Below are 57,671 nucleotides of genomic sequence, written 5' to 3'. Positions count from 1 at the left end.
CTCTTTCCGCAGCAATTTGTTCACTAGAACATCATTTGGTGCAGAAATAAATTTAAACCGTAGTTCTAGATGATCTTTTTTCCAAAGTGGCAATGCAAACGGGATAAAGTATTGTGATGTTATCAGGTTGGCACCAATCACAATTTCTTCACGATCATTTCCTTTTTTTAATTGTTTTTTCCCCTGCTGAAATGTTCGAATAATCTGCTCGGCAAAAGGGATAAAATCTCTTCCTTTATCAGTAAGAACAATACCTCTTCCCCTTCGTTCAAAGAGTTCCGTCTCCAGCTCACGTTCCAACGTTTTAATCCTCGCAGTTACAGTCGGCTGAGATAGAAACAGTGCGTCTGCAGCTTGATGAATGCTCTTAAAATGAACAACATACATAAATGCTTCAATGTATTCAATGTTCATATTCTTCACCACCTTTTTGCAAAATGTAGACAAAAAGCCCCTGAATGCATTACACCCAGGAGCCTTTGGATGTCCAATCGGCCCATATGATTTGATATATTTAACTACTAAATAGTTATCTCAGATAAAACTCTGAGTCTACTTCATTCATGGTCTTTTAGAGTTATGCTCCCCTATCAATTAATTTTGCTTCGTTTAAATTTCTCTGGATATATTTGTGTATTCACTTAGTCATTTCTTCTTTATCATGATCCATAGATGCTACATGATAAGAATGATAAAGCGAATATTGATTTTGTTATGTTTGGTAGCTTCTCTTGCGTTTTCTTCATTCATCACTCTTTTCATCCTTTTAGTCACAATTATTTTATAGAATACAAGTTTCCGGACTCTTCTTGATTGTTTAAATATGTTGTGATGAAATCATTTAGTTTTTTCGTTAGTCCCTTGTGCCCAAACCTTATAAATTTATGAGAATTTGAATCTTCTTTGTTTGCCTCTTTTACAAAATCAAGAAAAGCTAAAATATAAATACGCCTGTTTACAACATGAATCATTCCGTATTCAAAAAACCAATTGTCAATTGTATTGTATACACCACGATTTATCTGATACTGTTGATGACATCTATTAAAGAAACTAAGATCAGGAAGATTTAAATAATGGTTTGAAAGTAATGTCGTTTTCTTCGATTGTTGAAGTAAGTCCAATGAGATGAAAACGTTTCTTTGCATATGAAATATCCTCCTTCATTTGCTTTGTTAATAACTCCAAAGAATCGAACTTTTTTTCATCTCTTATTTTAAAGAGAACGTTACATCCCAGTTTTTCCCCATAGATATCCTGATGGAAATTCAATAAGTGTATTTCGAACGTCTTCTGTAGATTTGTATCCACAGTTGGCTTCACACCGATATTCATTACACCTAAATGAAATGAATTATTTAACTTGGCTAAAACGCCATAAACTCCATTATTCAACCATTTTATATTTACATCAATATTTGCAGTAGGAAAGCCAATTTTTCTTCCTAGTTGCCTGCCCTTGACTACAGTACCAACAAAAATGGGTTCAGTCTCTAAATTTGAAGATAAGGTTTCATTTCCCAAGGAAAGCCCTCCCTTCCTGAGTTGTTTCATGTAAAAGCCCAACTATACGAATAGGATAGTTAGGCCTTTGGTTATCCAATCGACTTTTTTCGCTTGATTTCATTATGATATTCTGTTTCAATCTCTGATAACGTTAATTCATATAGATGATGTTCATCTTTTTTATAAACTCCTAATTCGAGTAGCTTTTTGATGAGTTTTTCTTTTCTACGAAATACTGCTTCCCGCAACTGGGACATTTCTTTGTTCCTCCCCTTTGTTTGTTTCTTCACACGAATGACAAAAGAGATATTCGGTACCTTGAATTTTTTAAACCTCTATTTTACCAGTTGGTTTTATTGCAAGTAGGTACAAAATATTTGAAAAGAAAAGGTTGTTTATCTTTTCTTTTCAGATTTTAGTATCTTAGTAAATGTTTCAAGAGCTGCCTTCAACCTTTGCTGTGCTTCTTCTTGGATGGAAAAAGCGTTATGATCGATCCTTTTAATTTGCTTATCAACTGTGTAAACACCATTTACAATGTGGCTCGCTCCTAATGCAGATAGGACTGGATTTAATGCATATTCAATTGCTAAAAGATGCCCGAATGAACCTCCTAAAACAAGTGGCAGGATAACCTTATGCTCTAAGCCTTTTTGCGGTAATAAATCAAGGTATGTTTTCAATATCCCTGAATAAGATGCTTTGTAAACTGGTGTTAAAACGATGACCCCATCTGATTTTTCTACAATCCTATTTGCCTGTTTGATTTCCTCACTATCAAACTTAGCAGTGATTAGATCTTCAGCGGGTAATGAATGAACATGAATGATTTCATATGAAACGTTTTCTTCACTAATAATTTTTGCCGCGTAAAGTACTAATCCATTTAGTCGTGACTGATCATTTGGTGCACCTGTTATAATTGCTACTTTTGCCATCATCCTGTCTCCTTAACTATTTTTGATCTATTTATCATTTGAATAAATTATCCAATACTACATGTTCGTTACTTCTTTTTGAATAAAAATCCATTTTGAATAAGCTTCATTGAAGTAATCTTTCAATATAGTAGAAAAATGATTGTAAACCTCATTTTTACATGTCTTCTTTTCAGTAATAACGACCGGAACGATGTCTTTGCCATCTAATTCTTCTTTCGATAAAAATTTGAACAAGGCATTGACCACCCATAAAAGAGGTTTATTCCACGCTTGAAAAACGACATATATTTTATTAGATGCTGCCACTTGTTTTTTGAACGATCTCACTTTCGGGTGCCCATATTGATGATCAAACAAAACATCTAAATGAAAACTTTTAGGTGAGATCCATTCTGGTATTATCCCTTGTCTCCTAATATCTTGAATAAAAAAGTTCATTTCATCTGATACAATAGGATACTCTGAAATGAATAATGTATTTGGCATTATTTGACCTCCTAAATGAAATGACTTGACACAATAAAGATCTTAACATTACCTAAATGTTTAAATTTTCCATCGGAATATAAACAAAAAAGGCCTAACCATATGAATAGGTTAGGCCTTCGTTTGTTCCGATCGGCTTATTTGTTACTCTGATTATATATCTTACTATTCCGACCTGTCAACTATAATTTATTTTAAAAAATATATGATTCGAATGTTTCTTTTTATACACAATGTAAATATAAGACTATTAGATCTGTTAGTACAAATATAAAAAAGGGGAGTTTCTTCATGTAGAATCTTCCCCTTATTAATGCTGAACTATTTATTACAATTTCTTCGTACAGCATATCAATAGAATTGATTGACTCCTTTGGGTAGATTATTTCACAACATTACGAGTTCTTTTTTTATTCTATACTTTCTAATGCTTGCTTAAGAAGTGAAAAAGTAGGTATGGTGGACATATCAATTCCACTTTGAACGACTGTTTGAGCTATTTCAGAGAGCAAGCCTGATTCAATTACTTTAACCAAAACATACATTCAACTCAGCCTTTTTTTCCACAAAAAGGAATTTATCTTATTACGGATAAACTCCAGATTATTAAAGGTCTCACACATATTGATCTTAAGTACCAATTTAATAAGCTATTACTCACATAATTGTGTAGAGTAGAACTAAATTATATCTTCTGTTTAACATTTTTAATCACTACTTTACTATGGGGTATACTTGGCATGCTAACTCTGCTGAAACTTAAATCCTGTTCAGGAACTAGATATTCCATTCGATTCGATAGAAAATCAAGACTCACCTTCATAACTTCAATGGTGACCCACTCCCCAGCACAACGATGTCCCATCATGTAATCACCACCACCCTGCGGAATGAAGCTAAAAGGGCTTCCTTCCCATTTAGCAAATCGGTCAGGATTAAATAACTCAGGTTTTTCCCAAATTTCAGGGTCATGATTTATCCCATAAACATCCAGCAAGGTTAACGTGTCTTCTTTAAATTTAAAGCCTTTCCAGGTAAAATCTTTCTTTACGAGCGCCGCTACAAATGGAAAAAATGGATAAAAACGACGAACTTCCTGAACAAACATTTGAGCATACTTTTCATCGTTAGATTTTAGTTTCTCTCTTTCTTCCGGATAATGGTGCAATGCAAGCGCAATGAAATTGATGAATATAGAAATCGCTACAATTGGTCTCAAAATATTGATTACTTCTACAGCAGCGGTCTCTGTATCCAAAAGATTCCCTTCCAAATCGCGATACCAAGCAAATCTATGTAATGCGGTATTTTCAGGGGGATTCACTTTCCCAGCACGAACCTTATCAATAAGTTCTCCAACCCATATTTCTATGTAATTTCGTGCATGTCTCCCCAACCAATGTTTTGGGCCAATTGCAGCTGCCGACTCGAACATTGCCCCCAAATTCTTAGTCAGCATCTTAACTTTTCCTTCTTTTACTGGTACACCTGCCCACTTACAGGCTATCCTGCACATCATTTCCTTCGCTTCTTCATATAGAATAACCTTATCCATCTGCTCCCATTTATTCGCTGCTATTTGCCACTGAATTTTTAAAATGTCGATTAGTTTTTCAATTTCGTCAGGAGACATGATAGACATAAACATTTCCTTACGATGTTTATGGATCTGCCCATCTAACGCCTGAACTCCATTCCTACCAAACAATGTTTGAACCACACGATTTGGTGCTGCACCTTTTCTTTTGAATTTCTCAGTGTCATAAAAAACCTCCACAGCTTCCCTACCTCCCATACAGATCGCTTTCTTTCCAAGCAATCGGGTCTCGAAAATATTAGAATTGAAACTGTGTCGTCTGTTCATAATGTACATATATCCTTCTCTTATAAGGCTCAAACTATGGTCTATTCCTTCTTCTTGAGGCATTTGTTTTGTATTTGACATATGATCCATCTCCATTTTTCATAGTAATGGTCTTATTCTTTGTAAATTTTTCCTTGTTTAGTCTTAATAAAACTTTGACACCTATAAAGATTTCTACATAAAAGAAGTTAACATTGAAAAAATGACGAGGATTCTCGTCATTTTTTTACATAATTTTACAAGTGTTCTTTCTCGCGCTTGACCTTTAGTAGAGTAAGTAGAACATCTTGAAGTTGCTGAAGTGTTACCTCTTCCTATTGATTTAGAACATGCTCCAGATCTACATGGTAGAGTAGAACTTCAGATAGACCCATATGATGATTATTAATAATTTATGACGCCTTTATTAGGATGAATAATAAAAAGTTGATCAAGGAATATTAGGTAACAACATACCTAAATAAAAATTATAAAAAAATAATTGGAAGGAAACCTAATTTATGATTTTTGTTGTGGCTATTACCTTCTCGGTTCTATTATTAACCGCCTTCGTTATTAAGGCTAAACATCTTCATTTGTTTGAATTATTAGCCATCTGGTTTAGTGTAACAGCTGTAAATTCACCAATCTACTCGTTTTTTCTTGTTAACAAACATTGGATTACTGTATCAGATAACAATGAACTAGCCATAATTCGTATAATTTATTCTGAATTATTAAGTCCCCTTTTTATTACATGGATACTCGATGAGACCCTTACCGTGAAACTCAAAATTGTAAGATACTTGAGTTATCTTGGAACCCTTGGAATTCTCTTTTTAGGTGGCTTTACACTTCATTTATTGGGTGTTGTACGTTTTAATTCTGCCGGTATGATATGGTATACACCTTTCAAATCAATCACATTAATTATAGCCCTATTATCAGTTCGGAGCATTCGATGCCTAATTAGAAAAGATGGGATGTACGATGAGTCAACATGCAACAATTAACCTTTGGTTTAATATTTTAATATTTCTCTTTGGAGGCTATTTAGCGTTTCGGCTTCCACAACGGTTACCGAAAAGCGTAGCAGCTCTTATCATGACAATGTGTTTAGCCATAGCTTTAGGCTTAGACCATTCAATAGGAGTTCCCCCAATAGATTTGTATGATACGAATATTGAACCTTGGCTAACACTTACCGAAATCCCAACTTGGGGGATGTATCCAATTTCGGGATATTTGTATATTTATCTGTTCGACAAGCTTAACGTTAGAGGCTATTTTATTCCATTATATATTTTGTGTTGGTCAATATTCGGGACTTTGTTCGAGGGACTAGGGAAAACCTTTAAGGTTTTTGTACATAAAGATTGGGAGCTCCGTTATTCATTCCTTGTCTATTTGTTCACGCAAATTTTAACGACAATTGTATTTAAGATTCTAATGAAAACCTACCGAAAAAAGGGTGAGGGATGAGAAGATTTTCTGAATATTAATATTGTAAAGAACTTAGTATAGATTGTTCCCCTATTTTATGTGTTTGCTAGTTGCCCTTTTAGAAAAGGCTTTGAAAAATAATAAGTTATTGAAATCTCTCCTCAATAGTCCCATTCATAAAAAACAAAATAACTATAATTATAACTTGAGTGATCATATGACAAAAAAAACGAACTCTATCAATTATTCAATATCATTAGCTCTAATCTCCTTATTAAATTTTACCTACTTATGCACTTGAGGACCAAATTAAAAATAAACAAGCTACTTAGCACTAAGATAATACCAACAAATATTAGCCTTAATTACCCTTAACCTTTCCATACTACCTTCCTAGATGTTTAAATTGCCTTTCTTCTTCTGATTCTTCATACATAAATAACTGAAATATAGCATGTCCAATTTTTTTGAATAGATATCTTATACCTTCTATTATTATTCTTGAAATATTAAATTCCTTAAAGTCTTCTACACTTATAAAACCTTTGATAACATATCTTGATAGTTTTTATGACTTACTCATTAATATTTTTAATAGTTTGATTTTTTATAAGTAAGGTTGTATTATCTAATGTAAGGGCTTACATAAAATGGTATCATCTATATTTCCGGAAGGAGGAAGAACATGAAGACAAATAAAAACAGATGGTTGATTGCTTTGTCAGCGATTGCCATCCATCTTTCAATTGGTGCTGCCTACGCATACAGTGTTTACACCAATCCTGTAAGTGAACAAATGGGCTGGTCAAAAACAGAGGTAACGATTGCCTTTACAATTATGATGGCACTTGCAGGTTCATCTGCTGCTTTGTTTGGGAAATTTGTTGAACGAAAAGGACCTAGAAAATCAGCGATACTTGCTGCTGTATTATTTGGATTAGGACAAGCAGGTTCCGGTGTCGCACTCGCGATTGGATCATTACCCGTTTTCTTACTTACGTACGGGTTACTAAGTGGTCTCGGGCTTGGTATTGGGTATATCTCACCGGTATCAACACTCGTGAAATGGTTCCCTGATCGAAGAGGGTTAGCGACTGGAATGGCCGTCCTTGGTTTTGGGACAGGCGCTCTTGTTACAGCACCAATTGCATCTAGCTTAATGGTAGAAATCGGGATTTCAAATACATTCTACATATTGGGTGCCTCATATTTTGTTCTGATGATACTTGGTGCCACTTACATTGCACCACCTCCTGAAGGCTGGATGCCAGCTTCAATGAAAAAAGATATTGCATCAGGTAAAAAAGTGATTAAAAAAGATTTACAACAATTGACTTCAAAAGAAGCCGTTAAAACGAAACGTTTTTGGATGCTTTGGATCATGATGCTCATTAATACAACTGCCGGAATTATGATGATTTCAGTTGCTTCCCCAATGGCTCAGGAAGTTGTTGGATTATCAGCCGCTTCAGCCGCAACGATGGTAGGAATCATGGGTATCTTCAATGGTGGAGGTAGACTAGGTTGGGCAGCAGCCTCAGACTATTTAAGCCGTCCTACTGTTTTCATTATATTTTTTATAATTCAAATTGTGGCATTCTTAACACTGCCATTTACAACAAATATCTTTTTGTTTCAACTTCTTATTTTGCTCGTTGTGAGTTGCTACGGTGGCGGATTTTCTAACCTGCCAGCATTCATTGGTGATCTATTTGGAACAAAACAACTTGGTGCGATTCACGGATACTTGTTAACAACTTGGTCACTAGGCGGCGTATTTGGGCCAATGATCGTCTCACAAATTAGAGAAAAAACGGATAGTTACACCCCAGTGTTTTACGTTTTCTTGGCATTAATTATTCTTGCGTTTATCGTATCGATTTTGTTGAAGTTTGATATTAAAAAGGAAGAGAAAGAATTACAACAAAAACAAAAACGAGAACATGCCATTTCATAATAAGTCAGTTTGTTATTAAGGTTTTAGGGGTTAATGAAATACCTACTATTCATTTATGCAGGCAACTAAAAACTCCGGTCTTTGCTGGAGTTTTTGATTTAGTCTCCTAAACCCGTTCGTTGAATCAGATGTTTTTTGTATGCAAAGTCTTTGTGGCATTAAAGGATTGGAAGCATAGATTGACTTAGCTACCATTAACAAAGTGACGAGCTTTTATTTATCTCGTCACTTTGTTATCATAATTTTACAAGTATTCTTCCTCGTGCTTGTCCTTTATGTAGAGTAGGCAGAACACCTGGAAGTTGCTGAAGGGTTACTTCTTGGTAAATAAATTCTTCTAGGTTTGCTGGCTTGAAATCTGACGCTAAACGATTCCATACTTTCAATCTTGTTTCCATCGGACAATAGGAGAATCAAATATTTAGCACAGAGAAACCATAGTGCTTATTGTGCTTTCCCCTTGTTTAATAATAAAAGTCAAAACAACCCCTAATCTTCACCTTAAGCTCTTACAAAAACAATTGTTACATTTCAAAAAAATTATGTCTTTCTACCTTACAAACTCTGAGAGAAAAGTTTTTATACCATTCTGTTTTCCCTCTAACTTGTGCTGCTCTATGGGCTGAATTTTCCTTCCAAACTTTTATGGATTCTAAAGAATCCCAATACGAAACAGTAATTCCTAATTCTTCATCACGTGCACTTTCAACACCTAAGAATCCCTTCTGCTGTGAAGCTAATTCCACCATTTTATCTGCCATTATTCCGTAACCATTGTCCCCTTCAGTTCTTTGTGAAGAAAAAATCACTGCGTAATAAGGTGGTTCTGGAGTTTTGGTCATTCCACTCATATGTAAGTCCCCCAAAAATTACTTTTTACAATAATATTTGAAATAATTATATGTCTCATTGTAAAACTATTCTACCCGTAGTAAAAAGAAGTACGATAAAAAGCACCCAATTTATGAGTGCTTCTTCGAATTTCCAACAAATCCCTACATCTGGATGTTATTCTTGGTTGATTTCTTCAACCCTATTTTCTGGACACTCGCTCTTTGTCGTCACACCGATATAACGATCAATGATCTCCTTTTTTCCACCATACGGCCTTCCGAACACATAGAGTGCTGGATAGTTATTTTCTCTCTCAACATACTATTTAAAATAATTTGTCATCTGTTTTTGTAATTGTGTGAAGATGTTTAATATCTAGATGTGCTTACAGCTTTACCCACTAATTAGTAGGACGTAACAATGTCAAAAATCAGCATTTCATTGAGCACAGCAACTTTAAGCATTTAATTAGTACAATGGTTTGAAAATTAGTTTTCCTGTGTGTGAAAGTTATGTTATTTAACAAACAGGATATACGGAAAAGATAACCCTCTATTTATTTGCTACAATTTGATTAGGTTCATTCTTTTTTACTTTCGGGATAAATTCTGAAGGAATGACATCCCCTGATTTTTTCCCTTCTTCTAAGAAATCCATAAATTTCGTTTGGAAAAAAGTTGGATTTTTATCCCACTCTGATTTTGGTAATGTTAAAACAAAAGTCCCGTCTCTATTAGGGATATTTATAAAATACTTTACATCTTTATCTAAATTGACACCGATTAACGTTCCTGTATACAATGCACCACTGTCTGTTGTTGAGACCAATGTAGGTGGTTTGTCTTCAATAACGGTTCCTTCTTTAGGTAATGTGATATTGATATTTACTCCTATATCCTCTGGGAATAAATACGCTTTATTTTCTGGTAAAGTGTACGTTTTTCCTTTATAAAGAACATTCATATAATGATTTTCTTCATCTTCTGGAATATAATATATGACATATTCTCCGTTATCATTACTTGGGTCAGACATTGTGAAACCCTCTACACCATCCCGTCGAAAATTTACCGTTGCACCTACGGCAGGTTTTCCGTCAGCATCTTTAATCGTTCCTGAAATTTTATATTTGATAACCCCAAAGGCTGGATATTCTTGTCCTTCTTTTAGTACGACCGTTGCATGTACATCAACAAGTTTTTTATCTTTTTCATTTTCAATTACTTGATCAATTTCAATTGGATAATGAACCGAAATAGATTTTTCTAATGTTAATAAAGAATCTTTTATTTGATTATCAACAAATTTTCCATCAATTTTAGCCTTATCCGCATTTACGACATGAATGCTTTTTTTCTCAAGAATGTTGCGACTGACCATTAATCTAAATTCGCCGTTTTTATTGGTATGAACATTTCGCTTTTCGGATACTTTTACCAAGACATTTTCAACGGGTTCATCTCCAACTAGAATTTTCCCTTTCACTGTTTCCATATGAGAGTTATCTAATTCCCATGCAGTAATACTGAATTCATTTCTATTAAGTTCTAAAGTGGCATCAATTGTTTTATTTTCTTTTATGGGTTTATTCTTGGATTTTTCACTACATGATGCCATCACTCCGACAGTTAAAATAAGAAAAAAGATCATCATTTTTTTCACATATATAACCTCCAACTTTAAATCTATTTAAAAAAAGGCAGAAAATATCTCCTGCCTTACTTTATTGAAAAATAAACTATTCAATTATTTATGAACACTATCGCTCGAACCTTCTTGTGATTCACCTTGTGTTTTGTCTGCGCCTAAGGTAAATACATGGATTTGTGGATCACGACCTGCCGATGTAATCATGATGTATGTTTTTCCATCTTTTTCAAAAATTGAAGGTGCGGCTGAAATGGTATCGCCGTTTGTTTGGAAGGACCAAAGTTCTTTGCCTGTTGCAGTTTCGATTGCTTGAATTTTACCGTCTAAATCACCATAGAAAGAGAGTCCTGTTGATGTACTTGTTAAACCGCCGCGCATTGGTTTATCGGTTTTGATTTGCCATTTGTGTTTACCTGTGCTGATATCGATTGCAGTAATTGTGCCATACCCTAAGTCATCAGCTGGTGGTGCATATGAAGTACCGAAAGCAGATGCACCTGGGGTATCAGTTTTTGTTCCTGCTTCTTCTTCGTTTTTGGCTGGTTTAATAATCGCACCTTGTTCAATACCAGGAATTAATACAAGATTTTCTTTTGGATCAAAGGTATCAGGTGCATAGTTTTGCCCACCTAAAATACCCGGATAGACAAGAGTTCCTTCAGGAGTTGGTGCTGGATGGTCAATTTTAGAGAAAGCTACATTTTTGTAAACAGGTTCACCTGTAACTGCATCATAGGCAAACCATTCTCCGCCTTTTGTTCCAACAACAACAAGTTTTTGTTCTTTACCGTTCACTTTTGCGTGAATGATGGTTGGGCTATCGGCAGTGTCATAATCCCAAAGGTCATGAGAAATTTGTTGTTGTGCCCAAATCAGTTTACCTGTATCAGCATTTACAGCAAGTACGGAGTTAGTATGTGGATTCGCACCAGGTCGCTTTTCCCCATAAAAGTCAGGAGCTGGATTTCCTGCTGAGAAATAAAGTGTACCTGTTTCTTCATCAACACTAGGCGGCATCCAAACAGCACCTCCGCCTCCAAATAATCCCTCGGCTAACCAACTTTCACCTTTAGGTGGAACTGTCCAAAATGGTTCATCCCATGCAGGAGTTAAATCGCTTGCATTAAATGCCATTTCAAATCCTCGAATACCATTGTCTCCACCTGAACTACCAACAAACAGTTTTCCATCATAGTAAATAGGAGCTGTTGTTTCATAATATCCGTTTTCAGGAGTAACATCAGGGTAAAATTCACTGATTTTAATCACATCAACTGTTTTACCTGTTTTTTGGTCAATGGAAACCAAACCTACGTCAGCTGTAATCATAAATACTTTTCCTTCTGCAACGGAAACACCACGGTTAGAAGATGGCATCCCTGTGCGTTCAACCGTATCAAGTAAATCTTGAGGCGGTTCCCATTCCCAAATGACATCGCCTGTTACAGCATCAAAAGCAAAAACATAATTTTTACTTGTTGTTACATAGGCCACACCATCAACAACAACTGGAAAGTTTTGATTACCGTTTGGAATTTTATCATTTAACTCTTTAAATTTTTTACTCCAAACAACACCTAAATCGCTAACATTATCTTTAGTGATTTCGTCATATGGTACGTGACGTGTTAATCCTAAATCATAACCGAACGTTTCCCAGTTCCCATATGTAACTTCTTTTGCCGGGTCCTTCGTATCTTTCGGTTCTTCCTTGTCAGCATCTGAACTACATGCTGTTAAAGCAAGTGACACAGCGAATATAGCTGATACAAGTTTCGTTTTATCCTTCACAAGTATCCCCCCTATATCTTTTATACAATCAATAAATGAATACGTTTTCAAACATGAAAATATCCCTGCTTTTGTTAACTTTGTGAAATATATTTAAATTTTCTGAATAATACTCAAAATAGTCAATATGATGTGTTATGTATAAAGAATAACGAAAGGGGATTCAACAACATGAAAGTTAAGGTTTTTGTTTTTTTCTTTTTTGCATTATTTTTGCTATTATTAGCTGGTTGCGGTTCTGAAGAATTATCAACAACAGAACCTGTTGATCAAAAAGATCATACTGAAGAGGATACGGATTCCACTAAAACAAAACCAGAAAACAAAGATGAGGTAAAGCCTACCGGAAATGTAGTAGAAGTATCAATTTCAGCCATAAACTTTGAATTTGATGTCAAAGAAATCAAAGCAAATGTAGGGGACACAGTGAAATTAACTCTAGTAAATGAAATCGGTGGACATGGTATTGCCATTGATGAATTTGATGTAGATGTAAAAGGTGGAGATACGATTGAATTTGTGGTTACAGAAGCTGGAGAGTTTGAATATTTCTGTTCTCTACTATGTGGAGTTGGGCATGACATAATGGTTGGGAAATTAATTGTGACGTAATTACCAAAAAGGTGTTGTAAACATTTATATGAATTTAGCCTGAGTCTATCTATATTAAATCTCAGGCTATTCTCCTTGCATGATTTTTTACGACCTCACCTGAAAAATCTACTTTTTTATTATTTTGATGTATTGAAAGAGTTCTTCCATTCCATCATTGCTCCATAATGAAACCATTCTCCACCCTCTTAATAATCAGCTACAACTTGCACAGGAGTGCGAACGCATCGTAGCTTTGATCCTCGGTAAATTATGTTGTGTTTCATCTTTTCCGCTGCTCTAAGCAGAAGTATCGCATATCCGTTCCAAGCAACTTATCAATGTTTACTTGCACAAAACCTATTTATTAAATAACAATCTTTTAGAAAAGAGCATTATAATTAAGTAAAACAAGGATCATTAAAATACACGATTTCAGATAGATACTTATCACCTTTCATGTTTTTAAATGCTTCCCTTGCCTCTTTTTCTGTTTGGAATTCAAAAATTTTTATCGTTTTATTTAAATAGAGAGTTATTACCCACACGAACTAGTTCCTCCAATGTTTTTCTTAATGTTATTCTCCTGAAAAGAGATGCTTAAAATTTGCACTTTAGTAGTTTATCATTCAAGCTAATTTAGAGGCAATATGATAATTTTTCTTTGTATAGACAAATCCTTCCAAAATCATCCGCGCAGTACGTACAACCTTAATCGCCGTCATATTGCCAGCGATTAAATCAACCTTTGTTTCCATGATTCCTGCTGGATGTGCTAATCGAATCACTTCTTGATTCACATTCAAAATATCTGATACGATTGTATCTTTTAAAAATGCACCTGCAGTTGTACAGATCGCACCTGTTATCGCAAGTGCTTGATGTGGTTTTTGCATGGACATCATTCTTATTGTACAGTCCATATCTTCAGCTTTTCTCTCCACTCCTGTTACATCTATGTAATCCATAGGAGGAGCAATAACAGTCAATTTAGGTACAGCAGGTGATCTTTTTGTTGCATCCTCTTTAGAAGAGAATTGACATAGTTCAGCCGCAATCGATCTAATTTCTTCGAGTTCTATTAGTTTTTCAGCTGTAAATTCATAAGGCAGTTCAGTCCCTTTAAGGCCAACCTGTTGTGCATGAACAAAAACGAGTGGATTCGCAACATCGATTATAGATACCTCAATAGAACCTTTAGATGTTTCAATAACATCAATAGAGTTTCCTGTTGGAAACAGCTTTCCTGTAACGGCACCTTCTGCATTCGTAAATGATAGATAAATAGGCGATCCTGTTCCCGGCACTCCAGGGATTGAATACATCCCATCCGTTTTGACTCGGCCATTTTCCACTTCTACCTCTGCAATAATCACCTTTTGCGTATTTGTATTAAAAATTCTCACGGTGGTAATAGGCTCAATTGCCGGCACAAGGCCTTGTTCAATCGCATAAGGACCCACCGCAGACGAGATATTTCCACAGTTTCCTTTGAAGTCCACTAATTGATTTTCAATACTTACCTGGGCGAATGTGTATTCAATATCAATCTCCGCTAGATCTGACTTTTTAATAATCGCTACTTTACTCGTTAACGAATTTGCGCCGCCAAGACCATCAATTTGTCTGCTATCTGGACTTCCCATAATATCCAAAATAAATTCATCCCAAAGCAAACGATTAGCAGGCATATCTTCAAAATGAAGAAACACCCCTTTACTAGTCCCTCCACGCATAACAACAACAGGTACTCTCATCTAAATAACCCCTTTTCTGATTCAGTTTTCAAAAAGTACCGGTGCTTTTGAAAATATAGTATGCTATGTTATATCATAAGTAAAATAGATATTTTGTTAGAGAAATAGAAAAAAAAACTTATAATCTAGATTAATTGGGGATGAGTATGATGGATGAAAAAGACTGGAATGCAATCCGTATTTTATTTCAAGAGAAGAATATTAGCCGTGCTTCAGAACGTTTATACATTTCACAGCCAGCGTTAACCTATCGACTTAAAAATTTAGAACAGGAATTTGGCACGAGATTATTTTTTAAAATCAAAGGGGGTATTGAGTTTACGACTGAAGGCCTGCATTTAGTAGCGTATTCGGAAGAAATGATCAAAAAATTACAAATCACGAAAGACAATATGATCAATTTACAAAATGAAGTAAGGGGAACATTAAGAATAGGAGTTTCAAGTAACTTTGCGCAATATAAATTACCAAAGATCTTAAAACAATTTTCAACGAAATTTCCGAATGTCCAATTTAATATCAATACAGGCTGGAGTACAGATATTTTAAACCTTCTAAATTCGGCTACCGTGCAATTAGGCATAGTACGTGGAAATTACGAATGGTATGGAAAAAAAGCATTATTACATAAAGAAAAGCTTTGTTTGATCTCTAAAAAGGAAATCGAAATGATGAATTTACCTAAACTCCCATTTATTAATTACAAAACAGATAGTTCTTTAAAAGCACTTATTAATGACTGGTGGCACGACAAATTCAATGAGCCTCCATTTATTATGATGGAAACAGACCGACTAGAAACATGTAAAGAGATGGTCAAAAATGATTTAGGTATTGCCATCGTCCCCCAAATTTGCCTGCAGCCTTCAGATAATTTGCAAATTTACGAGTTATCCTATAAAGATGGTGAACCAGTCTATCGATATACATGGTTAATGTACAATGAAGACTCGTTGAAGCTATCCACAGTAAATCATTTCATAGATTTTATCAATGAAAATACAGATCTTTAAAGAGGAATGATAAAAAATTCCTCTTTTCTATTTTTAGATTATAAGTTTTTTTTTAGAAAATTATTAAAAATTATATATTTTACTTATTTATAAACCTGTTTTATTCTAAAAACACGGAATATTCTTAATTAGCTTGGTGAAAATAAATTTAATAGTTTCAAATTTTTCAATTGAAAGCGATTACTTTTAGGGAGGGGATTCATATACTTACTTTTTTAGGAATTTCGATGGTTGTTGTTTTTACTTATTTGATTATGGCAAAAAAATTATCTCCTGTTACAGCTCTTGTCATTGTGCCTATTATTTTTGCAGTCATTGGCGGGTTTGGCCTTAAGCTCGGGGGGATGATGCTGGATGGATTAAAAGAAGTTGCTCCATCAGCGGCATTATTATTGTTTGCTATCTTGTTTTTTGGGATTTTAATCGATGCAGGCTTATTTGATCCGCTAATCAACAAAATGATGAAATTTGTGAAAGGAGATCCTGTTAAAATCGCAATTGGCACGGCGATCATAGCGATGACAGTAGCATTAGATGGTGATGGTACAACAACACATATGATTACGATTTCCGCTATGTTGGCACTTTATCTTCGAATCGGGATGAACCCGCTTATACTTGCAACAATCTCTTTACTTTCTGTCAGTATCATGAGCGGGATGACTCCTTGGGGAGGGCCGGCTACGAGAGCCATTGCCTCTTTAGGTCTTGATGCGAATGAATTTTTCCTCCCGCTTTTGCCGACAATGTTCTCTGGTATTGCTTGTATTTTATTTATCGCATTTGTTCTTGGTAAAAAAGAAAGAGCAAGAATTGGTGTGATTGAAGTGGGCGAGATTCCTCAACAATCATTAGAACTAAGTGAAGCAGCAGCTACCTTTGCCCTTCAAGATGATATTAAACGTCCTAAATTGAGATGGGTGAACTTCATTTTAACACTGGCAATTATGGTCGTTTTAGTAATGGGAGTCATCTCTCCTCCAATTTTATTTCTAATCGGATTTGTAATCGCTGCCATGATTAACTATCCGAATTTAGAAGAGCAAAAGGAAAGAATCCTATCACATGCAGGTAATGCATTAACTGTGACGATCTTAGTATTTGCTGCTGGTATCTTTTCAGGAATTTTTTCTGGCACAAAGATGGTAGACGCCATTTCAAATGCGTTAGTATCTATCATTCCAGAATCAGTTGGTTCCTTCTTCCCTCTTGTCGTTGCGTTAACGAGCATGCCATTTACTTTTGTTTTATCCAACGATGCTTATTACTTTGGAGTTTTACCGATTCTAGCTGATGCAGGAGCGACTTATGGAGTAAGTCCTTTAGAAATTGCGAGAGCATCTGTATTAGGGCAGCCAGTACATTTCCTAAGTCCACTTGTTGCATCTACTCTATTATTAGTAGGAATGGTTAAAACAGATCTTGGTGAATTTCAACGTTATGCGTTTAAATGGACACTGCTTTGTTCATTAGTCATCATTGCTGTTGCTTTTTTAACCAGTGCGATAAGCTAATTTTATCTCAAACGTAAACTTAAGCCCTCTCAAATTCATTAAAAAACTGAATTGAGAGGGCTCATCTTTTAAAAATAAATTTTAGTCAATCGCCTTCATTTTCGTTATGACCTTTACAATTGTTTTTGCAAGGTTCATGACTGTATACAATCTAGTATCATTTAAAAATTGAGAAGTTGGCAAAGGATCTAAATAGTTTACAATCCCAACGAAATGATAATCACCAACCTCTGGGAGCATCTTTTCAAGTGCTTTCCCAGGTGTTAAAGGTCCCTCTTTAAACCGGACATAACCGACTTGATCTTTATCACCAATAGAGGCATCAATACTAAAAATAAGCGGTTTTTTAAATTGTTTATTGATCTCCTTCAATATTCCTTTTAAGTTAAATGCGTGGACGGGTTCTTCTAATGTGCCATATACACGAAAGGGAACGCGGCTTTCTTTCAGCATTGTCCCCACTAAAGGACCTAATGAATCGCCAACATAGCGATCAGAGCCTATACATAAAATGACAATATCGTTGTCCTCATGTGGTGTTTGACAAATGATTTCTTTAATTTTTCGAGCTAAAATTTCAGTATCTCTTTCTTCTGTTTCCCCATTTGAATTCACATAATAGGAAATAGATTCTTCATTCTTTTTTTCTTTTTCATAATAAAAAGGACACACGACCATCACCCTTACATTAAATTCCGATATACAACTAATAAAGATATTAATATCCATTATAACGTAAATCCTATACGGATAGATGAGAATGAGTTTTCTTTTTGACCTCCAAATATTTTAAAAATCGAAAAAAGGGAGGAAGCGTTATGCAGACCGTCACGACCCTGAGCACTTGTACAGCTACGACAAATGTAGCATCACCATTAAGAACAAGAGCAGTCGTCGTCATCTCTGCAATTCCCCCCGGTGCAAAAGCTAAACCTGCCGTCAGGAACGGTATTTCTGTAAAAATGGATACAAAGTATGCGCAGATAAACACAGATACAATTAAGCCGATGGTACTTAAGAATGAAATGAACAACGTTCTATTTAATCCTACAAACATCGTTTTCGTAAAACGCGATCCAATACTTGCGCCAATGAAAATTTGCGATAAGATGATAAGACTTTGAGGCCACCAAGCGACAAGATCAAATCCGATCAGTACAGAACCGTAAGATTTGACCGCCGCAATAGTAATCATCCCTCCAATTAACCATGGAGCCGGAAACTTCAATAATTTCCCTAGATGATAGCCAATCCATGCTACCAATACAAATAAAATGGTGACAGCAAGCTGTTCCACTTCAAATGTTGTTATTTGTGGAGGTACCGTATTGTTATTTGCATGAACCGCAGAATGACCGAACAAAAAAGAAATGATAACAGGGATCGTGATGATCACCAAAAAAACACGCATTGCCTGAATGATACTAACAACACCTGTATTTGCGCCAACTTCTTCAGCAATACCAGGTATAGAAGACAGCCCGCCTGGTGCAGTAGCAAAAAAGCTTGTTAACATATCCAACTTACTGTATTTCCATAAAACAAGACCCGAAAGTAAAGAAAAAATGATCGATAAAAGAAGCATGATTAAAATTGTTGACCAATTTTCTTTAAAAATGTAGAGAACGGAAGTATTTACTTTCTGTCCTAATTCAATTCCTAAAATACACTGTCCGATGTATAACCAATATTTTGGAATTCCTTTTTGGGTATGAGGTACATGCAAAAACGCTGGACGAAGAATAGAGAGAAAAGCTGCCGTAAGGAGTGTGCCAATCATCCATCCAATCGGGAGATGTGTTAAAGAGAGAAAAAATCCGCCTGCTCCGCTTAAGATGACAAACCAAACAAATTGGAAAAATTGTGGATTTTTTTTCATATAGAATCCTTCTTTCTATTTATGTGAAGTTATTTGTAACCTTTGCTTGTTAAATTAACTATAGTATAATTTTAGAGATAATTAAAATATCATTTTATTATGATTATCCATAAAAAATCTTGATGGAAGAAATGGTGGCGAGCCGATTGGATGAACGCGATTTGATAGTGCTGCAAACCCTCTATAAAGAAAAAAACATTACAAAGACCGCACAGCAATTGTATATTTCTCAACCAGCTTTGACGAACCGCATACAGCTGTTAGAAAAGGAATTCGGCGTAAAAATTGTGAATAGGGGCAGACGCGGAGTCCAGTTTACACCACAAGGAGAGTATTTAGCAAAAAGTGCACACGAAATGCTATTAACAATACAAAAAATGAAGGAAAATGTCCTGAATATGGAGGATAAGGTCACAGGAACATTAAGATTAGGTGTCTCTACCTTTTTTACTGATTACTTGCTTCCAAACCTATTGAAACTATTCAAAGAACAATATCCAAATATTGAATTCAAGGTAACAACAGGCTTCAGCAGCAATATTGCCCATTTAATTTACAATCAAGATGTTCATATTGGCATTGTTAAGGGTGATTTCAGTTGGAATGATCAAAAACATTTATTATTTAAAGAGACCATTTGCATCGCGTCTAAGGAAAAAATAGATATACATAACCTCCCACATTTACCGAGAATTGAATATCATACTGACCCATTATTGAAAAATACCATCGATAATTGGTGGCATGAGCATTTCACCCAGCCGCCGCTTGTCAGCATAGAAGTTGATAAAGCAGATACGTGTAAAAAAATGGTTGCAAGTGGATTAGGCTATGCGATCCTGCCAAGCATGATTTTAAATGATGTAGATGATATATATAAAACAGATATTTCAAGCCTTGACGGAAAACCCGTTGTCCGGAAGACATGGATGTTGTATCACAAAGATTCATTACAATTAAACATTGTAAAAACATTTGTAGAGTTTATGGAAAATGAATTTACACAAAAATAATGCAAGCATCTGCCTAAGAAAGGCAGATGCTTTTTGTTGGTTAGGAAATTCCCAGCTTACTTTTAGAAAACTTTGCAGCAGATGTCCCAGATATTTTTCCGAAAACAGCCCCTGACATTAGTCCAGATCCACCTGGGTAATTTTTGTAAAAAATACCCCCAACCATTTCACCGGCAGCGTATAGACCACCAATAGGACTTCCCTCATAATTTAACACCTCACCATTTTCATTGACATGCAGACCTCCAAAAGCAAAGGTAATCCCGCACGTCACCGGATAGGCATAAAAAGGTGCTTGGTCAATTCGTAATGCCCAGTTTGTCTTTGGCGGAGCAATGCCCACCGTACCCTTTCCATCTTTAATTGTTGGATTATAATCACCTTCTTGGACAGCAGTATTATAATCTGTTATCGTTTTTAAAAATGGTTCTTTATCGATTGACATCTTTTCTGCTAACTCTTCAAGACTATCAGCTTGAATATATGTAGCTTCCTCTAGATTGTATTCCTTTCGCAGCATCGGACGTACTTGAGCATCAAAAAGCTGGAAGGCAGAATGTCCAGGCTGCTTTAATACTTCGCGGCCATATTTGGCATATGTGTAATTTCGGAAATCAGCCCCCTCATCAACAAATCGTTTTCCTTCCTGATTAATCAAAAGACCAAGTGGAAATGAAGATTTTTTAAAGATATCACCAGGCTTGTTGAAATCACCAAACTTAGGCGCGTTATAATCTGTCCCGATCGAATGACAGCCATTCCATTCTCCATATCTTTGTGCACCGACAGCTAACGCCATCGTAATTCCGTCCCCCGTATTGAATTCAGTCCCTCTTACAATCGCTGCTTCCCACTCTTCCCCAAGATGCTCACTTCTCATTTTTTTGTTTGCTTCAAAGCTTCCACACGCTAAAATAACACTTGAAGTTGAAATCGTCAGGATTTCACCGTCTTGCTCGATGTTAATTCCTGTTATTCGATCATTCACAGTTACAAGCTGTGTTGCACGGGAATTGTACCAAAGATCGATCCCGATCTCTTCAGCGCGCTGGAAAAGACTTTTGATTAAACCAACGCCCTTGTCTTCTGTTTTAATTGGAAGACCACCCCAAAAATGACGTTTCCCGTCTTGCTCGAAGGATTGATTTTCGACATTCAATTCAAATTTAATGCCTTGCTGACTCATCCATAAAAGTGTTTCAAAGGACTTTGAAATAAGCTGATTAGCAAGGTCAGGATCACTTTTTCCTTCGGTTACACGCATTAAGTCATCATAAAAATCAGATTGTGTATATTCAGGCATGACGATCTTTTCCGCTTCTTCATCTCTTAGATCAGGGATGATTTTTCTTATTGCATCTAAGTTATCATAAGCAACACGAATGGCCCCATCTGTAAAAAATGAATTCCCCCCACGCTTTTCTGCTGGTCCTCGTTCTAAAACTAAAACATCTGCCCCTTTTTCCTTTGCTGCAATGGCTGCACACATAGCCGCATTTCCTGCCCCAACGACAACTACATCATAATTTTTTGTACGATTCATATTTATCCCTCCTATTTGTGATTGTGTTTCCTTAACTTAATAGTATGGGATTAACAGAGATTAATAAAATATCGTTATTTGATTGAATTCCATAAGTGAAATTTATGGTTGATGTTGAGCAGGAGTATAAAACATTCATAAAAATTGCCCCCTAAACAGATTGAATTATCGTTCAAACCGTTTAGAGGGCATACGTAGTTTTGTTATTATATTAAGCTATAAAAGCTCTCTACCTTTATTTTCAACATTCCTCTTCATCTTCTCTTAGCGTTTTCCTTTTAGTTCAGTCGTAATCACTTGTGCTTCAGCAGTCGATACCTCTGCTGTTTTCACAAATATCATATCTGTTTTTGAATCGTTGTACCAAACATCGTTCCCTTTTTCGACCGCTTCTTTGGAATCAACTAATCTTAACTTTTTGCCGTTTCGTTTCACAGAACTGAGTCTTCTATCGCCCGCATTTGCTTTTATTTCTGCAGACCATGTTCTGTTTTTAATCTGTCCATCGAAGGTGCCTTTAATTGCTGAAATTTTAAGTGTCACATTCCCCTCACCAGATGCAGCGGCAATCTTTGTCTCTGCCGATTGACCGTTTTCATATTTGAATGTTTGACCATCATCTTCATATAACGTAAAGCTTGAAGCTTCTCCATTTTGTTTTGGATAGACGTTCAATGCGATCGTTGATGCTGGTTTTTCATTTGTATAGTTTTGAATCTCACGCTGTGGAATAATTGCCCCTTCTTTTACAAATACCGGAATCTTTGACAAATCCGCCTCATACTCAATGGTTTGCCCTCCCGTAAATGTTTTCTTGGTGCCCCAGTCATACCATGTACCCTCAGGAAGATAAATACTTCTCTTTGATATGCCTTCCAATGAAATCGGCGCCACCAGCATATTTGGACCAAACATCCATTGGTCTTCAATTGCATATACGTTTGCATCTGTTGTGTAATCCATGACAAGCGGCCTCATTAATGAGACATTTCCATCATTTGTTTGCTTTGTTACTGAATAGATGTAAGGCAGCAGTTTGTATCGTTGTTCAATGCTTTGTTTTACAATGCCTTCTGCCTCCGCACCAAACGCCCAAGGCTCTCTTGTATTCGTTGGATCACCACATTCACAATTATGAGCCCGGAAGATTGGCATAAAGGATCCAGCCTGCATCCAACGCGTATAGAGTTCTGCTGACGGTTTTCCGTAAAATCCACCTATATCCGTTGTAAAATAAGGGATACCAGACATCGAGGAGCTTAACCCCAATTGTAAATTATGCCTAAAGGATTCCCAGCTTGCATCAATATCTCCGCTCCATACGGTCGTTCCGTATTCTTGAATCCCAGAAAAACCGGAACGTGACAGGCTCCATAAACGGTTATCACTGTAACTTCGATGACCATTATAGAACGCTTTCGCTTCATTTAAGGCATACACATTTCTAATCTCTGCTGCACTGCCTTTAGAAAAGTGGTGTCTTAATGAGTCCGTTGGCTTCTCTGGTTCATTTAAATCGATCCAATACCCTTTTACTCCCGCATCATGCAATGTTTTAACCTGTGCATTGAACCAATCGACAGCTTTTGGATTGGTGAAATCCACTAATCCTGCTTTTCCATACCAAGCGTCATAAACAACTGTATTTCCTGAAGCATCTTGAACAAAGTATCCACTGCGATCTCCTTCGTTAAAATTGTTCGCTGTAACTTGAATATACGGATCGACTAGCGGTACCGTCTTGATTCCTTTCTTGGCTAGCTCCTCCATGCTTTGTTTTGGATTTGCAAAAGACTCTGACCAAGTCATATCAAAATAATGATTTTCTTTGGCCCAATAAGCATCAAGAATCATACCGTCTAAGGGAATTTGTTTTTGGCGGAACGTATCAACAACCTTATTTACTTCTTGCCAGCTCTTATATCCATATTTTGATTGGATATAACCCAGTGCCCATTGCGGCGGCATCGGCGCCTTGCCTGTTAATTCTGCATAACTTTCCATGATATCGGTTAGAGTGTTTTTCTTTTCACCTGACATAAAGTAGTAAATCATTTCGCCGTTTGGTGAACTGAAAGAATACTTCCCACTGTCTGTGGCACCCATATCAAATGTGACACTTTCATAGGTGTTATCAAAGTAAAGTCCATAGCCATTTGTACTCGTAAAGAATGTTCCAGAAATATCTGACGTGTTTCCGCCATATCCGCCTTTCATACCGTTGTTCATTACAACCTTATGGCCTCTGCGGTTAAAAGATTGGGAGTCACGATCCATCCCAAGACCAAAGAATTGCTCCTTTGGATCAAGGTTCATGGCAGCATAAATTCCTGTATCTCCATCATACCCTAATCCTTTACTCTCACTTTGTTCCGTTAATATCTCCGTATTTGCTGCATCATAGTATGCAAGCTTAAATGGAGACTTATAAGCTCTCAAACTCATTTTATTTGTTTGAATCAAAATATAATCACTTTTATCCGTTACCTTAGGGACTACACTTGCCCCCTCCTCATCAACAACAAAAGAAGCTTTTTTCTTAAATGTTCCAGTAGGTTCCATCCATACTTTAGCCGTATCTTCTTGAACGAATTCGACTTTCACTTTTTCCTGGTTAGCAGAATGTAATACGATCGATTTACCATCATCTGATACAGTATATGGATTACCGGCATCTAAACTTTCAACATATGAAACATTTTGATGCTCGGCTGGATCTTTTTTTATCATTTTAACGTCATCGAGTTCAAGAACACTTTCAGCCTGGCCTTCTGCGATCACGCCAACCTTTACCACTTCATCAGCCATTAGCTGGATATTTGGAACTTTTACTTCTTTCCAATCACCACTTGCCGGGATCGGTACTACTTTTGTGCCACCAGAGTATTTGACATAAAGTGAAGCCTTGTCAAAGTTTCCAGATTTACGAGTGGTAATTGATAATTGATAGGTTCCATCAGCAGGGGTATTACCAAATTGCCATAGATCAGATGAATAAGCTTCCTTACCCGTGATTTTGACAAATGACTTTTCATCTGCTGATTCAATCGATTGGTTAACCATATTTGTACGGCTCCACCCAGTGAATCCTTGCTCAAAGCCTTTGTTAAATAGGCTGACTTCTACCTCTTCAGGCACTTCATTGTTTGCTGATTGAAGCATCACATTATCAAGCTGCAAGGATGTATCTGCTTTAGGTGCTTCCATATAAAATTCTAGAGTCAATTCACCTTCTGTGACATTGATCGTGTCTGTGCTGAATTTTTTATACTCAAACTCATCCGCGGTCCATTTCTGCTTTACAGGACCATTCGGATCCTTTAGATTTGGTTCAATTTTCACCTCTACCTTCTCTTTACCAGGCTGGGAGACAATCATTTTAGCAACCCCGCCGGCAAATGATGGATCCAAGTGCGGCATTAGTTTCGCCATCGCTGAAACTGTATACTCGCCGTCCTTTAGACCAACAATTGTTTGCTTAGTAGAAGCTTTTCCTCCCTCATTAGGAGAATATAAGTATTGCTTATACCCTTCATAAGCATCGTTTTTATCGACACCATGCCATACAGTTGTACCAAAGGTATTGACTGTCCAGCCAGTTTCATTTCCCATTTCAAAATTCCCGTTAATGAACTGGCCTGTACTTGCTCCAAACTGTATGGAATCAAGTAATGTAGCACCTGTATCTTCTCCAGTAAATTCCAAGTGGATTAAATTGACCCCTTTGTTCAGTTGTACAGATTGTTCGACAGTTCCCCATTTATCTCCGGTACTTGGGAACGACACTTTCGTCGGGTCATCAATTACATTCTTCTTTTTATCCTCAACGGAAAGTGACAAGGTACTAGCTGCTGCCTGTTCATTTCCGTATTTTATTGCTAGAGGGAATTGACCTGCTTCAGGCATTTCAACAGCGATTGTTACTTTTGAGCCTTTTTTGTTCAACCCTGTAAGATAGCCAAATCCATCGTATCCCATTTGTTCATTACCGAAGATGGCTCCTCCTTGATATGAAGCGACTTCTGTTTGATATATTTTCTTGTTGTTTTTTGGAATGAGTTTCAATACTGTCGTATCATGAGGTTCGAGCATTTCAGAATACATCGAACGGTAGCCGAGATCCTGATGCTCCCATAGATTGCGGGCAAAAGCTTCCTCCTTGATTCCAAGATCTTTTTTGAAATCCATTGATAGCCCTTTGCTTGTATCACTGCGGTTAAAGAGTGCTACGACCCAAGATCCATCTGGTAATTGACCAGCCCATCTTTCACTGTCGCGGCTTACATTGTTTTTATAATGCTGATTTGAATAAAAGATTGGCTTCCCTGCAAAACCAAGTTTGTTCAATTCGATCAATTCAGGGTTTTGATAATATTTGTAATTATCTCCGATTGTGTCATATTGATCGGCAATGGTAATTGGTGAACCAGCCATGGTGAACAAAGAGATAGCTGTTTTCTTTTCGTCCTCGGCATAACGGCCTTTAAACGTATTTAGCTTTAAGAAGTCACCGTCATTAATCATTAATCCGCGTCCCGAAATATCCGCAAATCCAGTAAATCCTTGAAATGGATTGGCCCATTGTGACCAATTTTTTGTCCACTCTTGTCTCCGGCCGCTTATATGCTCCCAGCCGCCACTGAATGCATCCTCATCAATTCGGATCATATCGCCGTATTTTTGTTCATATTCACCGTGGTTGTTTAAATCAGGCATAACTAAGCTAAGGAATATGTTATTCTTTTCAGTAGCTTCATTCATCCATTGAAGTGCTTTACGATATTGTTCTCTTGTATGACCTGTACCGATTTGGCCCAGCCCTTTATCATATCCGCTTTCATACCAAGATAAAAAGTCAACACGTAAATACGAAGCTCCTTGTTCTGCAAAAAAGTCGACATATCCTTTCAAAAATTTCTCGGCATCAGGATGGTCGACATTTAACCAATAAAGAGCTCTTTCTCCTCCTTGGCCGCCATCAAAACGGTCACCTTGAAGCGTTTTTCCGCCGCCAATATCTTGCGGCTCTGTAATAACAAGATCTGCAACAGGTGTATCTGTCCCTTTCACTTTGTATTTATCCGGATTTTTAACAACCTCTGGACTGATCCAAAGCGGATTATAATAGATGCCAAATTTCATCCCTTTACTTTTCACGTAATCTGCCCAGTATTTCCATGTATGTCCTTCTGGATAGCGCTCGTGAGGATAACCCTGCCAATTGTCATAGACAACAGAAACATCATCGATATCAATACCGGCATCACGCACTTGTTTTTCGGTAGGATCAACAATAAATTCGATTTTTAATTGACCTGAAGTCACATTCACAGTCTCTGTATACGCTGACCAAGTTTCTGAAGTCACTGGCTTTTTTACATTGGCCTCAGGATTAGCTTTATCGTATCCAGAAATCTTCATTTCTACAGCCACACCTTTGTCGGCAAAACCATTTTTCCCTTTAGCATTAGAATTGACACGGTAGTTTCCAGTTGGCAAATCCTTTATCGTTTGAGAAATAACTTGTTTGTTTGGATTTTCACTATAAGTCCATAATGACTTGTCTCCTTCAGTGTCATCATTTCGGCCGTGAGCAAAATCACCTTCAAACGTCCATCCTTCTGTTTCAGCTTGCTCAAAGCTACCATTTACCACAACATTTCCCTCAGGTATTGGAGGTTGATTCGCATCTACAGCTGCAAAGGTAACATCATCAAGCTGCAATGAAGCGTTCCCTTTTTTTGAATCAATGACAAATTCTACAGTCATTTCTGTTCCAATCGATTTCACATCAAAAGAATAGTTTTTATAACTCGAACTTATCTTGAATGGTACCTTCTCTACTACTTCTCCATTCTGGATGATCCGCATTTCAGCACTGCTGCCAATAGCATCATCAGCAAACTGATTTGACCCGCTAAAATCCTGAAGAGTTGCCCACGCAGATAATCGATATGTTTTATCCTTATCGAGCCCTGTCACTGTTTGACTCGTGTTAGCATTAAAAGGGGCATTTTTATAAAAGTAAAACTTAAAGTTATTTCGTGCACCGGATTTATCGACTCCAGAATCAGCATTCCCCTTGATATCCCAGCCTTCCGTTGTCGCGTATTCAAAATCACCGTTAAAGATTTTCCCTGGTTTAAGATATGGTTTATCGCGGCCATCCATATAAATCGGGTCACTCATCCAGCGATCATTATGCGACACCACATATCCGTTTTCATTTAATAGAGTTGCACCCTCTATCCACCCGTCCGTACTAATCATGTCGTAGCCATATGGTTGGAAATGTTTAGCCATCCAATCAACATTATCTTTTAAACGATGTTCCGGCATGAACACATCTTTTCCAAATTGATGCTCATAAGTAATCCAGTACATCGGCCCTGCACCATCTCTAGTAAACTCACTATTTCTTGCAAACCCAGAACGAATGTTAATAACAGATAAAACCATCGAAATCATCACTGTTAGGATCATGGCTTTCTGAATAAGTCTGTGTTTACTGCTTCGCATGTTTACCCTCCCTATTTGTTATCGCTCAATACAGAGTACAATCTTTATCTACCAAAATTCTGCTTTATCACCCCCTTTAAAATGTAAGCGTAATCAAATATAGATACTTTATTCAGTGAAGAAAGTAATTATTCCAAAGGAGTCAACAATAGTCGTTTCCTTTGTTAATTGTAAATAGGAACTCTAAATAAGTGGCTTACTACTAGTGCGCACGCTCCAATTAACCATACATCCCCACCCAGCTGTGAGGTTTGGAACTGAAGTTTTCGAGGATGCTTGACAAAAAAGTGGACGGCCAGCTCCTTTTGAATACCTTTTAACAGAAATTCGCCCTCTCTTAATCCTTCCCCACCTAAAATGATTGCTTCAGGATTAAATAGATGGACCATGTTCTTAATCCCTAATGCTAAATTTTCTCCTTGCTTGACCAACAATTCCTGTGCATACGTATCTCCGCTTTGAGCTGCTATTACAATACTCTCAGGTGTAATGGGAGTAAACGACGCTAATACTGTTGGAACACCAATCGAGACCATGCGCTCAGCTTCGTTCACAATGTACGCATCAGAAGCATATAATTCTAAACAGCCCCGTTGCCCGCAATAACAATGGCGATCACCCTGATAAATCGTGATATGACCTAATTCACCAGCTCCGCCGAAGTCTCCGCGAAACAACATATTATCAATCACAATTCCTGCTCCCACACCAGCTCCAACTGTCACACCGATGAAGTTTCTATAGTCTCTTCCCTGTCCTATCCACTTTTCAGCAAGTGCAAAGACATTCGCATCATTATCGATCAATAAAGGAACATCAAAGTGTTGGCCAATTGGCTTTAAATCCCCATGCTCCACCTTTAATATTGGTGAATAGATCACTTCATTGCTTTCCCGATCTACTAGCCCAGGCGTAGCAATGCCAATCCCCACTAATTTGGTAGCGCATTCATTTTGTTTCATGAAAGAATCAAGCTCGTCAATAATAACCTTTGCTAATCTGTTCGCTTCATTATGAGTATATGAAAATTGATGTTTGTGTAAAATCTTGCCTTCCAAATTAGATAAACACATTTTCACCTGTTGTGGCTCAATTTTCATCCCAGCAACAACACCAAAATCTCCGTTAAATTTTAATAGCACTGGCTTCCTGCCGCCATGTGAATCTCCAGTTCCAATCTCAGAAACAAGGTTTTCTTTAATAAGTTCATCGATAATATTTGTAATTGTTGATAAACCCAGCCCTGTTTCTTTCGCTATTTCTGTACGCGAGATTTTTCCTTTCAGGCGAACCATATCAATCACGAAGGAACGGTTCAGTTCTTTAATAAGCTCCTTATTTCCTTTTCTAAATAAATTCATTACACACTTCACCCCTTCCCTCATTTCATAGGGTAAATTTAGCATAATTCATTCAGTGAAACAAGTTAAGTTTCAGATAATTCAAAAAATAGGAATTTCTCCTCACATTCCTTTCAATTTATTTAACTGACTTATTAGGATGCTAGAGGAATTTTTTTTGGATTCCTACCACCAAAAAAGACTGCAAAGCTTTTGCGAAGAATCACTTTGCAGTCTAATCTTTTCATATGGTATGCTTTTAGTTTTTTTCAGGTTGTTGCGTGGTTTTTAATGCATCCTTTAACTCTTGATCTTTGATCGAAATATCAGCTTCTTTTTGAAGCTTAGAAATAACTTCTTTCATTGGCTTCGCTTTTTTTAAGGTTAATTCTCTTTCAATTGCTTTTTTCTTGTCTTCAAACTTGTTTGTTTTCTTATCCGTTACTTTGATGATGTGGTAACCGTATTCTGTTTTCACAGGTTCACTGACTTTATTAACATCTAGTGAAAATACAACTTGATCAAATTCAGAAACCATCCTCCCTTTTGTAAAATATCCAACGTCACCGCCATTGTCTTTCGAGCTTGGATCAATGGAATAATGGCTCGCAAGCTTAGCAAAGTCCTCCCCCTTATCAAGTCTCTCCTTCACTTCTTTCGCCGTTTTTACATCCTTAACAAGAATGTGGCTCGCTTTTATTTCATCTTTATACTTTTCCTCAAATTCTTTTTTCACTTCTTCCTCTGATACCTTTACCCCATCTGTTGCTGCTTTTTCAGCCAATAACTCGCGTTCAATATTCTTTTTAAAGGCTTGCTCATCTGTCATTCCATTTTGCGCAAGAGCCTGATGTAAGCCTTCCTCCCCGCCGAATTGTTCCGTATACTCTTTGATTCTTTCATCAATTTCTTTTTCTGTCACTGTGTATTCTTTTGCAAGCACCATCGTTTCTACCATTTGTTGTAAAACCTGGTCCCCGGTCTGAGCCTTTAATTCGTTGTAAAATTCCTCTTTGGTAATTTCACCCGCTTTCGATTGAACAATTGTATTAGAAGCACTAAGATTGCAAGCTGAAAGAGAAAGAACTGCACCTGCTATTCCAAGGGAAACGATTATTTTTTTCATTACAAAACACTCCTTTTTTTGGACGATATATACCTAACATTGAAGCTAAAACATTCTTATTCTATTGAAATCAAGATAGTGATAATCCCTTTATTGTTCATACTCTATTACTACCATATCCCAATATTTAAGACTGGGAAGTGTAAAGATGACTTTGTGATTTTCTTGTTTAAAGTTTAGAGATATAGGCACACCGTTTTGCTTGTCCGGCGAAGCCATCCAAACCTTTTTAATCAATTTAGTCTCTTCAATCTGGACAGTTAACTGCTTGCGATTTTGAGGTTCAGCTTGCTTTGCATGTGTATCACGCCATTCTAATGTTGTAGCATCAAAGAAGTTAATAAAGTGAATGACTTTTTTATTCTCTTTTTGTTTTGCGAAGCTCCATATTTTCCCCTTTTCCGGCTGCGTAGAGAAATGAACCCAATCAGATGAACCAATCGCGATCGGTACCTCCTTCAGGTTATCTCGAAGCAGGTTTTCATAAGCTACTAGAAAATCATAATAATGCAAGAGCTTGCTTTGTAGGGATTTGCTCATCTTTAAATTTTCATGTGGAAAATATTCCTTTGACAGCATGTGTTCACCCAATTCTAAGTGCGAACCTCCCGATGCAAAAATCACACTATTCGTTAATAATATACCTGGGATATTAAATTCCCCCGGCTGATTGGAAAACTCGTAATTCATATAGGCGGCTAAGATTGAATTATATCTCCCTTTTGAATAGTGATCATTTTCATCAATAATGCGTTTTAAATCGCTATAATACTTATCTTGATCCCATACTTCTGTATATAAGAAATCGACAGGAGCATCACCAAGCTGTTTTTGCCCATATTGACTAACCGAATTCATCACAATCCGTTTATCAGGTGTTTCTTTTTTGATATGTTCCATAAAAGGTTTGAAAGATTCGTCGAGCTCCACGAAATTGCCATTATAGTCATATACATTTCCCCGCGGACCAAGCTGATCGATATGCCAGCCATCAAAGGGAAGATTCTCGTAAACTTTTTTTTGCTGATTAATTAAATAGGTTTGCCACTCCGAATTTGCCGGATTGACAAGAAACACATCACTTTTCCATTCTTCTGGTAATGGATGATAATCATGTTGATTTTTTTGCTGATCTTTAAATAAGCGCCATTCTGTTTTGACACCATCTTTTTCAGCTTCTGCAAAAGCACCGTATAAAAGGTTATATGCCATTGTTTTCATATTTCGATTATGGGCTAACTCAATATATGATTTAATCGTCTGCAGCGAGGTAGGACGATTGGCGATGTCCTCCCAATGGACGGCAGACTCATTGTTTTCTAATTTAATAGGTTGATGGTGTTTATAATGCCAATCATAAAATTGCAATCCATTAATGTGATAACGATTCAGCCAGGAAATAACAGACTCCATGTCTTTGTTGGACATGTCATGAAACTTTGACAGAAATCCATATCTCGGAAATTTTGACCAATCGCTTGAAACATCAACCGCAATTGTTTGCTGATCTTGTTCAGTTTGAGTTTCCAACTGTACACGGACTAAATATCCTTTGAAATCCTCTTTTGGCGGCTTCCATGTCCAATGTATTTCTTTTTTATCTGCCTTCACCTTTTGTTTAGAGATGACGTCATTTAAATGATAGTAGGTGATTTCTAACATTTGATCCGAATACTCAGCCGGTAATTTAGCATTAAAATGAACGGTTTCTTTTGGTTGATATGAAGCTTTATCAATTGTTAGATGTTGAATAATGCTGCTTTCTTCTATTATTTGCGGTTTCTTTTGAAAAAAGAGAGGCTTTATTACAACCGCAGTGACAATTACTAGCAAAATGATAGAAAACAAGATAATGATGATTGGTTTCTTTTTTGAAAGCATACAATCAAACTCCCCATAACGAACAATTAGTGTCTTTGATGGTTCCCAAATCTCTTAGCCTGTTTGACTATGGGATAAGGTTTTTAAAAATTTGAATTTAACAAGTTGCATTTAAGTTGAAGCATACTTTCTTTTCCAAGAAGCCTGACTAAATTCTAAATGAATGTAGTCAGACCCTCATTTCTTATCTTTATTGGTTAACAATTATATGAGAAAGTTATCATTCAGTTTTTGGACCATAATCTGCATCAATGATCTTTTCGATGGGATGTCCAGCTTCTGTTAATCTTTCAATCTCAGGTCCTATATAAAGATCTGTCTGGAAATACCCATTTTCGGGTAGATCAACGTTAATTATATAGGTTCCCGGCCCATAGACATTTGTTACATTATCATAAGCAGTCTGACCGTCATACGGATTTCCGTCTTCTAGAGGTACTGTCCCTTCCGGATATGCATAGCTTGTAAAGCTAATCTCAATCGGATTGCTTCCATCTGGCACTGTAAACGTAGCCGTTCCTTTGTCAACAGTTGAATGAAAGTACTGGTCAAGCGGACGCTCCGGTTCTCCGTTTAGTCCATAATCCGCATCAATTATTTTATCCATTGGGTGTCCGCATTGCGTTAATTTTTCTACTTGGGCACCAATATATAAATCTGCCTGATAATATCCATTCGGCAAATCAACTTGAACCGTATATGTACCTGGCCCATATATATTCGTGACGTTATCAAAGCTAGTTTGCCCCTCATACGGCTTCCCGTCTTCTTGAAGTACTGTCCCTTCCGGATAAGCATAGCTTGTAAAACTAATCTCGACTGGATCCATACCCTCAGGAACCGTAAATGTTGCTGTTCCTTTATTCACACTGCTATTAAAAAATTGATCGAAAGGTCGCTGTGATTCAATCTTTCCCGTCAATCCAGCTTCATTATTTATCTTTATAGAATCGCTCCACAATTCTCCTTTTCCTGGATGGCCAGGGCGCTGATAAGCTTTAAACATATAATTCCCGTCGATAAGCTCATCTGGTGTATACGTTAATTCCTGTGTTTCACCAGAAGGTAACACGTTAACAACTCCAGAATAAACAACCTCGCCGTCTTTAGGATTGCCATTCGCCGACCAGTAAACCTCGTACGCTACTTCCCCCTGCATGGTTTGTGAGTCCTGACCATTTTTTATCGTGGCAGAAATGCCAGTGCACGTTACATTTTCAGAGATAAATGATAACGAGCTTTTATCCCATGATGATTTATTTTGTTTAGATCCATTTTGGTAGCTGCCTTTTTCAGCTTGTTCATTCTTAATTGAAGCAGCAAATGTTGTATGAACTGGTTGAATAAATGAAATTGATAGCAATGTTGCCGTTATAATGCCAACAGATAGTTTAGTTAGCTTTTTCACATGACATCCTCATTTCTAACAATCTTTTCGTTTTCGAATATTTTTATGAGATGACTAGTTTATTCGTTTAATAAAGAAGAAGGTGACTCAATACGATCTAACATAGTGTTATTGGTCACCCTCTTCTTCCTACTATACTTTCACTCTTACATTTGCCTCTGCATATGCTCCTGTCACATTATCGAATTTGAACTTCTTTTTTCTCATCAGCTGGGATGCTTACATAAAGAACCTTTGCTTTTGCATCATAGAAGAAGGTATTTGTTTTACCTTGTGATTCTGCAAGAGAACCAACCTCTTGATATTTGCTGTTTCCAGCTTGAATTCTCGATGGTTTTTCCGCATTGTTTAATTTCAATGTGTATTGCTCTAGTTTTGATTCTTTGAAGTTTTTAACTTCTTGTTTTTGTTTGAATGCAATTTTATTACCCTTACGTTCTACTTCAAATGATGTTTCGTTGTATTCACCTTGTTTGTAGTCTTCTGTTGCACCATCATCCTCGTAGAACGTATATGAAGCGTTTTTGTCTAAATACGTATCAAGCACAAGGTTTGTTAAAGGTTTTTCACTTGTGTATTGCTGCACGTCACGGTTTGGAATCATTGAATCCTTCTTCACGAAAATCGGTAAATGACCAAGCGGAGCATCTACAGTAAGTGTTTGTCCACCTTTATATTCTTCACCAGTCCAATAGTCTGTCCAGTTTACGCCCTGTGGTAAGTAAACGCTACGTGATGTTTGACCTTTTGTAATAACCGGTGCAAGCATCATAGAGTCACCAAACATGTACTGGTCACTGATATCATTTGTTTTTTCATCATGTTGGAATTGATAAACAAGTGGTTGATGTACCGGCTTACCACTGTCAGTTGCTTCCTTGAATTCATTGTATAAGTAAGGAAGTAATTGATAGCGCAAGTCGATATATTTCTTGCTGATTTTTTCAACTTCTGGACCAAATGCCCAAGGCTCTTGACCTTGTTTAATTTCAGATTTTGCATCACTATCATAATGGATACGTGAGAATGGATAGAAAGCTCCTACTTCAATCCAGCGAGCAAACAGCTCTGCGTCTGGTCGTTTAGCAAATCCGCCAATATCAGTACCAACGAAGGATACACCTGATAGACCAATATTAGAGATCATCGGGATGGACATTTGCAAATGCTCCCAGTTCGATTCGCTGTCACCTGTCCATAAAGCAGCCCAGCGTTGCGTACCTGCATACATGTCACGTGTCAACACAAACGGACGAGTTCCAGGCTTGTGTATTTTAAAGGCTTGGTGAGTAGCATCTGCTTCATCATGACCGTATAAGTTGTGATATTCCGTATGCATAATTTTGTTATCTTCTGTACCAAAATAAGCATCCAAAGGCAAAGTATGGTACATCTTGTCATTGTCGATAAATACGGCAGGCTCATTCATATCATTCCAGATCCCGTCAATTCCTTCATTAAATAACGTATCATGGTTTTTTGCCCACCAATCACGGACTTCTTGTTTAGAGAAATCAGGGAAAGCAGAATCTCCAGGCCATACCGGACCGATGAACGTTGATCCGTCTGCGTTTTTCGCCCAGTAATCATTCTTCGTACCTTCCTGATACATACGATAGTTTTCATCTTGTTTTACAGCTGGATCGTTGATTGCGATCGCATGGAATCCAGGCATTGATTTTAGTTGTTTTAATGCTTGTTTATATTGTTCATTCCATGTAAAAACACGGTAGCCATCCATATAGTCAATATCAAAATGCATCGTGTCCAATGGAATTTGTTTTTCACGGTATGTCTTCGCAATATTTACGATTTCATCTGCTGTATATCCCCATTTACTTTGGTGTAAGCCCAATGACCACTCTGGTGGAGCTTCCATTTTACCTGTTAGATCTGTATAGCGGTCAACGACATCGCTGATTTCCGGACCGTATGCAAAGTAATACGTTAACTTACCTCCATTTGCATAGAAATAGTAGTAATCATCAGATTCAGTTCCCATTTCATAGTAGGAACGATGTGTATTGTCAAAGAATATCCCATATGCTTTTTTGTCTTTTAACCCAATGAAAAATGGGATTGATGTATATACGTATTTTGTATCTTTCGTATAAGCGTAAGCATCTGTGTTCCACATGCCAATGCTGTCACCGCGTTTGTTGAATTCCAGACCTGCTTGCTCACCGAAGCCATAGAAGTCTTCATTTTGATCTGTTTTCTTAAAGACATAAGGCTTTCCATTTTCATATCCTGAGGTCTTATCTTGATTGACATAATCCTCATTGATCACATTTCCTTGCTTATCAAGGAAGCGTACACCAAATGGCTTCAACTTAATTTCAACTGTAAGTTCATCTGTTTTTAACGTATAAGTATCTTTGCTTTCGATTGCTTTAAATGCTGGTGTATCCCATTCAGATTCTTTTTTAGCAATCCCTCTTGATTCGAATTCTTTTTCACCTTTATTTAATACAGAAACTTTTACAAAATCTTTGTCAAATAATCGAATGTATGCATCATTTGATCCTAAGTCCAATTTGACGCCGTTTGAAAGCTTCTCGATTCCTTGAACAGAAAGCTTTTGAAGATTTTCCTGAGCTAAAGGTGTGTCTGCTTCGGGCTGTGTAACGGCTAGAGCATTCGGAGCTCCTGCAGATAAACAGATAGTAGCTGCAAGTGATGCACTTGCGATCATTTTTAAATATTTTTTTGGTAAGTTCATGTTTCCACCTCAAATTAAAATTTTCTATTCACTGGTAAAATCCTTTTATTCATAAGCTCGCTTTCACGCATTTGAACTGCTTTTTTCTCTACTGCTGGGATTCTTACATTCATTTCATTGTTCTCACCTTCTGCGATAAAAATAAAAAATAAATGATTTCAACTCTAGAATGTCTTCACATCAAATTTCTTTAGAACATCTCTCCATTCTCTTTTCATTTTTAATCATGAGCATCTTTTGTTTCCCGGGTACACTATCAAGTTAGCAACATAGAGAGTCCTTTACAATCGGTTAAAACTCCTACCTGGTATTTTAAAGGCTCTCAAGCCACCATGAATTTGTTAGAAAAAGCATCCTTTAAAATGGACTTAAATAGCGTGGATCTTGATTTGGAATAGCTTTACAATTCCTTTACATTCGAGCAGGAAACGCCTGGTATCCGGCTGAAAAAATGGGTATTTTTAGAAAATGATAGACTATGAGAACTAAAGGACTTTTCTCTTTGATTACTTCCAAAATGGTTTGTCAATCTCTTATTTTTCGTGTATTACTTAAAATATGACGCTCACCCACGATTTTTTTCCTTATTAAGGTTTTATATGAAAATTATGGAAGTTAGTTTAGTCTTTTTACGGCCAATTCTGCGGGGGTAAAATTTTATGGTCTTTACTCAAAATAAAACACCTTCACTTCTGACGAAGGAAAAAAATGATATGTTTATAAGAGAAATAACAGATAAGCAGGTGTTCTTTTCCAAAACCTTCCTTGGGCAATCGCTCTCCGCACCTTTACAATAATGAATAGTAAGAAACGAATAAGGCGGGGTTTCATGTTCCGAAAAAAATTTTTATATAGAAGCTTTTCAACTAAAATCATCGTGGCTTTTCTGCTTGTGATTTTGATATCGACACTATTTATCTCGTTATCTTTTTACTGGGAGTCTAATTCGATCTTGAAGAAAAACGTGCGGGAGTCCACCGTTCAAATCACCAAACAGACGGCGGAGTCGCTCTCATTTATATTGAATGTTGGAATTGATACCTCTGATTTTATTAGCAGTGATCAGAACATCCAGCAAGCTGCCTTACAGTTAAATAGCAATACATCTGACGAACAAAGAAGAAATGACCAATACATTAATACGCTGCTGAATAATTATGTTTATTCCAACTCCTTCGTCAAAATTGTTTATGTGCTGAAAGAGGAAGGCAGTGGCTGGGGCAGCGGAACCTTTTCCGAAGCCAGACTTAAAAACATACGGCTATCAGACAAGGAATGGGTAAAGGAAGCCAAACAAAAAGACGGAGAATTGGTTTGGCAGGGGCTTCAGTATGACGATTTCAACGGAGGCGGAATTAATACAGACTTAATTCTTCCTGTCGGCAGGGTCTTGAAGGATTTTGACACGCTGAATAATATCGGACTGGTACAGGTTCATTTAGACGGACGGTCTATCCTAAATACAATTGAGCACTTAAAACTTGGGAAGACTGGGAAATTCTTCGTTGTCGATAAGAACGGAATGATCATGATTGATGCGAATTTAGACAGCATCAATAAGAAGGTAGAAAATCCTGATTTGTATCACCATATTGTTGATAATGATGCTGTTGAATTCGAATTTGAAGCGAATAACGTGCCATATTACGGTGTCAAGCAGCCGCTTAGCAATGGCTGGATGCTAGTAGGTACTGTTCCGATCCATGAGATCAGCGGACAATTGGATCGTCTCCAATCCTGGATCGTCGTTTCAGCCGGTGTTTTCTCCTTGCTTGCCATTGGGATTGGTTTTTTCATTGCCGGCAGAGTAACGAAGCCTATCAGACAACTGTCCCAGAGCATGCTTCAAGTTCAACAAGGTGATCTAAAAGCGAGAGCGAATGTAAATTCCTCAGATGAGATCGGCTTTTTGAGTAAGCAATTTAACGAAATGCTTTTTGACATCGACAATTTAATGCAGCAGGTGGAAACGGAACAGAGTGAAAAGCATCATGCTGAGCTTCGGGCTGTTATGCACCGGGTTCATCCCCACTTTCTCTTTAATACACTTAGCACCCTGCGCTGGCTTATTGATTCGAATCAAAACGAGCGCGCTTCTCTCGTGTTGTCGGCACTGACCCATCTATTGGAAGCAAATATGGGCAAAAGCGGCAGCATCATTATGGTTGAGGAGGAACTGGACATTATCCGAAAGTATTTGGTCATTTTGGAGCTTCGCTACGAAAAAACCTTCCATTTAGTGTTAGACATAGAACCAGGTACGGAAAGGCTCCTTATCCCCCGCATGCTGCTTCAGCCTGTGGTGGAAAATGCGATATTCCATGGCATTGTTCCGAAGAATACAGACGGACGAATCTCGATAAAGATTCATTTTGATGACGGGAATTTAGTATTTCTTATAAACGATGACGGCTTAGGCATCAGTGATGATAAAGTAAAAGAATTGAATGATCCGGTGACTGCTGTTGAAAAAGGAAAAATCGGCATCGGTTTACGTCATATCTTTGACACACTAAGTCTATATTACGGTCAAAGTTGGGAATGGTCGGTCTCCAGCGGGTCAAAACAAGGAACTACTGTGCGTATAATATTAAAAAATTGGGAGCTGACACAAAAAAATTAATGCACCAGGAGGAACATTATGTTTAGAGTTCTTATAGTGGATGATGAGCCTGTTATCCGGAAAGGAATTACATCCTTTATTGATTGGGAAAAGGAAGGAATAATGGTTGATGACCAATACGCAAACGGTGCCGAAGCCCTTTCTGCTCTTGAAAAACAACCGTATGATATTCTCATTACCGATATAAAAATGCCTTTGTTAGGCGGGATTGAACTTACAAAGAAAGCACTAGAGCTTTACCCATGGCTCAAAGTAATCCTGATCAGCAACTATAGTGACTTTGAATACGTAAAAGAAGGTCTTAAACTCGGCGCGGTCGATTATTTGTTAAAGCTAACTCTAAAAAAAGAAGATCTTCTTGCCGTCCTCAGGCACTGTATCACGATGCTAAACGAGGAACGGCAAAAGAATTCTGAATTGAATCACTATCAACAAGAAGCCGTCTATCTTGAAAGAAAACGTGTTGAACAGGAAATGAAAAGATTGATCGTGCAAGAGCAGACCTCCTTTTCTTCAACCGAGTGGGCGCCTTCATGGCTGGAACATTCGTACGCTTGTGTTTATCTTATGCTGGATGGTGCAGAGGAATGGAGGGAAAATCACGGCTTTCTCTATATGCAGTTCCTTTTGGAGGAATGGCAGAAAATGTTTTATGAGCAAATCGAGATTGGGACCGCAATGATTGTTGCCGAAAGCAGCATGTTTCTCATTTTTCCTGATCTTAATGGGACGGAGCAGCAGCAATTCCTTCAGTGGAAGCAGTTTATAGAAAAGGAATGGGACGTTTCAACATCGGCAGGTTTAGTAAAAGAGCAAGGTATAAACAGCATTCTTAAGGGATTTAAAAACAGTTTTTCAGCCTGCCAAAGACGTTTTTTTGAAGGATTAGGCGGTTTTTATCATATGAATGGGTTGGAAAATATAAGAATCGATAAAAAAATCCATAATTGGAAGCCATTCTTCGATATGATCAGCAATGGAGATCCAACATCATCCGCAATTGAATATGCGCTTAAACGCTGGAATGGCGAGGCCCTGACTTCAGAACATGTAAAGCATGAGGCGTGCAGCCTTCTCACAGGCACCTACCGATTGCTCGGTGCTGAAGAATCTATGCTCCCAGAGCGGCATGATTTGCTTTTCCAAACGGAGACAATTGATCAAATGGTATCCCTGCTGGTTTGCCAGCTAGAAGAAATCAGGTCTACGTTAACACCAAAACTGATTGATAATGGATATGACGAGGATTTAATAAAGAAAGCACTGGAATATATAGGTGCCCGTTATACCGAGAACATAACACTGCAGAGTGTAGCAGATATCGTGCATCTCAGTAAAAGTTATTTCAGTCTCTATTTCAAAAAACAAACAGGCCGAAATTTTGTCGATTATCTGATTGATCTGCGGATCAGGGAAGCGAAGCGCCTATTAGTGGAAAATGAAAATCGAATTTACGATATAGCTGAAGCTGCAGGCTTTAAAGACGTAAAATATTTCAGCAAAGTGTTTAAAAAGGTAACCGGATTAACCCCAATGGCTTACAGGGAAAAACACCAGGTGAGCAAGATTGGCTAGATTAAGAAAGGATGTTACCGATATGGGATGGAAGCTGGCAGCCTATTTACTGATTCTCGTATTGTTAGCAGCTTGTAAAAGTCAGTCGATGATTTCCGATCCAAAGCAGGTTCAATCGCTTCAAAATGATGAAAAAACAGTGATTACGTTTTGGCACACCTACAACGACAAAGAAACCGAGCTGTTAGAACTAGAGTTGATCCCTGCTTTTGAGCGTGAGCATCCGAACATGCGGGTCGAGTCGATCAACTTTGCTTTTAATAATGAATTAAAGAACACATTAATCGCACGTGCCTCTTCAAACAGAGGTCCAGATGTGGTCAGGCTTGATATTGCCTGGGTTCCTGAATTTTCACTTAAAGGGCTTCTCGAACCGTTAAACATGTTCCCAGGTTTTCAAGATATCCAAAGCAGGTTTTCTCCTCATGCGATGGCTGGAGGCTATTACAAAAAAAATTATTATTCTCTTCCGCTTAATATTTACACGAAGACTGCGATCTTTAACCGAGAACTTCTAAAACGAGCCGGCTATTCAACGCCTCCGCACACAATGGAAGAAGTGATAAAGATTGCACATCATCATCGCTTATCTATCGGACTTGGAGGATTGGAACCTTGGGATACGATTCCTTATATATACAGCCTTGGCGGGGCCATTTCCGATAAGAATTTCAACAAGGCTTCCGGATATTTAAATAGTCAAGAAACGATCGATGCTGTAGAGCAATTAACACTACTTTATAAAGAAGAACTTATTAATCTTCCTGATCAATCCGGTGATGACAAAAATTTTGAACGAGTAAAATCCGGAAATATCCTTATGACGGACGAAGGCCCCTGGTTCTACAGTCTATTAGATAAAGCAGAATTGGATCGTGCTCAAAACCTGACCATTCCAGTTCCGTTTCCACATGATAATGGACCTGTATCAATTATAGGCGGCGAAAACCTCGTGATTATGAAGGGCAGTAAACGACCAGCTGCGGCATGGACTTTCATGAACTGGATGACAGACAAGAATGCGCAGCTTCGCATGGCGCAAACTGGATTAATGCCAACAAACCTGGAGGCAGTCAAAGCTATGAAAATACCGAAAGATTCTTATCTTCATTCTTATAAGGAGGCTACGGAAAATGCTTTTTTATGGCCCAAAGTTAAGAACTGGAGTAAAATCGACGAAGTGTACTGTGAGTACTTGAATAAAATATTTGAAGGTGAATTGTCTGTTAAGTATGGTTTAGACCGTGCTGCAGCTGAAATAGACGAGTTATTAGCTGATTCTTGATGCAAAAATAACTGTATTTAGTTCCTCTACAATTTTGTTTCCAGCAGTAATAAAAGCCAGAAAAGTTCTGATAATTCACAAGAACTTTTCTGGCTCTTTAACTTTCTTCCCCTATTAAATATTTTAAAGACCGTTTTAATATTGCAAAACACTTTTTCGTTAATACAATCCAAAACAATACAAATGACATCCAGCCATTTCACTATTTATGGCAATAATATACGATAAATCTTCTCCATTTGGTCAATCGTCAGCGACTTCGGATTGTTATTTAATAACCGAGTTACCTTTAAAGCCGACTCAGCCAAATGAGGAATGTCTTGTTCATCGACCCCATATTCCTTTAAATTTTGAGGAATATTCAATTCCTTTGTCCATTCAGCGATTTGTTCGATCACCTTCTCAGCTAGTTTTTCTGGGGATTCCTCCGCTTGATCGATTCCCATTGCTTTACTTACTTCAACAAGTTTTTCTGTTATCACATCCATATTAAATGCCATCACATGCGGCAACAACATTGAATTTGCCACACCGTGAGGAATGTTAAACTTGCCGCCCAAAGGATATGCCAAAGCATGAACTGCCGCGGTTCCTGCGCTTGTTAATGCCATTCCGCCGTACATAGAACCGAGGAGCATTTTTTCTCTTGCTTCAATCGATGAACCATGATGATAGGCTTCTAGAATGCTTGAGGAGATAAGTCTAATCGATTCTAAAGCAAACATATCACTCATTGGATTTGCTTTATTTGAAATATAGGATTCAAGAGAATGGGTAAATGCATCCATGCCAGTAGCTGCTGTAATTGATTTCGGGAGACTTATGGTTAACATCGGATCAAGGATAACCAGCTTTGGAAGAAAGTATTTACTAACGATTCCTACTTTCAACTCTTCTTCAGGTACTGTAACAATCGAATTTGGAGTAACCTCTGATCCTGTTCCTGAAGTAGAAGGAATTAAGATCGTTGGAATCCCTTCTTTTTCAATTTGGTTCCCGCCTAAAAGGTCCCGAATGGAATAATCATTTGTTTTTAAAACAGAGAGAAGTTTTGTAGCATCAAGGACACTGCCACCACCAATTCCTATCAATAGATCAAACTCTTTATCAGCGATATCCTGATAGATATCCTCAATATTTTGAATCGTTGGTTCAGGCATAACATGATTGATCGTAAAGGTTTTAATCCCTTTTTCTGATAATTGCTTTTCTAATGTATCAATGAACCCTAATCTTTGAAGAGCTGGTTGAGCCACAATTAAAGCAGAATCGATTTTCCTTTTGACAAGATGCAGATGTTCCGAAAGCTGATCAAGTGAATGTGCTCCAGAGATAATGTGATTCGCAGTAAAAAATTGATAAAAATGATTCATAAAGCTTCTACTCCTCCTTATAATCAATGCATGTGATTGTATGTATTAAAGTTGATTCACTACTTGTGTTGGTCTTTCACCCTTTACAAGTACATTGACAATATTTCTTACACTCGTCATCCCCACATTATTAATGGCTTCGTACGTATAACCTGCAATATGCGAGGTAGCAATAAAGTTTGGCAATGTAAATAATGGATGGTTTGTCACAGGCTCTTTTAAAAATACATCGATAGCTGCCCCGGCAATCTTCTTTTCTGATAACCCAGCATAAAGGGCATCTTCATCAACCATCCCTCCGCGGGAAACATTAATTAAATAGGCTGTCTTTTTCATGATGTTTAGTTGTTCTGCACCAATGAGGTTTTTCGTTTGCTCATTCAATGGCATATGCAGGGTTACAAAGTCACTTTGTATCAGCAGCTCTGGGAGTTCAGTAAATGTCACATCATTTTCTTCAGCAAAGGCTACATCAGGATAAGGTTCAAAGGCAAGGATGTTCATGTCAAATCCTTTTGCCCTGCGCACGACCTCTTTTCCGATTCTTCCAAGGCCGATAACTCCTAACGTTTTCCCATAGACCTCAGTTCCAATTATCCTTGGCCACTCGCCATCCTTTGTCAAAGTATTTGCTTGAGGGATATTTCTTGCCAAGGAAAAAAATAAGCCAAAAACATAGTCTGCAACCGCCATTTTATTACCATCTGGAACATTTGTTGCCCAGACACTTTTCCTTCTTGTTGCTTCCAAGTCAATATTGTCGTATCCCACTCCATGCTTGCAGACAATTTTCAAATTTGGAGAATGCTCTAACAAGCTTTGGTTTATTTCTGTATAACCTACAATGACAGCATCAGCATCCGCTAATTCGGAAAACAATTCTGATGTGGGCGCCCCATCAGAAATACGGACTAATTCAATTCCATGATCATTCAAGTACTCAATAGGCTCATTCGAATACATGCCGAATGACGGAGAAGTAGAAACTACTTTCATTGAAAAATTACCTCCATTATAAATTTTTCTGTCTCATTACATTTCAATATCACTTGCAATCATGCTTTTCTTTTTTCTAAATCCAGATACGAGACTAAACACGAAAACAACCATGGAAAACACAAGGACAGAGCCTGCAATTGGCCTGCTGAAGAAGCCAAGGACATCACCTTCGAACATCGCAAGTGATTGCAGCAGCGAGTTTTCCATCAAACCACCTAACACAAAGGTTAAAACAATCGGCGCGATTGGGATATCAACCTTTTTAAAAAAGTAACCGATTACACCAAATACCAGCATTGCCCCAACGTCCCATAAACTGTTGTTAACACTATACGAACCGAGAATCGCAATTAACAGGATGATTGGATACAATAGCTTCGCAGGTACCATTGCAATTTTAGCCCAAACACCTGCAAGAGGCAGATTCATAACTAAAAGTAAAAAATTACCGATAAACATACTTGCAATAATGGCCCAGACAATATCCGGATTAGATTGAAACAGGGCAGGACCTGGAGTAAGACCATTCATAATAAAAGCACCTAGTAAAACAGCGATTGTCGGCGAACTAGGAAGTCCAAGTGTAAACAAAGGTATTAAGGCACCACCGCAATAGGAATTGTTTGCCGTTTCCGGGCCAGCTACACCTTCAATGGCACCCTTTCCAAATCTTGATGGATCTTTTGCAAGCTTTTTTTCCAAAGAGTAAGACATGATGGCAGGTATTACCGAGTTCGTTCCCGGAATCAATCCAGTTAGAAATCCCAATCCCGTCCCTCGTCCAATTGATTTTAATGCGGGTGACCATTCTTCCTTCCTTGGAAAAACGCCTTTCACTTTTGGAGGTTTTTGCGTTTTGCCCTGATTTTCTATGCCGATTAATATTTCTGACATTCCGAATAACCCCATGGCAATCATGACAAAATCAAAGCCTTCCATTAATTTCGCCTGCCCAAACGTAAATCGGTCAAGTCCTGTAATCGGATCCATCCCGATCATGGCAAGTGTAAGTCCAATTAATACTGCAATGAGACCGCGGAGTAAAGACTGACCCATTAACCCAATGACCATAATCATCCCCATTACCATCAATGCAAAAAATTCAGGCGGACCAAATTTTAGCGCAAACTCCGCAATTGGCGGTCCAATAAAGGTTAAGCCTAAAATAGAAAATGTTCCACCAATAAAGGAACCAATGCCTGCAACTCCTAATGCAGCACCTGCCCTTCCCTGTTTTGCTAGTGGATGTCCATCCATACAAGTTATGACAGAGGCAGATTCCCCAGGTGTATTAATGAGTACAGAAGTAATTGTTCCTCCATACATGGCACCATAATAGATTCCAGAAAGCATGATAATAGCTGAAATAGGTCCCATTCCAAACGTAAGCGGGAGAAGGACAGCAGTTGCAGTTGTTGGCCCAAGTCCCGGCAATACTCCGACAAGCATTCCAATTGTTACACCAATGAGACAATATAATAGATTAGACCACGACATAGCTGTTTCAAAACCAGATAATAATAGACTAAATGACTCCATTCAGATCCCCTACCATCCCAATGAATTTACCGGTAACGGTATTTTAAGCAAATTATAGAACACGACGAAAAAGAATAACGTAACAGTGGTAGAAATACCAAGGCAGAGGTACCATTTATAACTTGGTAGTAAGACAATAAACAACATGATAATGCCTGCTATGCAAAACCCAGTTGCGGGAACAATGATCATGAACAAAATAAACGACAAGATGAACAGGATGGTATTTCTTAAACCCTTTCCTCTGGGAAGAATATCGCTGAAACTAATTTTATGTTTGAACATAGATTCTGCTATATATAATAGTGACAGAACAATCAATGCCCCACTTAACCATAAAGGGAATAAACCTGGACCTGGTCCAATCGATCCATAATATTCATAGGTTAACGCTGTTGAAAAAATAATCAGGGCAAAAACGAATATAAAACACCCCACCCAAACTCCTGCGTTCTTCATAAATAACATTTCCTTTCTTTATTTAATCGGTCTCTTACGATTATGATAAAAACCTTCTTCGCTGAATTTTCTTAAACATTATGAGCCGTTATCTATGCAAACGACGATTGAGTTGTCGTTACTTTCGAAATCACACAAATTCTTCATACATCATTCAGGAGGATGGGTACAACCCTGCATGTAAGCTTGTACCCATCAGACTGCTATTGAGCAAATTTAATTTTGTCAATCCAAACCTTAGTTTCTTTTATTTCCGCTTTGATTTTTTCTTCAATTTGTTCTGGACTTTTGTCATAGCTAGTTAGATTCGATTTTTCAAGGAATTCTTTGTAACTATCTGATGCATATGCTTCAGCAAATGCTTCATTTAATTTTTTATAAACATCTTCTGGTACATCCTTCGGTACGACAATGAACTTATAGACACCCCATACTAAATCCATTCCTTTTTCTTTAAAGGTTGGCACATCAGGGATTTCAGGTGCCTCATCTTCACTAAATACTCCAAGGAATTTAAGTTTTCCTGACTTCACATGTTCCATTGCCTCTCCAGGATGGACAGTAATAAGATCAACTTGTTCACCCAATAAAGCAGTAATCGTCTCTGCTCCGGATTTAAAAGGTACATATTGGCCTTTTAAACCAGATTCATCAAAAAATGTCGCACTAGCAAGATGAGAAAATCCACCCGCTCCAGAGGTTGCATACTTAATAGTCGTACCACTATCTTTTTCCTTCATTAAATCTTCCAGCGTATCCCATTTAGAATTGGAGTGTGTCAGGATCGCCATATTCTCATATGTTGTAGCATGAACGACTCTGAAATCTTCAATTGAATATTGTGTTGGCTTTATATTCGGTTGAGAGGTAAATGGACTATTTGAAGAAATCATGATTTTATAACCATCTGCAGGTGACTTGGCAACTTCGGTAGCAGCTAGTGTACCGCCTGCTCCCGGCTTGTTGACTACCGTAACTGGCTGGCCTAGCTCCTTCTCTACTTCCTTCGCTAATGTTCTTGCGATAAGATCAGTACTGCCGCCAGCATCCCAAGGAACAATCAGCTCAATTGGCTTAGTGGGAAATTCTATTTCATCAGCATTTTTCCCGGAAGCGGTTTTTGCATCCTGGCCTGACGAACCGCAGGCTGTTAACACTAAAATCGTTGTCATGAAAGCAAACAGTAAACCAAATAACTTCTTCATATACAAAACCTCCTTCAAATTATGTGAATAATATGTATGAATATATCTTAGATGTACGATTCATATTCCAGCTTATACTGATTTGATTAAGTTGTTTTCAGCATATTTTTTCATGATTGTTTCTACTTTACTTTTATCTTGGTTCGTTAATGATCTGACAGGAGACCTTGATGGACCAGCAGGAAATCCTGTAAAATTAAGCGCTTCTTTTAACCCTGCTGGAAGTGTTCCAAGCTTCATTGCTGACCGCAGATCCCTTAACTGTGTCTGAGCAATCTGTGCTTCATCATATTTTTCGGCTTTCCAGTTTTCATAGATTGATGCAACTGTTTGCGGAAGCACATTTGCCGTTGCAGCAATGGCTCCCTTTCCCCCAGCCATTAGAGTAGGTAAAATAAGAGAGTCTGTCCCAGCTAGAACGGAAAAATCCGGGTTAACCACATCTAGGTATTGTAAAATTTGATCAATCTTACCGCTGCTATCTTTAATTCCTACGATATTATCAATCTCTGAAAGCCTCGATACTGTATGCGCTTCCAAATTATTTCCGGTACGATCCGGAATATTATAAAGAATAATCGGAAGCTGAGTTGAATTTGCGATCTGACGGTAATGTTCGTATAATTCCTCTTGAGTGAACGGCAGAAAATAAGGAGTAATGACGGACACGGCATCGACATTCAACTGCTCCAACCTTTTCGTTAACCTGATTGTTTCTGCAGTGCTTATACAACCAGCCCCTACATAGATGGGAACTCTCCCTTTTGCTTCATCGACTATGATTCTTGCAATCTCTACCTTTTCATCAAAAGTGAGCGAAAAAAATTCACCATTTGTTCCTAAACAAAATAATCCATGTACACCACGATCAATTAATTGATTGACTAGTTTTCGAATTCCATGCTCGTTAACCTCTTGTTCATTTGTGAAAGGGGTTATCATCGCTGCAATAATACCTTCTGGCCTAATCATTTCATTCCTCCTTCGTGCTAATTAGTCATTAGATTACTTTCGTACCTGATGGAAGGGAAAGAATGATGTACAAAGGCAGCAGTTTCATTTTCAAAATGTAACCGCTTCCTGATTTCCACCAGACCTTTTCTCGTCCACCACTTAAATGTTGTATACATCATTTATCTGTATGTTAATTCGCCTTTAGAATTTTGTCAATAGTTTGATTATTAAAATTATTTAATTTATAGATTTAATTTGATGATTTCAGTCATCTAATTGACGATATTTTTCTTTTAGTTTAAAATATGTTGTATATAACAGAAAATTCTATATATTGGTTATAAAGGAGTAGAACTGATGAATATTCCAAAAATTGATAACTCAAATCTATGGGATAAAACGTATAATATTCTCAAGGATAAAATTATTCGCAGGGAGTTTGATCCCCATCAAAAGCTTTTGATCCCGGAGTTGGTACAGAATTTAGGTGTAAGCAGAACACCAATCCGTGATGCCCTTAATCGTCTTGAAATGGACGGATTAGTCACCACCGTTTCAAAAGTAGGCACTTTTGTAAACGCTATCGAAATACAAGATGTATTAGACATTATGGATACACGTTTAATGTTAGAATTTTGGGTGGTTGATAAAGTTGCACAGCTATCAAAAGAGGACTTATTAAAAGAGCTTTCGAAGATGCAGCAAATTATTCAGCAATCTCTTTATGACGTAGAAATTCTTCCACTTGAAGACTATTTAAGGAAGGATTATAATCTGGCTTTTCATCTAGAGTATTTAAAATTGGGAGGAAACAAGAAAAATATCAGTATCTATACAAACATAATGAATTATCGATTTTTAGCTGTCGAAAGTTCCCTTATCTCGAAAGAAATGATTACATCAGCTATCCATCAGCATATTGCCATTGTAGAAGCTTTAAAAGGAGGAAATGTCACCGATATTAAGGCTGTTGTCAAAAATCATTTGGATGACTCTAAGGTTAATTTAGTGAATAAAATTCAGAAAAATGGCGGTGTTATTTAACCTTATAGATCGGTGGGAAGATTCATACACAGTGGTATCCCCATTCCTGTTGTGATGACGGGGACAGATTTTATTTTAAAAGCTCGGTAGTTTTTTTATAATGATAAGCTGGGGATCATTCATGAAAATGAATCCCCAACGATTTTTTCTCACTTTCTTAAATACAGCCCGGTCGGTTACTTAAAAGACATGTTAAGCAAACAACCTCTGCTTTCTCCATTTCCCCCATTTATAATAAGCAAAAGCGAAGATGCTGCTGATGATAAAACCAATTCCCATGCCGATTGCAATGCCGTTTTGCCCAAAAGCATTAGAACAAATAAATGTTAAAGGATAACGCAAAACCCAAAATGAGAAAATATTCAGCACCAGCACTTGATACATGGCACCGGAACCTCTGACAATGCCATTTAAAATGAAATTGAAACCGAGAAACGGATAAAAGAAGGCAATGATCCTTAAATAATCCGTACCAAATGAAACGGCTTCTTCTTCCTGAATAAACAAACGAGTCAAATGTTCAGCGAATAAGAAGACGATAATGGTAATCACAAGCATAATGATAAAATTAAAAAGAGCTCCAAAGATAGCAATCTCCCTAACACGGTCCCAGCGGTTAGCCCCAATATTTTGCCCTGCCATGCTATTGACTGCTGTACCCAATGCCATCGCCGGCAGCATAATTAAACTATCAATTCTCTGCGAGGCCCCAAACCCTGCCACTGCTGCCCCGCCGAAAGAGTTGACAACTGTCATGATGGCGGTAACTCCAGCAAAAATAACAGTCATTTGCAGACCAGACGGAATGCCCAGCTTAAGGATTAAGAGCACTTCCTCTCTTTTCGGTACCGAAGGAAAAGTAAACGGTACAAATTTTAAACGTAATGTATAAATGATGCCTAGCAGAAAAGCGATGCCTTGTGATAATACTGTTGCATAGGCCGCACCTTGTATACCCAAATCAAAGCCTGAAATAAAAAGCGGATCTAATACTGTATTTAAAATGGCAGCGATCATCACAAATTTCAGCGGTGTTTTACTATCTCCCAATGCCCTTAATACAGTACTGATAAAATTATAACCAATCAAAAACAGAATCCCGATGAAGTTAATTTGCAAATAAACATTCGCCCCATCGAGCATTTCACTCGGCGTATTTAGCATGACCAAAATCTGCATTGAGAAGAAGAATCCGATGATACCAATCAAAATAGATAATGCAGTGAGAAGAACAACAAAAGCATTTAAGTAGGTTTTAAGCCCAGAGTCATCTTCCCTGCCTTTTTGCTGGGATAGAATGGTCAATTGGGCATTATTGATCCCTAAAATAAAAGACAGCACGGTTAAAACAACTGTAGATGATACAGTAACCGCCCCAAGTGCATTAGCACCCAGCAGGTTGCCAACCCACAAGCTATCAATGAATTGATAGGATACTTGCAGCAAATTGGTCAGCATAATCGGCCCTGAGAACATATACAGCTGTTTCATGATCCTGCCATCGGTAAAATCATGTTGCGACAAATTGAGTACACTCCCTTTAATTATTAATCATGTAAATAAGACAGGTTTAAGCCCTAAAATCTTGGTTTCTATTTTTAGTATAAAAAAAGAGGGCTTATCCCTCCACATTGTTGCTCAAACTTGTCCTCTGCCTACTCTAGTAAAATATGTACCGCTACAAACCTCTTATCATTTAGATTAGAGGAATGCACTTCCAATCGAAATCATGCCAATAAACCCATAAACAACAGCAACTCCTACACCATATAGAAATAAGTTATCCACTTTAAAAAGTCTTATCAGTTCAACGAAAGAAATGACAATCCGTAAAAATAACAATAATCCAAATATACTCAAAAAGGCCATTCCAGCTATCATTGGAATCTCTGTCACTAGCCTCACCCAATCTGACTTATCATTCGAAAGAATCCCAATCCCCACACCAAGATAAATCCACAAAAATGAACTAAATACAAGTGTAAAGAAAAAAACGAAATATCGATGTACTTTAGGTGCTAAAGAAGAATCTACTGACATGATCCATTTAATAAAATACTTAATACATAGTCTACATGAAATAATAGGATGCAACCATGCAAATACTAAATCTGTCACATCGTCCTTTACATAAGAATTTCTTCCAAATGTCATCTTTATTATGTCTGGTCCGTTTTTCTTCTTATTCATTTTCATCCCCCTTATCTAGCAAACGAGTTTTTATACTTCAATTGAAATAGACGATCCTTCCGTTACTTAAGTATCACATCTGGTAGTTTACTTAATTAATTGAATATAGGTACTTGTCTATGGACAAGACCTTCCCCTATTGTCAGGAATCCATAATATGTTCTAATCTCCAAGATAGCGCCCGATCGTTGAAGATCGCGTTCTGGAACATCCACGGTGCAAGGATATTCAAGAAAAGCCCCCTTTAAATTGAATACGTCTTTCATTACTTAAAACAGTGTTAAACATATTAGGTCTTACTTTATTAAATGTTTGTATTAGTCTTGCACCAAAAATTCACAAATCACTCCAAAGGATGGCCTAAAAATCCCCAATTGGCATTATGTTATATAATAGAAACTTAATAGTTAAAGGATTGTTCCCCACTGTCTATAAATATTCCAATTTTAAGCCTACGCCAACTTCTTTTATATCTGCTACTTTTGAAAGTGCTACTTTAGAGTGTAAATCAGTACAATGACAAGCATGAAGGATATCAGGATTAAGTTCTTTTATGTATTGTACTGTTTTCTCTAACTGTTCTTTTGATGGATTTAATAGATAGGATCCTCCAATAATATCAACTACTCTTTCTTACTGACAAATTTTCGCAAAATAACCTACATCCGGATGACCAATTTTAGAAAATGCCTAAAAGCGTACAAATTAATGTACGCTTTACTTTTGACTTAAAGAGAGACCTATATACTTTAACATAAATATCCGATTTTCTTACTATGTGTTATTCCACTAAATGGACAGATTATTAAACAATATTGTTGGCATATAAGGAGCAAAACACAAAAACCCTGTATAAATCAATACCAAGCCTCAGTTAAAGGATAAACATCTTATTTGATCAGTTTCTGTATGTTACTAAGAAGTTGAAAGATCTGGCCCCTGTGGTGTGATTCATGTTCAATCAAGTGATAGACAACCCACTCTGGTGAGACGTCATAGTGTTCAAGCACCCTCGGTTTCCGCCAATCCGTTAAGTCCATTGAACGAAAGTGGGAAAGAAATACTTCACGTACCTTATTAAGGCGGTGAAAATGTTCCTCTAAACTTTGTCCTTCAATATGGGTTAAAGAGCCGTCTTTTGAATGGACTTCTAACGGAAACAACGAACGTATTTCGGGATCCCATTCAGTCCCAAGGACTTCTACATATAACCAATCTGCCTCGACCAATGCAATATGATATAACAGCGAGCCAATCGTTTGTCTTTCATCAATTTTTGTGTCGAGTGTATATTGACTGATTCCAGTTAATTTTGTTATAAGAGTTCGGCGAACATCTTCTAAACACCATAGCCATCGACCAATTTCTTCTTCATATTCTGGTAACGGAGATACCTGTAAAGATTTTCTCTCCAACGAGATCACACTCCTCTTAAAGAGCATACATTCTATTTAATATGGATGTTTCCTTCTTTAAATAAAAGATCCCTTCCCTTTCCACTAATATAGTAAAAAAGACTTGAATAAAAATATAAGTTAATTCTTTCCACAATTTACTAATTGTTCCTTGTATAATAATAAATAGAAACACACCATCGTTTTGCCAGCCAAATTTCGAATAAAAAAGAGTGGCAATTTTGGAAAGGAAAAAAATCTTTTATTGGTTCATACCGGTTTTATTGATTGTACTTTTAGCTAATTCTGTATACGCTTCCGAACAACAAGAAACAGCTAAAGCGAAACAATCATCAGCATTAAAAGGACAATTCTACCTCGAAGACATAGTAAAAATTTACGTCCCATCTACTTATAATATTGATCAACCAATTGATAATACTCCTTATGTTAATAAGTCGTTAGAAGAATTTTCAAGAATGTTTGGAGGAGCAACTGCGATCAATGGGACAGGTTCGTGGCTTTCTGATGATAATAAGTTAATCAAGGAAAAAGTAACGATTGTCTATAGCTATGCAGAAGATTTGGATAAGACAAAAATAAATCAAGTCGTTGATTATGCCAAGTCACTAAAGGAAGAGTTGAAACAATCGTCAGTGTCTCTTGAAGTGAATGGAAAGATGTATTTTATTGAATAACGTACAGAAAGTTGAGATTTTCAACTTAAGGATTCTAGTTTTCAAGAAAAAGAGTTTATGAATGAAGAGGACGTTCTTGTTCGATCGTATTTGCTAGTCCATTGAATCCATTAAACAACCGAACGTGGTTCTATAACAATTTTTAAGCCATATGCCGGAAGAAAAAGGTCTCTTACTGAGGGAATTATAGCTAGTAAACGACCTTTTTCTTTATTAGATTGACAATTTCTAACAGTCATCATAATTGATTCAACAAATACTAATCTTTCACAACCTTATCCTTCTCAACTCTCTCTCTATCATCAAAGTCTATACTAACCATTCACTATCGATCGAAACGAGTCCTCTTTCATATCCGAGATAATAAACCATATTATTTTCTTCTTTAAAATATTCTGTTTCAGATGGTGCTCCCAATAGGCTCATCACTTCCTCTTTTGTCTTGCCATTTAATTCAAAATCGTTCATTAAATCATCAACCATATACCACTCTTTTTTCATGAGTATGTAACCATGTTTCAGTACGAAAAATTGAGTCGTATTCATTTATCCCTAGCTCGACCGTACAATATAAAGGCGGGAGTATACCTAGAATGATGATGACGGTAAACTTAGTCACCACTTTTCTTTCACTTTTTAAATGGGGATTCGTTCGTTTCCAGAGAAGGAATAGAATGAATTGCAACAAAATAAAAGGCAGTAATATAGCAGATATACTTATAACATTGTACGAAGACACGATGGACAGCTTACTTGATGTCGAAACGGAATTATTTTTACAAACGTTTCTCTCCAGGTCCACTTATGATCACACTTCTGACAAGTTGGCATGATAACCGCCTCCTTCTAAATATCTTTCTACCTTTATTTTAACATAATATTCCAACTATCTAATGATTTTCGAATATTTCGGGGTATCAAAAATACTTACGATAGTTTACGTTAGTCTGAATATAGTATTAAAATACACTAACCATAAAAGATGTTCCTGCTAATACAATAGCAGCTGGAAACCCAGCAAAAATACTAAAAAGTTTTTAATTTTCCAGTTGTTTCTTCTTCAATGGGTAGCATTAGTTAATACAGAACAAAGAAGAGAACCCAGGAACGTTCTTAGGTTCTCTTTTTTCCTTTTTTGAATATCAACATTAATCTTTAACAGAACCTATAAAATAATAAAAGAGCATCCACTTTAAAAGGGATGCTAATCGCAATCATGTAGTTGTTCAAGAAACTCTCAATCAATCGACTATCGTTTTTGATACCCTTTAACATAAAGAATAACAATAGCCATGATGATCAAACCTATTAATAAAAATGGACCTACACCCGAACTATATACAATGTGAATCCTAATGTAAAGGAATACATTCACAACTAGGATGATGAGTAAGAAAATACACAATACGAAGATTGGTATCATATATTTATTTCGACTCATACAATCAGCCCCTTTATAGAAGCTTGTTCTTGATAATAAGGCAGGAAAAAAATAATGAATTACATTCTCCATAAATTTTCATTCTTTATTAAACACTATGTAAACCACATCTTGTATTATTCAGAAATCGAGGAAATTCTCTCCTGCAACTAGCATACAAGCCCCACTTATCTTGAAGAAAATCACAGAAAAGTAGCCTTTACCTCATTTGTTTATTCATGAATTTTTCATTGCAATATAGATACGAATATTTTCACCGAACAATAATACCAGGTTTTGATTTTTTTTATTTCCTCAACGGTAAAAAGAAGGGGCTCACCCCCCTGGTACCTTATACTTGTTTTAATCGCCTTCCATACTAGGACACCAAAAAAAGCACATTGCATTTACGCAAAGTGCTCTTCGTATCTGAGGTTAAATATAACAAGGTGTTGATAAATATATGATTAGCGCTCGACACAAGGTGGAGCGCTAATCATTATTATATTTTACTTACTTCAATCATTACTGCATCACCCTGTCCGCTGCCAGAACAGATTGCAGCAATTCCTATTCCGCCGCCACGACGTTTTAATTCATAAGCTAGAGTTATAATAATACGTGCGCCACTTGCACCAATTGGGTGGCCAAGAGCCACTGCTCCACCGTTTACGTTTACTTTTTCCGGGTCAAGACCGGCGATTTTGTTACTGGCGAGTGCGACTGCAGCAAACGCTTCATTTATTTCAAATAAGTCAATTTCATCAACTGTTTTACCTGTTTTCTTTAATAGTTTATTAATGACAAGCCCTGGTGTTTGCGGGAATTTTTCCGCTTCTACAGCTACTTCCGCATGAGCGATAACAGTTGCTAAAATCGATTTCCCTTCTTTTACTGCACGTTTTTCGTTCATCAAGATTAGTGCAGCTGCTCCATCATTAATACCAGGTGCATTTCCAGCAGTAATAGTACCTTTATTGTCAAATGCAGGACGCAGTTTCGCCAAAATGTCTTTCGTTGTATCTTTACGAGGTGATTCGTCTGTATCAACGATAATGGGATCGCCTTTCCGCTGCGGCACTTTAACTGCAATAATTTCTTCGGCCATTGTCCCATTGGCGATTGCCGAAATCGCCCGTTCATGACTTCGAACAGCCCATTCGTCCTGTATTTCCCGTGATAATTCTAATTCATCAGCCGTTGTGTTTCCATATGTCCCCATATGGACACCAGTAAAGCTGCATGAAAGACCATCATGAATCATTAAATCAACCATTGGTGCATTGCCCATCTTCATGCCCCATCTTGCCTTGGAGACCGCATAAGGTGTATTTGACATTGATTCCATTCCACCGGCTAAAATCACTTCTTCATCACCGGCACGGATAATCTGGTCAGCAAGCGTGACACTGCGAAGTCCAGATGCACATACTTTATTCACGGTTTCTGTTTTCACATGCCATGGAATTCCTGCTTTTCTTGCAGCTTGACGAGATGGGATTTGTCCCTGTCCTGCCTGCAAAACATTTCCGAAGATCACTTCATCAAGTTCTTCTGGTTTTACATTTGCTCGCTTCATCGCTTCTCTCATCGCAATACCGCCTAGTTCGGCTGCTGTTAAAGAAGAAAGCGCTCCACCGAACTTTCCAATCGGTGTACGTGCGCCATCTATAATAACTGTTTTCACCATCTCTACCTCCAAATATTGAGACTCTATAATAAAAATGCTTTTGTTTTTTCTCAATTACTCGTCAACCTTTACTTAATCGAAATAAAAATATGATTATAAAAAGTAAAAGACTGCTGAAATATAGATCCCTGTAATTAACATAATAATCAAACCATAACCCATGATATCTTTTGCTTTTAAACCCGCAATTGCTAAAGCTGGCAATGCATAAAACGGTTGAATCATATTCGTCCAAGCATCTCCCCATGCAACAGCCATCGCTGTTTTTGGTAAAGAAACGCCCAGTGCTTCAGCAGCCTCTAACATAACCGGTGCTTGAACAGCCCATTGTCCTCCGCCTGAAGGAACGAAAAAGTTTACCAGACCCGCACTCCATAACGTAAACATGTGAAATGTATTCTCATTTGAAATAGAGATAAACGCATTGGATAGTATCCCAGCAAGTCCTGAAGCAGTTACAATCCCC

General features: G+C 37.3%; 45 protein-coding genes and 1 pseudogene (2 of these 46 running past the window's edge). 12 read left to right on the top strand and 34 right to left on the bottom strand.

Annotation, left to right across the window (positions count from 1 at the left end; genetic code table 11):
- The 7 genes from GMB29_RS12505 to GMB29_RS12480 all read right to left on the bottom strand — a co-directional run.
- On the bottom strand, positions 1 to 414 hold the beginning of the coding sequence (locus GMB29_RS12505; RefSeq protein WP_136354019.1) for a LysR family transcriptional regulator. The gene continues 483 nt to the left of window position 1, outside the view; only the first 414 of its 897 coding nucleotides appear in the window; it begins with the start codon at positions 412 to 414; its stop codon lies beyond the left edge, outside the window.
- Positions 415 to 1,059: 645 nt separating this feature from the next.
- Positions 1,060 to 1,524 (bottom strand): riboflavin kinase, encoded by a 465-nt coding sequence (locus GMB29_RS27855; protein ID WP_319941507.1) that lies wholly within the window; start codon positions 1,522 to 1,524, stop codon positions 1,060 to 1,062.
- 71 nt (positions 1,525 to 1,595) lie between these two features.
- Entirely contained in the window at positions 1,596 to 1,763 is a 168-nt protein-coding gene (locus GMB29_RS12495; protein ID WP_136354018.1) for a Fur-regulated basic protein FbpA, read from the bottom strand.
- Positions 1,764 to 1,901: 138 nt separating this feature from the next.
- The gene (gene ssuE / locus GMB29_RS12490) at positions 1,902 to 2,444 is read right to left on the bottom strand and encodes an NADPH-dependent FMN reductase (RefSeq protein WP_136354016.1); all 543 of its coding nucleotides are present in this window, start codon (positions 2,442 to 2,444) and stop codon (positions 1,902 to 1,904) included.
- A gap of 57 nt (positions 2,445 to 2,501) precedes the next feature.
- Entirely contained in the window at positions 2,502 to 2,933 is a 432-nt protein-coding gene (locus GMB29_RS12485; protein WP_136354014.1) for a hypothetical protein, read from the bottom strand.
- 410 nt (positions 2,934 to 3,343) lie between these two features.
- Positions 3,344 to 3,478: an STAS domain-containing protein gene (locus tag GMB29_RS27690; RefSeq protein ID WP_264766603.1), complete on the bottom strand. Its 135-nt coding sequence runs from the start codon at positions 3,476 to 3,478 to the stop codon at positions 3,344 to 3,346.
- A gap of 140 nt (positions 3,479 to 3,618) precedes the next feature.
- On the bottom strand, positions 3,619 to 4,878 hold the full coding sequence (locus tag GMB29_RS12480) for a CYP152 family fatty-acid peroxygenase CypC (protein ID WP_136354012.1): 1,260 nt from the start codon (positions 4,876 to 4,878) through the stop codon (positions 3,619 to 3,621).
- A gap of 419 nt (positions 4,879 to 5,297) precedes the next feature.
- Here GMB29_RS12480 and GMB29_RS12475 point away from each other — a divergent pair, with 419 nt between their 5' ends.
- The 3 genes from GMB29_RS12475 (at position 5,298) to GMB29_RS12465 (ending at position 8,176) form a co-directional block, all read left to right on the top strand.
- Positions 5,298 to 5,789, top strand: a complete 492-nt coding sequence (locus GMB29_RS12475; protein ID WP_136354010.1) for a hypothetical protein — start codon at positions 5,298 to 5,300, stop codon at positions 5,787 to 5,789.
- The gene (locus GMB29_RS12470) at positions 5,767 to 6,258 is read left to right on the top strand and encodes a hypothetical protein (protein ID WP_136354008.1); all 492 of its coding nucleotides are present in this window, start codon (positions 5,767 to 5,769) and stop codon (positions 6,256 to 6,258) included. The genes GMB29_RS12475 and GMB29_RS12470 overlap by 23 nt, the downstream gene beginning before the upstream one ends.
- 646 nt (positions 6,259 to 6,904) lie before the next feature.
- Positions 6,905 to 8,176 carry an L-lactate MFS transporter gene (locus GMB29_RS12465; protein ID WP_136354006.1) on the top strand — a complete coding sequence of 424 codons (1,272 nt, stop codon included), beginning with the start codon at positions 6,905 to 6,907 and terminating at the stop codon, positions 8,174 to 8,176.
- A 236-nt stretch (positions 8,177 to 8,412) separates the two neighbouring features.
- Here the strand turns inward: GMB29_RS12465 and GMB29_RS12460 are convergent.
- The 4 genes and pseudogenes from GMB29_RS12460 to GMB29_RS12445 form a co-directional block, all read right to left on the bottom strand.
- Positions 8,413 to 8,583 (bottom strand): annotated as a pseudogene (locus GMB29_RS12460) (oxidoreductase); the annotation flags it as partial.
- A gap of 117 nt (positions 8,584 to 8,700) precedes the next feature.
- The gene (locus GMB29_RS12455) at positions 8,701 to 9,027 is read right to left on the bottom strand and encodes an antibiotic biosynthesis monooxygenase family protein (RefSeq protein ID WP_136354004.1); all 327 of its coding nucleotides are present in this window, start codon (positions 9,025 to 9,027) and stop codon (positions 8,701 to 8,703) included.
- Between the two features lie 535 nt (positions 9,028 to 9,562).
- Complete coding sequence (locus GMB29_RS12450; RefSeq protein ID WP_136354002.1) at positions 9,563 to 10,672, bottom strand: carboxypeptidase-like regulatory domain-containing protein; 1,110 nt, start codon at positions 10,670 to 10,672, stop codon at positions 9,563 to 9,565.
- Positions 10,673 to 10,756: 84 nt separating this feature from the next.
- Positions 10,757 to 12,451, bottom strand: coding sequence for a pyrroloquinoline quinone-dependent dehydrogenase (locus tag GMB29_RS12445; RefSeq protein ID WP_136354000.1), 1,695 nt, complete (start codon positions 12,449 to 12,451; stop codon positions 10,757 to 10,759).
- 171 nt (positions 12,452 to 12,622) lie between these two features.
- On the opposite strand from GMB29_RS12445, the gene GMB29_RS12440 reads away from it, so the two are divergent.
- Positions 12,623 to 13,063, top strand: a complete 441-nt coding sequence (locus GMB29_RS12440; protein WP_136353998.1) for a cupredoxin domain-containing protein — start codon at positions 12,623 to 12,625, stop codon at positions 13,061 to 13,063.
- A gap of 380 nt (positions 13,064 to 13,443) precedes the next feature.
- On the opposite strand, the gene GMB29_RS27020 is transcribed toward GMB29_RS12440, so the two are convergent.
- Both GMB29_RS27020 and GMB29_RS12435 read right to left on the bottom strand, forming a co-directional pair.
- Positions 13,444 to 13,590, bottom strand: coding sequence for a hypothetical protein (locus GMB29_RS27020; protein WP_168733847.1), 147 nt, complete (start codon positions 13,588 to 13,590; stop codon positions 13,444 to 13,446).
- Positions 13,591 to 13,671: 81 nt separating this feature from the next.
- Positions 13,672 to 14,799: a 2-methylaconitate cis-trans isomerase PrpF family protein gene (locus GMB29_RS12435; protein WP_136353996.1), complete on the bottom strand. Its 1,128-nt coding sequence runs from the start codon at positions 14,797 to 14,799 to the stop codon at positions 13,672 to 13,674.
- 149 nt (positions 14,800 to 14,948) lie between these two features.
- Between GMB29_RS12435 and GMB29_RS12430 the strand changes: the two genes are divergently transcribed.
- Together GMB29_RS12430 and GMB29_RS12425 are read left to right on the top strand one after the other, a co-directional pair.
- A complete protein-coding gene (locus GMB29_RS12430; protein ID WP_136353994.1) occupies positions 14,949 to 15,812 on the top strand; it encodes a LysR family transcriptional regulator in 864 nt (287 codons plus the stop codon).
- 203 nt (positions 15,813 to 16,015) lie between these two features.
- Positions 16,016 to 17,326 (top strand): CitMHS family transporter, encoded by a 1,311-nt coding sequence (locus GMB29_RS12425; RefSeq protein WP_136354340.1) that lies wholly within the window; start codon positions 16,016 to 16,018, stop codon positions 17,324 to 17,326.
- A gap of 81 nt (positions 17,327 to 17,407) precedes the next feature.
- Here the strand turns inward: GMB29_RS12425 and yyaC are convergent, their stop codons facing one another.
- Both yyaC and GMB29_RS12415 read right to left on the bottom strand, forming a co-directional pair.
- Entirely contained in the window at positions 17,408 to 18,055 is a 648-nt protein-coding gene (yyaC, locus tag GMB29_RS12420; protein WP_227551679.1) for a spore protease YyaC, read from the bottom strand.
- A 13-nt stretch (positions 18,056 to 18,068) separates the two neighbouring features.
- Complete coding sequence (locus GMB29_RS12415) at positions 18,069 to 19,205, bottom strand: AbrB family transcriptional regulator (protein WP_136353992.1); 1,137 nt, start codon at positions 19,203 to 19,205, stop codon at positions 18,069 to 18,071.
- Between the two features lie 146 nt (positions 19,206 to 19,351).
- Between GMB29_RS12415 and GMB29_RS12410 the strand changes: the two genes are divergently transcribed.
- Positions 19,352 to 20,218: a LysR family transcriptional regulator gene (locus GMB29_RS12410; protein ID WP_136353990.1), complete on the top strand. Its 867-nt coding sequence runs from the start codon at positions 19,352 to 19,354 to the stop codon at positions 20,216 to 20,218.
- 40 nt (positions 20,219 to 20,258) lie between these two features.
- Here the strand turns inward: GMB29_RS12410 and tcuA are convergent, their stop codons facing one another.
- The 7 genes from tcuA to GMB29_RS12375 form a co-directional block, all read right to left on the bottom strand.
- Entirely contained in the window at positions 20,259 to 21,761 is a 1,503-nt protein-coding gene (gene tcuA, locus GMB29_RS12405; protein ID WP_136353988.1) for an FAD-dependent tricarballylate dehydrogenase TcuA, read from the bottom strand.
- A gap of 264 nt (positions 21,762 to 22,025) precedes the next feature.
- Positions 22,026 to 28,280, bottom strand: a complete 6,255-nt coding sequence (locus GMB29_RS12400) for a TIM-barrel domain-containing protein (protein ID WP_136353986.1) — start codon at positions 28,278 to 28,280, stop codon at positions 22,026 to 22,028.
- 164 nt (positions 28,281 to 28,444) lie between these two features.
- Positions 28,445 to 29,641 (bottom strand): ROK family transcriptional regulator, encoded by a 1,197-nt coding sequence (locus GMB29_RS12395; protein WP_168733846.1) that lies wholly within the window; start codon positions 29,639 to 29,641, stop codon positions 28,445 to 28,447.
- Between the two features lie 238 nt (positions 29,642 to 29,879).
- The gene (locus tag GMB29_RS12390; RefSeq protein ID WP_136353982.1) at positions 29,880 to 30,746 is read right to left on the bottom strand and encodes a peptidylprolyl isomerase; all 867 of its coding nucleotides are present in this window, start codon (positions 30,744 to 30,746) and stop codon (positions 29,880 to 29,882) included.
- Positions 30,747 to 30,836: 90 nt separating this feature from the next.
- Entirely contained in the window at positions 30,837 to 32,627 is a 1,791-nt protein-coding gene (locus tag GMB29_RS12385; protein WP_136353980.1) for a glycoside hydrolase family 66 protein, read from the bottom strand.
- 220 nt (positions 32,628 to 32,847) lie between these two features.
- Positions 32,848 to 34,035 (bottom strand): hypothetical protein, encoded by a 1,188-nt coding sequence (locus GMB29_RS12380; protein ID WP_136353978.1) that lies wholly within the window; start codon positions 34,033 to 34,035, stop codon positions 32,848 to 32,850.
- A gap of 178 nt (positions 34,036 to 34,213) precedes the next feature.
- Positions 34,214 to 36,757 carry a glycoside hydrolase family 31 protein gene (locus GMB29_RS12375; protein WP_136353976.1) on the bottom strand — a complete coding sequence of 848 codons (2,544 nt, stop codon included), beginning with the start codon at positions 36,755 to 36,757 and terminating at the stop codon, positions 34,214 to 34,216.
- A gap of 952 nt (positions 36,758 to 37,709) precedes the next feature.
- Between GMB29_RS12375 and GMB29_RS12370 the strand changes: the two genes are divergently transcribed.
- Genes GMB29_RS12370 through GMB29_RS12360 form a run of 3 tightly spaced genes read left to right on the top strand, consistent with a single transcriptional unit; the run spans position 37,710 to position 42,240 of the window.
- Positions 37,710 to 39,380, top strand: coding sequence for a cache domain-containing sensor histidine kinase (locus tag GMB29_RS12370; protein WP_196305246.1), 1,671 nt, complete (start codon positions 37,710 to 37,712; stop codon positions 39,378 to 39,380).
- Between the two features lie 18 nt (positions 39,381 to 39,398).
- Positions 39,399 to 40,955, top strand: a complete 1,557-nt coding sequence (locus GMB29_RS12365; protein WP_136353972.1) for a response regulator — start codon at positions 39,399 to 39,401, stop codon at positions 40,953 to 40,955.
- The gene (locus GMB29_RS12360) at positions 40,948 to 42,240 is read left to right on the top strand and encodes an extracellular solute-binding protein (RefSeq protein ID WP_136353970.1); all 1,293 of its coding nucleotides are present in this window, start codon (positions 40,948 to 40,950) and stop codon (positions 42,238 to 42,240) included. Before GMB29_RS12365 ends, GMB29_RS12360 begins: the two co-directional genes overlap by 8 nt.
- Before the next feature lie 206 nt (positions 42,241 to 42,446).
- On the opposite strand, the gene GMB29_RS12355 is transcribed toward GMB29_RS12360, so the two are convergent.
- The 6 genes from GMB29_RS12355 to dapA form a co-directional block, all read right to left on the bottom strand.
- Positions 42,447 to 43,613, bottom strand: a complete 1,167-nt coding sequence (locus tag GMB29_RS12355; RefSeq protein ID WP_136353968.1) for an iron-containing alcohol dehydrogenase — start codon at positions 43,611 to 43,613, stop codon at positions 42,447 to 42,449.
- Positions 43,614 to 43,658: 45 nt separating this feature from the next.
- On the bottom strand, positions 43,659 to 44,609 hold the full coding sequence (locus GMB29_RS12350) for a phosphoglycerate dehydrogenase (protein WP_136353966.1): 951 nt from the start codon (positions 44,607 to 44,609) through the stop codon (positions 43,659 to 43,661).
- Positions 44,610 to 44,645: 36 nt separating this feature from the next.
- Positions 44,646 to 46,151, bottom strand: a complete 1,506-nt coding sequence (locus GMB29_RS12345) for a tripartite tricarboxylate transporter permease (protein WP_136353964.1) — start codon at positions 46,149 to 46,151, stop codon at positions 44,646 to 44,648.
- A gap of 9 nt (positions 46,152 to 46,160) precedes the next feature.
- On the bottom strand, positions 46,161 to 46,610 hold the full coding sequence (locus GMB29_RS12340) for a tripartite tricarboxylate transporter TctB family protein (protein WP_168733844.1): 450 nt from the start codon (positions 46,608 to 46,610) through the stop codon (positions 46,161 to 46,163).
- A 203-nt stretch (positions 46,611 to 46,813) separates the two neighbouring features.
- Positions 46,814 to 47,815 carry a tripartite tricarboxylate transporter substrate binding protein gene (locus GMB29_RS12335; protein ID WP_136353960.1) on the bottom strand — a complete coding sequence of 334 codons (1,002 nt, stop codon included), beginning with the start codon at positions 47,813 to 47,815 and terminating at the stop codon, positions 46,814 to 46,816.
- 72 nt (positions 47,816 to 47,887) lie between these two features.
- Positions 47,888 to 48,787, bottom strand: coding sequence for a 4-hydroxy-tetrahydrodipicolinate synthase (gene dapA, locus GMB29_RS12330; protein WP_136353958.1), 900 nt, complete (start codon positions 48,785 to 48,787; stop codon positions 47,888 to 47,890).
- A 339-nt stretch (positions 48,788 to 49,126) separates the two neighbouring features.
- On the opposite strand from dapA, the gene GMB29_RS12325 reads away from it, so the two are divergent.
- Positions 49,127 to 49,813, top strand: coding sequence for a GntR family transcriptional regulator (locus GMB29_RS12325; RefSeq protein WP_136353956.1), 687 nt, complete (start codon positions 49,127 to 49,129; stop codon positions 49,811 to 49,813).
- 192 nt (positions 49,814 to 50,005) lie between these two features.
- Here GMB29_RS12325 and GMB29_RS12320 read toward each other — a convergent pair whose 3' ends face one another.
- The 3 genes from GMB29_RS12320 to GMB29_RS12310 form a co-directional block, all read right to left on the bottom strand.
- Positions 50,006 to 51,337 carry an MATE family efflux transporter gene (locus GMB29_RS12320; protein WP_227551678.1) on the bottom strand — a complete coding sequence of 444 codons (1,332 nt, stop codon included), beginning with the start codon at positions 51,335 to 51,337 and terminating at the stop codon, positions 50,006 to 50,008.
- A 177-nt stretch (positions 51,338 to 51,514) separates the two neighbouring features.
- Positions 51,515 to 52,003, bottom strand: a complete 489-nt coding sequence (locus GMB29_RS12315) for a hypothetical protein (protein WP_136353954.1) — start codon at positions 52,001 to 52,003, stop codon at positions 51,515 to 51,517.
- 890 nt (positions 52,004 to 52,893) lie between these two features.
- Complete coding sequence (locus tag GMB29_RS12310) at positions 52,894 to 53,418, bottom strand: DinB family protein (RefSeq protein ID WP_136353952.1); 525 nt, start codon at positions 53,416 to 53,418, stop codon at positions 52,894 to 52,896.
- Between the two features lie 221 nt (positions 53,419 to 53,639).
- On the opposite strand from GMB29_RS12310, the gene GMB29_RS12305 reads away from it, so the two are divergent.
- On the top strand, positions 53,640 to 54,095 hold the full coding sequence (locus GMB29_RS12305) for a DUF3574 domain-containing protein (protein WP_227551677.1): 456 nt from the start codon (positions 53,640 to 53,642) through the stop codon (positions 54,093 to 54,095).
- A 309-nt stretch (positions 54,096 to 54,404) separates the two neighbouring features.
- Here GMB29_RS12305 and GMB29_RS12300 read toward each other — a convergent pair whose 3' ends face one another.
- The 3 genes from GMB29_RS12300 to GMB29_RS12290 all read right to left on the bottom strand — a co-directional run.
- The gene (locus GMB29_RS12300) at positions 54,405 to 54,596 is read right to left on the bottom strand and encodes a hypothetical protein (RefSeq protein ID WP_136353950.1); all 192 of its coding nucleotides are present in this window, start codon (positions 54,594 to 54,596) and stop codon (positions 54,405 to 54,407) included.
- 1,421 nt (positions 54,597 to 56,017) lie between these two features.
- The gene (locus tag GMB29_RS12295; RefSeq protein WP_136353948.1) at positions 56,018 to 57,205 is read right to left on the bottom strand and encodes an acetyl-CoA C-acetyltransferase; all 1,188 of its coding nucleotides are present in this window, start codon (positions 57,203 to 57,205) and stop codon (positions 56,018 to 56,020) included.
- A gap of 93 nt (positions 57,206 to 57,298) precedes the next feature.
- Positions 57,299 to 57,671, bottom strand: the final stretch of a protein-coding gene (locus tag GMB29_RS12290) for a short-chain fatty acid transporter (protein ID WP_136353946.1). The gene runs 953 nt beyond the window's last position; 373 of the gene's 1,326 nt are visible here — the last part of the coding sequence; its start codon lies off the right edge, out of view — the gene reads right to left on this strand; it ends in the stop codon at positions 57,299 to 57,301.

It is taken from the genome of Metabacillus sediminilitoris (assembly GCF_009720625.1).
In the GTDB taxonomy this organism is placed as follows: domain Bacteria; phylum Bacillota; class Bacilli; order Bacillales; family Bacillaceae; genus Metabacillus; species Metabacillus sediminilitoris.
This window is presented reverse-complemented; position numbering and strand designations above follow the sequence as displayed.

Coding starts and splice junctions, on each gene's coding strand:
- GMB29_RS12495 (WP_136354018.1), bottom strand. CDS start 1,763: ATGTCCCAGTTGCGGGAAGCAGTATTTCGTAGAAAAGAAAAACTCATC.
- ssuE (WP_136354016.1), bottom strand. CDS start 2,444: ATGGCAAAAGTAGCAATTATAACAGGTGCACCAAATGATCAGTCACGA.
- GMB29_RS12485 (WP_136354014.1), bottom strand. CDS start 2,933: ATGCCAAATACATTATTCATTTCAGAGTATCCTATTGTATCAGATGAA.
- GMB29_RS27690 (WP_264766603.1), bottom strand. CDS start 3,478: ATGTATGTTTTGGTTAAAGTAATTGAATCAGGCTTGCTCTCTGAAATA.
- GMB29_RS12480 (WP_136354012.1), bottom strand. CDS start 4,878: ATGTCAAATACAAAACAAATGCCTCAAGAAGAAGGAATAGACCATAGT.
- GMB29_RS12475 (WP_136354010.1), top strand. CDS start 5,298: ATGATTTTTGTTGTGGCTATTACCTTCTCGGTTCTATTATTAACCGCC.
- GMB29_RS12470 (WP_136354008.1), top strand. CDS start 5,767: ATGAGTCAACATGCAACAATTAACCTTTGGTTTAATATTTTAATATTT.
- GMB29_RS12465 (WP_136354006.1), top strand. CDS start 6,905: ATGAAGACAAATAAAAACAGATGGTTGATTGCTTTGTCAGCGATTGCC.
- GMB29_RS12455 (WP_136354004.1), bottom strand. CDS start 9,027: ATGAGTGGAATGACCAAAACTCCAGAACCACCTTATTACGCAGTGATT.
- GMB29_RS12440 (WP_136353998.1), top strand. CDS start 12,623: ATGAAAGTTAAGGTTTTTGTTTTTTTCTTTTTTGCATTATTTTTGCTA.
- GMB29_RS12435 (WP_136353996.1), bottom strand. CDS start 14,799: ATGAGAGTACCTGTTGTTGTTATGCGTGGAGGGACTAGTAAAGGGGTG.
- GMB29_RS12430 (WP_136353994.1), top strand. CDS start 14,949: ATGGATGAAAAAGACTGGAATGCAATCCGTATTTTATTTCAAGAGAAG.
- yyaC (WP_227551679.1), bottom strand. CDS start 18,055: ATGGATATTAATATCTTTATTAGTTGTATATCGGAATTTAATGTAAGG.
- GMB29_RS12415 (WP_136353992.1), bottom strand. CDS start 19,205: ATGAAAAAAAATCCACAATTTTTCCAATTTGTTTGGTTTGTCATCTTA.
- tcuA (WP_136353988.1), bottom strand. CDS start 21,761: ATGAATCGTACAAAAAATTATGATGTAGTTGTCGTTGGGGCAGGAAAT.
- GMB29_RS12400 (WP_136353986.1), bottom strand. CDS start 28,280: ATGCGAAGCAGTAAACACAGACTTATTCAGAAAGCCATGATCCTAACA.
- GMB29_RS12395 (WP_168733846.1), bottom strand. CDS start 29,641: ATGAATTTATTTAGAAAAGGAAATAAGGAGCTTATTAAAGAACTGAAC.
- GMB29_RS12390 (WP_136353982.1), bottom strand. CDS start 30,746: ATGAAAAAAATAATCGTTTCCCTTGGAATAGCAGGTGCAGTTCTTTCT.
- GMB29_RS12385 (WP_136353980.1), bottom strand. CDS start 32,627: ATGCTTTCAAAAAAGAAACCAATCATCATTATCTTGTTTTCTATCATT.
- GMB29_RS12375 (WP_136353976.1), bottom strand. CDS start 36,757: ATGAACTTACCAAAAAAATATTTAAAAATGATCGCAAGTGCATCACTT.
- GMB29_RS12365 (WP_136353972.1), top strand. CDS start 39,399: ATGTTTAGAGTTCTTATAGTGGATGATGAGCCTGTTATCCGGAAAGGA.
- GMB29_RS12355 (WP_136353968.1), bottom strand. CDS start 43,613: ATGAATCATTTTTATCAATTTTTTACTGCGAATCACATTATCTCTGGA.
- GMB29_RS12350 (WP_136353966.1), bottom strand. CDS start 44,609: ATGAAAGTAGTTTCTACTTCTCCGTCATTCGGCATGTATTCGAATGAG.
- GMB29_RS12345 (WP_136353964.1), bottom strand. CDS start 46,151: ATGGAGTCATTTAGTCTATTATTATCTGGTTTTGAAACAGCTATGTCG.
- GMB29_RS12340 (WP_168733844.1), bottom strand. CDS start 46,610: ATGAAGAACGCAGGAGTTTGGGTGGGGTGTTTTATATTCGTTTTTGCC.
- GMB29_RS12335 (WP_136353960.1), bottom strand. CDS start 47,815: ATGAAGAAGTTATTTGGTTTACTGTTTGCTTTCATGACAACGATTTTA.
- dapA (WP_136353958.1), bottom strand. CDS start 48,787: ATGATTAGGCCAGAAGGTATTATTGCAGCGATGATAACCCCTTTCACA.
- GMB29_RS12325 (WP_136353956.1), top strand. CDS start 49,127: ATGAATATTCCAAAAATTGATAACTCAAATCTATGGGATAAAACGTAT.
- GMB29_RS12315 (WP_136353954.1), bottom strand. CDS start 52,003: ATGAATAAGAAGAAAAACGGACCAGACATAATAAAGATGACATTTGGA.
- GMB29_RS12300 (WP_136353950.1), bottom strand. CDS start 54,596: ATGAAAAAAGAGTGGTATATGGTTGATGATTTAATGAACGATTTTGAA.
- GMB29_RS12295 (WP_136353948.1), bottom strand. CDS start 57,205: ATGGTGAAAACAGTTATTATAGATGGCGCACGTACACCGATTGGAAAG.